The sequence below is a fragment of the Bradyrhizobium sp. USDA 4341 genome (assembly GCF_054063755.1).
In genome coordinates this window covers 8264802-8322472 of sequence record NZ_JBSSGO010000002.1, presented here as the reverse complement: position 1 = coordinate 8322472, position 57671 = coordinate 8264802, and the positions used below count along the sequence as shown (strand labels likewise).

Sequence of the window (57671 nt, the reverse complement as noted above, 5' to 3'; positions counted from 1 at the left end):
GTCTTGTCGAGATACGGGATGTTGTTGGGGGTCGTGTTGTTCCAGTCGGTCACGAGGCCGGTGAAGATCGCGCACATCTGCGCCGTGCTGAGCTGGATGGCGGCGCCCTGGTTGGCCTGGGTGCCGGGCGTGGCGCCGGTGCCGGCGACGGCCGAGTTCACCGTCATCGTGCTGGTGTTGACGCCGATCGCGACGTTGACCTCGAAAGCCGGGATCTGGATCGGATTGCCGTACACGGTCGTCTGATAGGCGACCGACGCCGTCGAGGTGCTGTTCAGCGTGATCTGGGTCAGCGCGCCGCCGGTGGTGGTCCAGCCCTGCGTCGGGTTGAAGCTGACGGAAGATGTCGTGAGCGCCGCCAGGGTGCTGCCGAGCGGCGAGTCCGACAGGCCGATATCGACGCGCGGATAGGGATAGCTGCCGAACTTGGTCGCCGGGCTTCCCGGATTGGCGAGGTCGATCATTGCAGGCTGGTTCGCGGGCAGCGGCGTGGCGATCGAAATGTTGGCCGACGCGTTCGGCGTGACCGTGCCGTTGTACCACTGCCGCGGATTGTTGGTGATGAAGCCGCGCACGCCGTTGCCGCTGCCGACACCGGCATACATGCCTTGCACCGGCACGCTCACCAGCGTGCAGGTGGTCGGCAGTTTGCCCCGGGCCGGGAAGCTGGAGTCGAACGCGAAGCCGTCGGGGTAGCTGGTGCCGGAGCCGACGATGCCGCCCATGTAACAGTCGAAGATCTGCCGGAAGGCTTCCGAGGCGAGCGTGCTGCCGCCCGCGTAGATGCCGGCCGTGGCGGTGGAGGCCTGCGCGTTCGCGGGCGTGATGGTCGAGGACGCGAGCAGGGCGAGCACCGAGGCGGTGCCGAGCATGTATCTGGACGATTGCATTTTCATTGCGCTGTTCCTGTGGGGTTGATCACCACCGGCACATCGTCATCGCGTCGTCATCAGAGCGCAAAGTAATCTTCAAACAAGAAGAAGTTTATTTTGCCACTCAATCAAGATTTGTTGGAACAAATCTACGATTGAGAAAGTATCTCTGCCGTCGACGTCATGTCTCCGTCGCCGATGATTGACTTCACGTCTGATAGACAATTCGACGATCGGCTTCGCGCAGGGATTATTTTCGATGAGCATCCGAAAAACATCTTGGCAATACCACATCTGATGCTCTATGGACTCTCTCGTCCGATGGCTCGCCGTCTGATCGCATACTCTCTACAGAGCAATCTCCGCGGGCTTTCATTCAAGCGAGGCCTCCCACATGGAAGACAACTCGAGCGGACGTCTTGCGATTCGTGTGGGGCATGGCGGCCATGCAATTTGGGCGCGCCCGCTGATTAATTATCCATCAACCGACCTGAAGCGGGCGCAAGCTCTGCATCAAGAGGGCGTGGCGCACGCACGACAGGAGCGCTGGCGCCAGGCATTGCGCGCATTCAACGAAGCCGCGCGGCTCGCGCCCGACCAGTCCGGCTTCAATTATTGCAAGGGCGTTGCGCTGTGCCGGTTCGATCGTTTCGACGACGCGCGCGAGGCATTCGCCGCGGAACTCAGGGTGACACCGACGCATGCGCCGGCGCTTGCCGAGATCGGCACCTGCCTTGCCCGCACCGGACGCACGCGGGACGGCATTCCCTATCTCCAGGATGGGCTGCGTCTGCTGCCGAACATGCCGCTCGCGCAATACAGTCTCGGTCTCGCGCTCCTGACCGAGAACCGGCGCAGCGAGGCGCTCGCGGCGCTCGACAAGGCGATCGAGCTCGATGCCGGGTATGGCGAGGCCTACCGTACCCGCGGCCTCGCCTATGTGATGGACGGACAGTTCGACAGGGCGGTCGACGATCTTCGCGCCGCCTCAACGATCGACAGCGACAATTACAAGGCGATCATCGAACTCGGCATGAACTTCGGCGTCGCCGCGCGCGACCAGCAGGCGGCGCGGTTGTTCGAGATCGCCGCCGAGAGCGCGCCGACCGTCGCGCTGCCGCAATATCTCTATGGTCACTTCCTGATCAATCATCGCGCGTTCGAGCGCGGGCTCTCTTATGTCGATCGCGCGCTCGCAATCGATCCGCTGCAGGCGGAGCATCATGTCGGCCGCGGCTTCGGATTGCTCGGACAGGGCCGCATCGAGGAGGCCGTCGCAGCCTATCGGCGCGCCGGCGAGCTCGATCCCGGTAGCGCCGGCATCGCCGGAACCCTGCTGTTCGCACTTCAGCACAAACCGGGCGTGACCCGCGACGAGCTGCTGCGCGAGCACAGGCGATGGGCGGTGCTCTACCGGCCGAGCGCGCCGTTCAATCGCCTTGCATTCGCCAACGTGCCGGATCCGGCGCGCAAGCCGCGGCTTGGCCTGGTGTCGGCGGACCTGCATCGCCATGCGGTCTCGTTCCTCGTCCTGCGCGCCTTCGAGGCGCTCGCCGCACTCGGCTACGAGATCTTCTGCTACAAGACCGACAGCAAGCGGCAAGACGACGACTTCAGTGAACGCTACAAGGAGATCTCGCTCTCCTGGCGCGACGTATCCGGGATGGACGACCCGGCGCTGGGACGGCAGATTGCCGAGGACCGTGTCGACGTCCTGTTCGATCTCGCCGGCCACACCGCCGGCAACCGCCTCTCGCTGTTCGCAATGCGCGCGGCGCCGATCCAGCTCAGCTGGGCCGGCTATGTCGGCACGGTCGGGCTCGATACCTATGACGGCCTGATCGCCGATCCGGTGGAGATTCCGCCGGAGCATGACGCGAGCTATGTCGAGCGCCCAATCCGCCTGCCCGACTGCTATGTCTGCTATCACCCGCCGGCGAAAGCCCCCGAGGTGCCGCCGCTGCCAAGCTTGAGCGGTGGCCGCTTCACGTTCGGCTGCTTCAATCGACCGGCCAAGCTCAACAGCGAGCTTGGCAAGGCCTGGGCGCGCATTCTCGCGCAAGTGCCGGACTCGCGCATCCTGATGGTTTACGGCGGCCTCGGCGAGACCAGCACGCGCGACGCGGTCTACAACGTGCTCGGCCAGGGCGGCGTTCCGCGCGAGCGGGTCGAGCTGGTCGGCGAAACCGAGCAGGACAAGCTGCTGGTTGCCTATGGCGAGGTCGATATCGCGCTCGATCCGTTTCCTTATTCTGCCGGCGTCACAACGCTCGAGGCGATGTGGATGGGCGTTCCGACCGTGACTTTCGTCGGCGACACCTTCGCCGGCCGTCACTCGGCGGCCCACCTCACCGCAGCGGGGCTGGGCAGCTTCTGCGCGCACAGCATCGACGACTACGTGGCGATGGCAGTTGGCTGGACGCACCGGCGCGATGAACTCGCCGAGTTGCGCCGCACCCTGCGCGACCGCGTAGCCGCCTCGCCGCTCTGCGACGCCCCCCGTTTCGCCGACAATCTCTCCCGCGAACTGATGAAACTCTGGGCGGAGTGGTGCGAGGCCCGCGCGAACGCGGTGGCCTAGCCGCAATCGCAGGCGAAGCGGAAAAAGGTGCGGTCCTCCGCGGTATCGCGAAGGACACGCAGGTCGACAGTCAAAGGGTGCGTCGATGTCGAAGGCAGGGTTCAGCGAAGCGCAGACGATGCGTGCAGGGCTGGCGATGCTCAATCAGGCCTCGTCCGAGCGGCGCGCGGAATTCATCCAGACCGTCATGGACCGCGCCATCGCGCTGTTTCGTGACGGCCAGCTGGACAGCGCGGATCTGCTGCTCGAGACCATGGAGCAGGAACCCGAGGTGCGGTCACACGTCCTGCATATCCGCGGCGTGATCGCGCTGCAGCGGGACGAGGACGAGCGCGCGCTGGAGCTGATCGAGGAAGCGGTCAGGCTCAATCCCGCCGACGGCGAGGCGCATGGCAATCTCGGCGTTCTGCTGCTGAAGAGCCGCCAGTACCCGCAGGCGCTGGCCGCCTACACCGCCGCGCTGACGCTGCGGCCGGACAATGCGGCGGCGCAGCTCGGCCTCGCCCGCGCACTGGCGATGCTCGAGCTGAGCGATTTCGCCGACGACGTATTCCGCGACCTGATCGCGAGCTCCCCCGATTACATCGATGCGATCGTCGATTTCGGATGGCTGCTCAGCGACACCAACCGGCACGACGCGGGCATCGCGTTGCTGCACGACGCGCTGGAACGATATCCCACCCGCACAGAGCTGCGCACCGTGCTTGCGGTCTGCCTGTTCGGCGTCGGCAACTGGTCGGCGGCCTGGGCGGAATATGAGGGGCGGCTGTCGGATCCGCGTGTCAACAGGCATTTGATCTCGACCGACCGGCCACGCTGGCAGGGTGAGGAACTTGCGGGCAGGACCATCCTGCTGCAATCCGAACAAGGCTTTGGCGACACCCTCCAGTTCGTGCGCTACGCGCCGATGGTGAAAGCGCGGGGCGGCCGCGTGATCCTGCGAACGCCGCCAGTCTTGCTGTCGTTGATGCAAACCGTGGCCGGCGTCGATGCTGTCGTCAGCGACGCAACCGCGGCGCCGGCATTCGACGTCCATCTGCCGCTGCTGTCCTTGCCGCTGATCTTCGATACCCAGGTCGACACGGTTCCGGCGGCAACTTCCTATGTCACCCCCGATCCGGATCTGGTCACGCGATGGCGTCAGCGCCTCGGCGGCAACTCCGGCCCCGGCATGTCCGTTGGCCTAGCGTGGCAAGGCAATCCCGGCCATCTCAATGATCAGCGCCGCTCGATCCGGCTCGATCTGCTACGCCCCCTGCTCGACTGTCCGGGCGCGCGATTTGTCAGCCTGCAGATCGGCCGCGGGCGTGAGCAGCTCGCCGACTTCGACGATCGCATCCTCGATACCGGTGCGCAGATCGACGCGGCATCCTTCGCCGATGCCGCCGCAATCATCGGCAACCTCGACCTCGTTATCTCGATCGACAGTGCCATCGCGCATCTGGCCGGTGCGATGGGCAAGCCGGTCTGGATCCTGCTCGCCAATGGCAGCGATTGGCGTTGGCTCCGGGATCGCAACGATACCCCGTGGTATCCACAAGCCCGGCTATTCCGGCAAACAAGACCGGGTGATTGGGCTGAAGTGATCGGACGGTTGAACTGCGAACTCAGGTCCCTCGCCGGGGCCGGGTCCGAGTTGCCGGCGGAACCGATCGCGGACCCGATCACGAGCTCCGCGCTCAAGATGACGGTGCCCCATGACGAGGGCGACACGCTGGTATGCGATGCCCTGTTCGTCGAGGCGTGCCGCCAGCATCGTGCAGGAAAACTGGATCGCGCGACGAAGCTATTCGAGCACGTCCTTTCCCTCGACCACGGACACGTCAACACACTGTGCAATCTCGGCGCGATCGAGCTCGGCTTCGGCCATCATGAGCGCGCGTACACGCTGTTGCAGACCGCGGTGACGGCGGCGCCTAACCTGGCGCCGGCGCGCATCGCGCTCGCCGACGTGCTGATCGCGACGCACAGGACGGAACAAGCGGTTGCTCAATACCGCAAAGCGGTCGAGCTTGCGCCAACGAGCGTCGACGCTCACGCAGCATACGCAAATGCGGTGCGGAAGCTTGGCCGTGATGAGCAGGCGAGCGGCATGCATGCCGATATGGTGAAGCGCCAGCTTCATCAGCATTACCGCAAGGCGCTGGAACTCGCCCCAGCCAGTGACGCACTGCATGCGCAGTATGCACTGGCATTGTGCGAACTTGGTGATCTCGACAACGCCATGCTGCATTTCCTGGCAGCGACGAAGATCAATCAGCAGCAATCTTCGGAATTCTACGAAGCGCTTGGGCGCGCATGCGCCGCACGCGGCAATTCGCAGGGCGCCGAAATCAGCCTGAAACACGCAGTTGCACTCGATCCGCGCCGCGTAACCGCCCATTGCGCACTTGCCGACGTCTATCTCATGCTCGAACGACCCGATGAAGCATCGGCAAGTTTCCATGAGGCGCTGGCGATCGATGCCGCAAGTGCGACGGCCCTGCACGGAATTGAACGGACGCTTACGGCGCAGCGGAACACAGTCATCAACGGACTATCGTGACATGCGTTGCGTTGCCGGTGATCACGTTGTTGCCCGCGTCGCAGCCGATGTCTGCGATAGACCTCGCGGATGCGCAATCACAGCCGCGACGCGCGCAGCACTTGTCCCGAGCACAAATCAATTCTGCATCATCGACTGTGGCACGGCATGTCGCGACGTGAGCACTCGTTGTGGTTTCATTTCCATGTCACCAACCACAGATAGAAGTGTCGCGACCGACTTGAAATGTGACGATTGCTGCGGTTGGGGATGGGGCCCCTGCAATGAGCGACACCAATCGAACGGCGTTGCTCGCGCTCCTCGTCACAAGCTACGACGATCTCAAACAACGTTTGACGCGCCGGACCGGGTCGGCCGATCTCGCCGACGAGGCCTTGCAGGATACGTTTCTGCGCTTGAGCAAGGCAGACGGCATCGGACCTGTTCGCGATTTGCCAGCATATCTGTTCCGCGTGGCGATGAGCGCCATCAGCAATCGGCGCGTTGCCGAACGGCGCCGTCGCACGGTGCCGCAAGCGGATGCGCTGTTCGATCTACCGGACGATACTCCCGGCCCGGACCGCATCATCGAGGCGCGATCCGAGATCGGTGCGCTGCGGCGCGCCATCCAGGAGCTACCGACCCGTCGCCGGGAGATCTTCATGGCGATATGTGTTGAAGAAGTACCGTTGCAACAAGTGGCAAAACGGTTCGGCATCAGCGTGCGCACTGTCCAGGTCGAGATCAAGCAGGCGCTGGTGCATTGCGCAGTGTGCATCGATCGGAACGCGCACATGCCACGAGCTGCGTTTCGGCGCCGAATTTCATTTACCGAGCGGGAGCGCGCGGCGCTGCATCCAGCCGGCGATGGCGATACGGTACTCGACCGGCGATTGCCCTTGGGCGGCAGCAGGTGACGCACAATGGCAAGACAAATCCATATCGTCCGTCGCGCCGAGGTGGCCACATCGCGCCCGGCGCTTGAGGTGCAATGTCTTCACCACGTTCGGCAACGTTCAGCGCGACGATCACGTGGCCAGCAGCCGTACGGCATAGTCGACCAGCTGTGCAGGCCGGTTCAATCGGAGTTGCGCAATGCTAGCGCATGAGAGCGATGCGCCTGCGACACCGGCGGCGTCGCCGATCGACTTCATGACATATCTCGCCGGCAAGGGCGCATTGCGCGACAGCCAGAAGGATGAAGGGGCTGCTCGCCCGCGCCATGCCGACGGATCGGCCGGCCATGTCGACTGGAGCGCCGTCACCAAGCTGACACCCTCGGCGCTGGCCGACGAGCTGGCCGGCTTTTACCGATGCGAGCGGGTTCGCCGCGACGATCTGGTCGACGGGCGCTTTGCCGGCGGCGAGATGTCGACCCGCTTCCTCAAGGAAGAGCGCCTGTTTCCCTACGAGGGCGCGGCCGGGACGTTACGTCTCGCACTGGCCTCCCCGATTGACGATGAAACGTTGCGCGCGGTCGAACTCATGCTGCGCCGGCCAGTCGCGCTTGCGGCAGCGACTGCCGACGATCTGGAAGCCGCATTGTCGCTACGGCTCGAACCCGATCAAACAAGCGACGCCCCGCAGCCCGGGACGGCCGGCGGCGAGGACGATCTCGACAATCTGCGCGACCTCGCGCGCGGTGCGCCGGTCGTGCGAGCGCTTGACGACCTGCTCCGCCTGGCGGTCGAGCAGCGGGCGACCGATCTGCACATCGAGCCGACCGGCAACACACTGCAGGTTCGCCTGCGCGTCGACGGCATGCTGAAGAACGTGCCGGCACCGCCGATGGCGATGGCCAAGGGCATCCTGTCACGGCTCAAGATCATGGCCGGCCTCAACATCACCGAGCGCCGGCTGGCGCAGGACGGGCGCGCCCACATCCTGGTCGGCGGCAACGAGATCGACCTGCGGGTCGCCACCATGCCGACGATGCACGGCGAATGCGCCGTCATTCGGCTGTTGCGCAAGGGAGCCGGCCTGGTCTCGCTCGACCAGATTGGGCTCAGCGCGCATCACGAGGCGGTTCTGCGCAAGGCGTTGCTTGCACCATACGGAATGGTGATCGTCACCGGCCCGACCGGGTCCGGCAAGACGACGACGCTCGCTGCATCGCTTGCCGTGATCAATGAACCCACCCGCAAGATCCTGACCATCGAGGACCCCGTCGAGTATCAGATCCCGGGTATCACCCAGACCCAGGTGCATCCAGGCATCGGGCTCACCTTCGCATCCGCGCTGCGCTCCTTCATGCGGCTCGACCCCGACGTCATCATGGTTGGCGAGATGCGCGATGCCGAGACGGCCCATATCGGCGTCCACGCCGCGCTGACCGGCCATCTGGTGCTGACCACGCTGCACACCAACACTGCCGCGGGCGCTGTGACGCGCCTGATCGACATGGGAATCGAGAGCTTCCTGCTGGCATCGTGCGCGCGGGTGATCGTCGCGCAGCGGCTGGTCCGGATCCTGTGCGACCATTGCAAGCAACATTACACCCTGTCGGCGGCGGATATCGCGGCGGACGAACGCTATGCGGCGCTTGGCATCGAGGCTGGCGAGGTGGTCTGCCGGCCCAAGGGCTGCGATTGGTGCAGCAACACAGGCTTCCGCGGACGCAAAGGCGTGTTCGAGATCATGGAGATCGGCGCGACGCTGCGACGGTCGATCGGCCCGAAAACCGATGCCTCCGAGCTGGAAGCCGTGGCCCGGCGCGCCGGCATGACGTCGATGACGGAGGATGGTGTCGCAAAATTGCGCGCCGGACAGACCACGCTCGATGAGATCTTCCGTCTGACCATGAGCCTGTAGGACGGTCATGCCGCACTACCGCTACCGCGCATTGACCAAGGCCGGCGAGATTATTCTCGGCGACGTCGACGCGCCCTCGCGCGAGGAGGTGCTGCGGCGGATCGAGTATCTCGGCCACCTGCCGGTCGAGGCCGAGATCGCAGGCCGCAGCGCGCTGCGCGCCAGCGTTTCGAGCGGGAGCCTGCCCCGGCAACGCGAGCTGACCACGTTCCTTCGTCTGCTGGCGTTGCTGCTTCGCTCCGGACTGACGCTGGAAGCTGCGCTCCAGACGCTGGAGGAAGACACCAACAAGGCGGTGGCCCGCTTTGCCGGCGGGCTGCGCTCCGCGGTCTCCGGCGGCGACGGCTTCGCCGAGGCACTCGAGCGCCACAACCAGGTCATCGAGCCGATCTACATCGCGATGGTGCGCGCCGGCGAAGCGTCCGGCAAGCTGGAAGTGGTGTTGCGGGCGATCGTCGAGGACCGGACGCGGCGCGAGCAGCTGTCGCAACGGATCTCGTCGGCGGTCCGCTATCCCATGTTCCTGGTAGGGTCGGCGCTCGTCATCCTGTTCTTCTTCCTGCTCTATGTCGTGCCGCAGTTCGAGTCGGTATTCAGCGAGCTGCGCGGCCGTCTCAATTCCGGCGCGGCCTTTGCGCTCACGATGTCCACCTGGCTGCGCGGCCATCTCGACATGTTCCTTGGCGGCTGCGGCGCAGTGCTGGTGCTGGGCTGGCAGATCCTGCGCCAGCCGGGCGCACGCGCATCGCTGATGTCGGTGCTCGCGACCATTCCCGGCATCTCCGGCCCGATGCATGATCGCCGCACCGCCCGCTTCATCGGGACGCTCGGGCTGCTGGTCGAGAACGGGGTCGCCTTGCCGACCGCGCTGAAGATCCTGCGCGATATCATGACCGAGCCCCGCTACGCGGCGGCCGTCGATAAGGTGCACGAGCAGGTGCGCAACGGCCGCCGTTTCATCGAGGCGCTGGCCGAGAGCGACCTGGTGCCGCCGCTTGCGGTCCGCATGCTCCGGGTCGGTGATGAGACCGGAGATCTCTCGGCCATCGCGCAGCACGCCGCCGACCTTTATGAGCAGCGGCTCGCCATCGGCCTCGACCGGCTGATGGGTGCGATCGGACCGATTACCATCATCGCGGTCAGCATCGGTATCGGAACGCTCGTGGTATCGATCATGAGTGCGCTGCTCAGCATCACCGAGCTTGCGATGTAGGGATGGCTGATGACGCGCGCGACGATCACCGGTTCGACGGCGGGCTCCACCCTGATCGAGATGATGGCGGTGATGCTGATCATCGCGATGTTGGCATCGCTGGTGGTGACGATGGTTCCGGGCACCGGGCGCGCCAGCCTGAAGGCGTTGACGCTGCAGACCGCAGCCCTGCTGCGACGCGAGCGGCTTGCGGCAATTCTCACCGGGCAAAGCCGCCGCGTGTCGCTCGACGGAAATGCGCGAACGATCGTCGGGCAGGCCGGCACGATCGCGATCCCTCGCGACGTCCGGGTCGATGTGATCGGCGTGAACGAGCTCTGGTCGGGACGACAGGCGGTCGTGCGGTTCGAGCCGGACGGCGCTTCGACCGGATCGGTGCTGAAATTCTCGTGGGAGAATGTGCGCTATGAGGTGGACGTCAACTGGTATAATGGCCGCGTTGCGGTCGATCTGCCCTGAACCTCGTTCGGCATGTGCGGGGTTCACCTTGATCGAGGCGCTGGTGGCATTGGCGTTGCTTCTGGTGTTCGTGTCCGTGCTCGGCCCGCATCTGTTCTACGCACGCCGGATCGCGGACAAGATCGACGGCCGCATTGCGGCACAGGTCATGTTGCGCACGATCCTGGATTCGCCGGTCGACCGCTCGACCCTTGCCAATGGAACGCGTGACGGCGAGACCGCCGGTCTGCGCTGGTCCGTCACATCGGAGCCCATATTCGTCGATGCCATGGCCGCGCGGCGGGACGCGCCGGCCGCCGCCGCGCCGGACAAGAAGGAAGAGCCCGGCGCCAAACGCCCGAACTGGATTGCATATCATCTCGTAGCGACAGTGTCGTGGGCGCCCGGACAGATGGTCAGCGCGGATACGCTGCGGCTCGGATTGGGAGCCGACGAATGAGCGCAGCCCTTCGAAGTGGGCTCCGTGCGGCATCCGGCTTCACGCTGATCGAGGTGCTGGCCGCGCTCGCGATCGGGTCCGCGGTGATTGCCGCAACCGCGGTTCTGATCAACAACGTTGCGCTGAATTTCGACCGCAGGACGGGTCTGGCGGGAAAGACGGATCAGTTGCTGCTCGCGGTCGACCGCCTCGCGGCGGACATCGGGTCCGCCCGGCAAGTGAAACAGGGTGACAGCGCGGACGCGACGGCCGCCTTCAACGGCGATGCGAACCAGATGACGTTCGTCACCGGAAGCAGTGCGGGCGGCGACCGGGGTGAGGAAGTGGTCAGCCTGCAGGTCGAGGAGACTGATGGCGTCAACCATCTGGTCCGGCGCCGCGCCCGATGGCAAGGACAACGCACTCCGTTTGCGAGCGTCGCGCTGCAGGACCCTGTCGGTGTGATCGAAGGCCAGGTCGACATCGCGTTTGCATTCGGAAGCACTGGTCCGGACGGCACCTTGTCCTGGAGTGCGACATGGATCGGGCAGCCGCTGTTGCCGCAGCTGGTGCGACTGACCGTTCGAGACCGCGCCAGCGGGGCCGATCTGTTGCCCGGCGTTCAATTCACGTTGCGCGCCGACGCGCCGATCGGCTGCGCCCAGCCCGGAGCCAACGCCGACTGCGTCGCCGGCAAGTCCGCGTCGCCGAAGGAGACGCCGGCCAAGGATCCGCCGGCCGGAGCACGCCGATGAGCGGGCGTCACACCCAACGCGGCATGGTCCTGCTCGCCGTGCTATGGGCGATCGCGCTGTGCGCCGCCCTCGCCATGGCAACGTCGACGACGTTTCGCAGCCTCGCCGGCATCGTTCGGATCGACCGGGAGCGTGTGCAAGCCGACGGACTCCTGACCGCGGGGCTCGAGGCCGCCGCCGGCATTGTTGCGGCGTTGCGAGACGCCCCGCCCGCCGAGCGCACCACCACGCTGACGTTCGCGACCGGATCCGTTCAGCTCACCATCAGCGATGAGGGCGGCCGGATCGACATCGGAAAGGCACCGGTCGAACTGCTCGCGTCGCTGCTCCGCTATGTCGGCGCCGAGGATGGCGATGCCGGCATCGTGGCACAACGGATCGTCGCGCTGCGCGACATCGCAGGGCAAGCGCGACCGAACGATGCGCAGCCGCGGCCGGGCGATGCGGCGAAGCCATCGGCGCCGGGCACGCCTGATCAGCCGGCGGCAGCGCCCACGCCGTTCACCGACATCGGGCAGATCGCTGATATCCCCGGCATGCAGGCGCAATGGATGGCTGCGATGGCGCCCCTGATCACCGTCTTCGGCAGCGACGGCGTCAATCCGCTCACCGCGCCGGTCGCGGTGCTGCGGGCCTTGCCGTCGTTCGATGCGGAGCATCTTGATGCCTTCCTCGAGATGCGGAGCTCGCCGTTCGTTGATCCCGAACGGCTCTCCTTCCTGCTCGGACCGGCGCAGAAATACCTGAAGGTTCAGCAGACGCATGTGGTCGGGGTGGACCTCGTCGCCGGCACGACCGGCGGATACACCGCCGCAGCCAGGGCGTTCATCGTGCTGCTCACCGACGACAAGCAACCGTATCGGGTCCTAGCCTGGACACCGATCTCGCGGTTCGCAAGGACAGGTGTCGTCGCATCGCTGGAGGCACGCTGATGAGCATCGACGTGATCATGCGGCGCTGGATCGACATCCTCGCCCGCCTGTGGCTCGGCTGGCAGGAGCGGCGGCGCGCCAGGCACTGGTTGAAGGTGACCAGGGTCGGCAGCGACTGGGTCGTTGAAGACGCGACGAAATCGGCGAGATCGACGTTCGCGGCGGGGGCTGTGGGCAATGCGCTACCGGATGAGATCATCCGCGCCGCACAGAAATCCTTCGTCATTCTCGAGCTTCCTTCCTCCGATATCGTTTCGCGCGCGATGAATGTTCCGGCGCAGGCGCGAGACTTGCTGGCTGGCATCGTGCGCAATCAGATCGAGCGGCTATTTCCTTGGCGCGCGAGCCAGGCCGCCTACGGCTTCAATGTGGCAACCAGCGCGGATGCAAATATCCTCAATGTGCAGATCCTCGCCACCTCGCGCGAGACACTCGATGACGCGTGCGGCCAGCTCGGCGCGCTGGGGCTGCGGGTCGACCGGGTCGTCGCGGGCAAGGGCGGCGGCGACGGAACGGTCACGCTGTGGTCCCGCCTCGCCGAAGCGTCCGACAGCAGTCTCTCGCGGACGCGCCGAATGGTCGTCGGCCTGATGGTCGCAGCGGTCTGCCTGACAATGGTGGTCAACGTCTGGGCCTTCATGAACGCTGCATCCGCGGACAGCGAGAGCGACGAGATCGGATCGCGCCTTGCGACGCTGCAACGCCAGATCAAGGGCAGTTCGTCGAAAGAGGCGATCGCCTCGCTCGCGCCCGCTGAACGGGCGCGCGCCCTGAAGGAGACATCGCCGGTCGCAGTGGTCGTCGTCGAAGCACTGTCCCGCGCCCTCCCCGACACGTCCTATCTGACGGAACTGAATATGGACGGCTCGACGCTGCGCATCGTCGGCCTCGCCGGCGACGCACCGTCGCTGATCGCGCCGCTCGAGCGCTCCGGACATTTCTAGGATGTGCATTTCTTTGCCCCTACGACGCGCAACGCCGACGGCGCTCGCTTCGTGTTTCACATTGAGGCCCGCGTCGAGCCGCATGTCAGGATCGATGGAGAGTGAATCGTGCTGAAGGCGAAGCTGAACCTCAACTTCGACATCAACCGCGAGCAAGTTCTCGCGGCCGGCGGATTCTGCGCGCTGCTGCTGATCTGCGCGATCGCGATTGCAGGCGCGCTGCAGGCACGCTCCAGCGCCCTGCAGCACCTCACCGAACAGCACGACGAATTGGCGGCGCTCGAGCTGCGTTCGCGGCCCGCTGCCGACAAGCGTGGACAGACCCAACGCCTCGCTGCGCCAATGGCCGCTTTCCTCGATGCGCCGACCAGCGGCCTCGCCACCGCGCAGCTCCAGGCTTATCTGTCCGAACTGGTGCTGAGCCAGCACGCGGTGCTGGTCTCGTCCGGGATTCCCGCCGATCGCGACGACAAGAACGACGCCATCAGGCTCCAGATCTCCCTCAATGCCACGCTGGCGGCATTGCAGACGTTGCTCTACCGGCTTGAAAGCGGCGCACCCTATGTGTTCGTCGACGCGTTGCTGGTGCAGCCGGGGGGATCAACCGAGCGGACTGCCGGCGATCCGGTCTTGAAGGTCACTCTGACGGTGCACGCTTTCTGGCGCCGCCGGACGGCTTGATCGATCGCAACCGTGCAAGGGCGGGCGACCTCAAAGGATGCTATTCGGCCGCTGCTCTCAACTGGCTCCGGAAGTAATCGATCGTTCGCTCAAGGCCACGGCCGAGATCAATGGTCGGCTCCCAGCCCAGCACAGCGCGCGCCAGCGAAATGTCCGGCTGCCTCTGACGAGGGTCATCGGACGGCAGCGGCGCGAACACCAGCCTGCTTCTTGATCCGGTCATCGCAATGACCTGCTCGGCTAGCTCGCGGATGGTGAATTCCCTGGGATTGCCGATGTTGATCGGCCCGGTGAAATCGTTCGGCGTGTTCATGGTCCGGATCATCGCCTCGATCAGATCGTCGACATAACAGAAGCTGCGGGTCTGGCGGCCATCGCCGTAGATGGTGATGTCGTTGCCGCCGAGCGCCTGGACGATGAAGTTCGACACCACACGACCATCGCTGGGGTGCATGCGGGGACCGTAGGTATTGAATATCCGCACAACCTTGATCCGCAGGCCGTGCTGGCGCCAATAGTCGAAGAACAGCGTCTCGGCACAGCGCTTGCCTTCGTCATAGCAGGAGCGCAGCCCGATCGGATTGACGTGCCCCCAGTAGGATTCGACCTGCGGATGGATTTCCGGATCGCCATAGACCTCTGAGGTCGAGGCCTGGAGGATCTTGGCCTTCACGCGTTTGGCAAGCCCGAGCATGTTGATGGCGCCGTGCACGCTGGTCTTGGTCGTCTGCACCGGATCGAACTGGTAATGGATCGGCGAAGCGGGGCACGCCAGATTGTAGATCTGGTCGACCTCGACATAGAGCGGGAACGTCACATCGTGGCGCATCACCTCGAAGCGGGGACTGCCGATCAGATGCGCGATGTTGGCCCTGCTGCCGGTGAAGTAGTTGTCGACGCAGAGCACATCGTGGCCCTGCCCGATCAGCCGCTCGCACAGATGCGAACCTAGAAATCCGGCTCCGCCGGTCACCAGCACCTTTGCCACGTCACTCTCTCTTCATGTCGGAGCTTGAAGCCGGTTGCCAGACCCACGCACGTCGAGCCGCGGGAACATAGCCCGCGACATGCGAGCAATCGCCGCTCTGCGAGCCGAACACCGTCCACTGCGTGATCTTCCAGACTTCGTTGCGGCGAAGCGACGCGCCGGCAAGGACACAGCTATTCCAGGGAGCAACCACGAATTGGATATCGTAACAGCCCGGCTCGATGCGCGAGACCGTGTAAAATCGCGAAGGCGGCAACGCCCCGGTAAACTGATCCGGCCCCCATTGCCCTGCCCCGCACGGCGAAATGTAGAGGTGCTGCAGCGGCGTGTTCGAGGCGTTGACGATGGTGAATTCAGCCGCGTCCGCAGCAGACGAGAGCATCGCCGCCATCGCCGTCACAACGAGCCGTTGATAAGATGAGCGATGCATGTGAGGCGAACGCACTGCGGACATTGATTGAAGCTGCCGCGTGGCAGGCAATGAAGGATAGCATCGCGCCATTGCAGTTTTATGGCGTTTCCCGTTGTAATTGTCTCGTCCGCAATGCGATGCGTGAATGCCTGCGCAATGCCGAGCGCTCGCGGCGGGCCATCCGGCAGAGCTTGCGTTTGCGGTAATCGAGATGAGCTGACAGCATGTCGCGCAACGCGAGAGCTCTCGGTGAACTGCGACGATTCAGGCGGCCCTAACCCGCAAAGATTTTTCGCAGGTCAACACGGCGGAAGGCTCGTCGCCCAAACGATATCGGCAACTACCGCTCTTGCGCCAAAAGCTCCGGCATCGCTTCGCAAGCTTGTGGATCGGCGACTGTATTGGCTGGAGACAGAGATGATCTGCCCGAGAATTGCAGGTTCCGCCCCAGTTCAATGTCGAGCTCGGCCTCGTCCTTGCCGATCTCGATACGGCGCCCCTGCCTTGGGAAACACTGCCGCGAGCCCAGTTGAGCGCGGATGCTCACGATTTGCCCATTCGGCTGTCCGGGGAAGAAATAATACCCGTCCTGATCGGTCGCGGTAGAGGTGATGCGTCCGGACTCGGTCGCTGCTCGAACTTCCACTCCCGGCGCGGGCATCCAGCCGTCCAGGGTGACGCGGCCCGCGATCAACTTGGCCCCGTCCGAAGCCTGACCGTTCCCGGAAGGCCGCAAAGCCCTGAAATTTTGCACATCGAGCGTCGTGCCCGGAGGCGCGTTCATCAACGACACCCTCACCTCCTTGACCCTTCCGAGCGGGAGGCCGGGCCGACGCCAGTCGTTGCCCTCGTCGATGAATTTGGACCAAGCCAACTGCGTCACATCGAGCGTGTGCGATACCCACTCATCGAGCTTTTTCAGACGCGGGACAGACCAGGTGCTGGACGACACACGCCCATCCCGCGGCTGATCTTCCAGAATGGAAACCGTGCCGCCGTCCTGCATCAGCAATTCGATCTTAAAACGGGATCCGAGGCAGCTCTCGCCATCCTTGCTTGCACAGCGCTTACGAACAGCAAGCTGCAGGTGGCTCGTGTTCCAGAGGTCGAGCCTCCAGGGTTTGATAACGACGCTTGCGTCGCCGACTTGATCAGCTCCAAGACTGACGTAGGAATTGGCCGCCGATGCGTCGGCGAAATGTCCCGATATGGCTTCGATGCTTGCGCGGTCCTTCAAGGAGACCCGGCCGATGATCGAGGTCGGCGCGTGATCGTCGACCAATGTGATCGAGCTCCTGCCGGTTTCATCCGGCGGGTTGCGGGTAAATGATTGCGTCTCTTTCCCGCCGATCCTCACCGAGGCGTGTTTGAGGTCCGGAACGTACACCGTGAGTCCGTGAAGGTCGCGCGTACCGGCGCGCATATCGGGCCAGGTTGTTTGCGTGACCGGATCTGTCCACGGCGTGATCGAGATCGTGGACCCATCAACGACCAGGTGCGAGGCGATGTTGGAATGCATCACCTGGTACCGAACCCACGTGTTCGCCGGCGGTGACCAGATGCGTCGGTCGACGCCGACCGAGCCATCGAAGTCATAGACGTAGTTTGCAAACCGTCGCATCCATTTCCGAACGGCCGGCGTCACCGGCTCCTCCGGCGAGGCCCGAAAAACCGCCGTTCCTTCTTCGGAGCCGAAATGGGTGTAGATCAGGCCCTTCACCTTCTTGCCGCGGTTGATCGACTGGAGGTGGGAGGCAATCAGCATGGCGAGGGCGTTGCCCTGGGACACGTTGCAACTCGGCCCGCAATAGAGCTCCTTCCTTTCGTCCTCGGGAATATCCGCGAGCAAGGCTCGCGCCGACGCTTCAAACTTGTCTTCGCTACTAGTGTCCAATACCGGTGGTGACGCGCGAGGCAAATTGTAGAGCTGCTGGTAGGTCGACGTGAGCGGTAGCAGCCCGTGCTGAACTTCAGGTCCGTCCGGAGCCGCGAATATATCCTTCCCATCGGCAGGAAAATACGACCAGACCGCGAGCACGCCAAGCTTTCTCAAAAGGTCGGAATGGTAGGCATGGCTCTGCTTATCGTCAGCAAGCGGGGCATGTGTATCGACGAGGGCGGGGCTGTCGAACGCAACAAACTTCGAAACCTGGCCTGGAACGCCGAAGTCCTGAATAAGCGTGTTGCCGCCATGGGACGTCAGTATGGCAGGGCGAACGTTCCATGCCTCCAGCCAGGGGATTTCGGACAGAACCGTGTGCCGGCTGAAATGATCACGCTCCACTCTGGTGACGGAAGCGGAACATCCGGTCGCGCAGGAAGGCGCGATAAACTCAATCCGGTCGATCGACATCGGATCGACAGGCTGCGTCACGCTGTTGGACTGCAGCGGGACGATCACCTCGACGATCCAGCCCAGCGATCCAACCTCAAATTGAATGCCTTGTCCGCGAACAACATCTCCTGGACCAAAAATGGTCGATCGACCTTTGGTATCGTGCAACATGATCGAAAGGTCGGCTGGCGGAGCCGCGGAGAAGTAGAATCTCACGTTGCGGCTTGGCTGAGGAGGCAGAACGACAGAAGATGCCGGCATGGTCAGGCTCGATCGTACCGCCGACAGGGAAAGCGGCGGCTGAATCTCCGTTCGAAGCGGTAATGGACTGTCCTCGTGCCAGCTGTGAAAATGATCGATGTTTCCGCGATGCCACTCTCGCAGCAGCAGGGCAAAAGTGGGTTCGGAGCCGATACCCGAAGGGGATCGATTCAACTGTCCCGGGCCAACAAAAAACGCCGAGATTTCCTCGCGACCTTGCGGCCAAAGCGAATCCGATATGGTCAAACCGAGTTCTTCATTGAAGAAGCGGTGAACGGCAGCGCCATGCCAGGGACGAAGCGCGTCGGTGTCCGAGGCAAAGCTGACGATATGCGAGAACGGATATGGCAATATGCGAACCGGGGCATCCGGTTTCCCGCCATCGGCAACCGCTGATGCCGCCCCGAGCGCACAGCATCCGAGCGTAACGATCAGGCGCAGGACAATCAGATAGGCGCCCGGCTTTTTCATCTCGACGTATCGGAAAGGATTTTGGCCAATGGCGCCGTTAGCTCCTGCGCGAGCCATTGATGTCCGAGTTTCGAGTAGTGTCCGTCGTATTGAAACGTCAGCAGCCTCGGCACGTCCCCGTATTTCCCCGAGAAGTTGGGGTTCACGCAGGTGTATCCGTTCTTGGCGCAGTACTCTGTTATATTTCTGACAAAGCCCTTTGCGCCCGCGGCAACTTTGGTGCCGTCGGCCAAGGTCAGCGTGATCTCACAATTGTTCCGGCACTGTGCCTGATCGACCCCGGTATGGAATATGAAATTCTGACCAGGGTGGTGCTTCTCGATATATGAGACTATGTCGGTCCAGTATTGGAATGCCTCCTTGCCGGGTTGCGGCATGACATCGAAAGGCACCGTCAGCGTCGTGCCGAATGGAATTCCTTTGACATATTCCGGCAGCGTCGGCTTGACGGTAAATACCGCAAAAACCGGTGAAGCGGTCCGGAAGGTCAATGCACCGCTGGCATCATGGAGGAAATTGGGAAGTGGGCTGTTCTCCGGATCGAATCCCAATCCGTCGCGCAGCATCGTTGGACTGACCTGGGAGACCAATCCCGCAAGCATCGACACCAAAGTGCCCTGAACTCCGAACTTCGACGTATAGTCTCGAATTCTTGGATAGTTCGTACCGATGTCGCCATTGTCGGTCGCAGCGGAGATAACCTCGACGCATCGATGCATGGCCACGCCGAGACTTTCCTCGAGAAGAATATTGATCTTTTCGAAGGGGCGGACCTGAAGGGCGACCATGTCGCTGCCACCCGTACTGGCGAGACGGATGCAGTTATCGGGATTGTCGAAAAAGCGGTCGCGATCGACATAACCCCGGTTATTTACGAATGTGGTAGAGTCGTACTCTTGGACCGTGCCGGCGCCTGGCCAGTATTGGCGGCTATGCGGTTCGTAGAACGCTGCGTATGGAGACGGCTTGCGGGCGCCGATGAATTTTGCGCGGGCTGAATCAGGGGCATGGCCGTCCTCATTGACGTAGATCGAACGCACGTCGATGACGAGGTCGTCGCGCGCGTATGACGGAACGAACCATCGACCAAGTGTTGGGGAATGTTCGAACTCTTCGCGTCTCAGGCGAAGGGAAACCGGTTTCGTCGGATCCACTGCGGTGAAGGCGAAGGTACCGTCCGTCGCGAGCACACCCTTTGTCGTGGTGCCGGACTCTTGCAGCAATTCGATCGACGTGTTCGGCGCAATGGCGCCCCCGACGACCTTGCCCGCCAAAGTGACTCCGTTGCTGGTTGCCGGTGGCGCCGGCCGGACGAGAGCGAGCGTCTGGAAACGCATTGTCGTTCCGGCCGCACCATCGACCTTCACGAACCATTGCGAGATCGCCTTCGTCTGACCGTTTCTCAGGTTCAGAAGCAGGTTGGGAGGTAGCGGGACGGTCACCTGGCTCCCGGCAAGCTTTATATCTCCGACCACCTGCGCGTTGTTGGCACGCGTGACGATGTCGTCGGGAAGGACCGGCGGAAGCAGACCTGCCGGCTCCGTGCTCTTGGCGGCCAGATCCAATACCCAAGCGAGAGATTGTCCGTCGCTGAGAATAAATCCGACTGTCAGCTTACCCGTCGTCGGAGGGGCTGCGAACTTGATCTGTAAATGGGTGGCGTCCCTCGCCGGAGTGAAGTCGGGTGACCAGATCAGCCACGCCTGTCCATGAGTGATCTCGAAATCCGCTTCGCTGACGCTGATTGGGCCGGATCGTCTTTCGCGAAAATCACCGCCGTAAATCTCGAAGAGCCCGTTCTTGCGATAGGGCCCCACGGCATCAAGCATCGCAAAAACCGGCGCGCCTCGCCCGCGATACTCACTCGCATCCGGAGCGTGGTCGACCAGCGTGCCTCCGGCGCCAGCCAGCAACGACTCCAGCGTCGCGACGCGCGCGGACAACTGGTGAAGCTCAATCTCCGCCTTCTTGTCGAAGGCCGATTGCGTTGGAGCAGGTGGCGGCGGCGGAGGAGGAGGAATTTCCGGCTTGGGCGGAGTGCGTTCAGCCAGCATACGATCAATCCGCTGATTGATGTATCGGCGCGTCTTCTCGACCGTTGCCGCTATGCCGCCGCAAATCGCGACGACCAGGATGACGCCAGCAGCCGTCCTTCTAAGCTTCGAACTCGTCATGTTGAGCAAGCGAATGTCCCAAGGAAAGAGCTGAAGCCTTATGGGCGAAAGGAGAGCTTGTCTTCGGTTAGCACGACCTCGTCGCCCTTTTTCTCGAAAGCGATGGTGCCGTACCGCTTCATGCCATCGAACTTGGCGCGATTGTACTCATCCATGCTTTCGACCGAGATCAAATAGACCACGACTTTTGGGCTCGAGCTGAACTCGGGTTGCGCGAGATAGTCCTTGGCGTAGCGGGCGGCGGTGGCCTTGACGAGATCGGGAGCCTCCGCGCCGGATTTCTGCAGCTCGACCAGGTTCGGTTTCAAGTCCAGCACGAGAATGAGGTAGGTGTCTTTGGCTGCCGCGACCCGATGTTCTTTCTCTACCACAAGTGGCGCGGCGGCCGCGAAGGCAAAGGAAATTCCTGCCAACGACAGCGTCCCCATGATGACGGTCTGGCGCAGCAGACCAAATGCGCTTGGGAAGCGGCTTTTCATGTTCCGGCCCTTGACTTTGGGGCTATCTGGCTGAGCTTTTTGGCTCCGTCAAGCTATCAATTGGCCCACGGCTCGGCCCTGCCCGGCCGGGATGCCCGCTGGCCCTGCCGTCGAGAAGAATTATCCCCGTTCAAGCCCTTGCACGGACAAGCCCGGCTATGTCAGAAGGGCGATGTTTTCAACCAAAGGGTGGTCAAGTGACTGGTTCCACGGACATCGTGCGGCGGTCGAGAATCGCAGAGATCGATATTGCTGCGTACCCCTACCTTTCAGCACTGGTCGAGCGACAGATTGCCGCGTGGCCCCAGCATGAGGCCACCTTGGCGACCAGTCTCGGCAACAGGTCGCTCGAGGTCATGCGCGACACCGAGGCATCGTCGCAACTCGTCACCAAGATTGCGCTGCATCACTTCGGGACCATCGACAAGATTTGCCACGATTACCGGTACTTCTGCGAGAGCATGATCCTGGAAGCCGAATTGTTCTTCCGGCGCAACGGACGCTATGAGCGCTCCAAATTCAGCGAGGCCGTTCGCGACGTCTACTCGAAGCCCGACGTCATGGAAAAATACATGAACGGGCTGCTGCTGTCGGGCGTGTTCTGGCACAACCATGCCTGCGCGCTGACCTTCTATCGGAGCCAGTACCTGCCGATGCTCCCGGAAGGTTACCGTCATCTTGAGGTGGGGCCCGGCCATGGCGCGCTGCTCTATCTGACGGCAACAGATCCGCGGTCCGGCTCGATCGTGGGGTGGGACGTCAGCGAGGGCGCCATCGCGGCCACGCGGCGCACGCTGGAAGTGATCGGCGTCAGCGATGAGATCGAGTTGGTCCGCCAGGACATGTTCGACGCCCCCGACCAGCGCGACACCTTCGACAGCATCGTCGTGAGCGAGTTGCTCGAGCATCTCGAGGACCCGCTCAAGGCGCTGCGATCCCTGATCCGCTATCTGAAGCCCGGCGGAAGGATTCTCGTGAACATGCCCGCCAACAGCCCTGCTCCCGATCATCTCTACCTGATCGACAAGCCGCAGGAGATGATCGACCTCATGACGTCGGCGGGCTTCGAGATCGAGAAGAGCGAGCTGTTCCCGATGACGGGCTATCGCCTCGAGCGGTGCCTGAAGGACCGCCTGACGATCAATTGCGTGGCTGTTGGACGGCGGCCCCGCTAGGGACTCGTTGCGTCGAGAAGGGATGCCATGCTTTTCCAATCAGCGGCCGCCGTCGTTAGCGGGCCCTCCCTGAACAGCTTCGAGTTTCTGTACATATCGGCGGCCGCCATCATCATCTGCTGCGCCGTCAATCTGCAGATGGCGCGCAATGCCGCCCTGCTGCTCCTGAGCTTCGCATTCTTCATCAGCTTCGGATTCGACCCGGCGTCGATCATCGTCCTGGCGGGCTTCCTTGCCGTTTCATACGGGATCGGCCTGTTTCGCAAGCAACGCGGCGCGCGCTTTACCATGGAAGCGCAGCTGCTTGTCGTAGCGCTGCTCTGGATCTTCCTGTTTCTCGCGCGCGACCCCCGACTGTTGGGAGGGGCCAACCCGTTCCATTACATGCCGGTCCACATCATCGGCATTTCCTACATGGTGTTCCGTTGCGTGAGCTACCTGATGGAAGTGGAATTCATCGAAAGGCCGAGCTTCCTTCGATTTTGCACCTACGTGCTGTTCTTTCCCGCACTGCTGGCCGGCCCGATCGAACGTTATCGGAGCTTCGAGCAGCAGCTGGCATCTCCGGTCTTCGATTCCAAGGCGGTCATCCCTGCACTTCATCGCATCGCCAACGGGATGATCAAGAAGTTCGTCATCGCCGACAATCTATCGGCGTTCGGCATCTTTTCATTCGACAATGCCACGCAAATGTCGGGGCCGATGTTGTGGGTGGGGGCCCTGGCCCAGCTCGGCCTCATCTATCTCGATTTTAGCGGCTATTGCGACATCGTGATCGGGACGGCCTCGCTGATGGGCTTCAGGTTGATTGAAAACTTCAATCGGCCGTTCGATTCAACGACGATCCAGGAGTTCTGGAATCGGTGGCATATCTCGCTCAGCACGCTGGTGAGAGACTACGTCTTCACGCCACTCAACTTCATTGTCATCAAGAAGGCACCGCGCAGTATTCAGTTTGCCCTGATATCGGCCGTGTACTTCCTCTCGATGATCCTGATCGCGCTTTGGCATGGGGTGACGTGGGGTTTTCTGGCCTTCGGCACGGTGCACGGCGGAGCCCTGGTTGCGAGCCAGCTCGTCCGCAAATACGTCGGCGTCAAGAAGGGGCCGGTCGCCACCGGGCCGTCGATCTATCTCCGCCGCTTTCTCGTCTACGCATTCGTCTCGACGACGCTGATCCTTTGGCTCAAGTCCTACTCGGAGTGGGGCGCGATCTACGGCAAGATGCTGGGGCTGTATCCATGACATTGGGACGCGACGACATTCTCAAGATCGTGTGGCTGGCCGCGAAGATCGCCATCATCGTGCTGCTGTCGAATACCGGCCAAGCTCTGTTCGTCTACCAGAATTTCTGAACGCTGATGGTCGAGACTCCAAAAACAAAGGGATTCCGAGGTCGCGACGTTCTCGCGCGTCTGGGAGTGACGGTTGCCGCGCTGATCGCGATACTGGCCTGCCTGGATGTCGCGTTGCGAGTGGCCGTTCCAGCCAGCGGCATCTTTCAGGCGACGATCGACGTCCAGTCACCGACGGCTCTTTATGCCAAGCTCGAAGAGTTTCGAAAGTTTGACGGATTGAAGGTCGCCGTTCTGGGCGACTCCTTGATCTTCGGCCGCGCCATGCGGGACAAGGGCGATACCGCCTGGCAGGCGCATACCTTGTCGCGCCAGTTGCAGAATTGGCTTGCCGAAAAGCATCCCGGCGAAAAAGTACTCGTCGCCAACTTCGGCATGAACGGAACGCTTCCGACCGATCTTGAGAACCTTGTGCGCATCGTTCTGCCCTCGAAGCCGGATGCCATCGTGTTCGATCTGAGCCTGCGGTCTTTCTCCCGGGATTTCGATCGCGAAGGCGAAACCAGAACCCGCCTCTGGTTGGACACTCTCTCCGTGGATGCCAACGGGACTTATTCCACCGGCAAAGGGGATGGCGGACTAGCGAGATGGAGCCACGACGCACTGGTCAACTGGTGGTTTCTGTACCGGTCACGCGACTTTCTCCAAGCCCTGTGGTTCGACGGCAGTCCCTTCAACTATCTGGTGGGCCTGCGAGACGCCGCGGACAAATGGCTGCAAGGCTCGGCTGGGGCCACGAGCGACGACCTTGGCGATGTCGTGCTGCTGATGCGGGCACGGGCGCGATACGAGAAGATCGATCTGGCCCCCGATAACCCGCAACGACAAGCCCTGGATCGGATCCTGCGCCGCGTGTCGGAGGCAAAGCAGCCCACGCTGATCTTCTACGCGACCGAGAATCCCAAAGTATTGCCCGACCTGCTTCCGCAGCAAAAGTTTGCCGACCTGCAGGCTCAACTCGTGCAAATCATCTCACCGCGGCCTCCGGAGCGAGTTTACGTTGGGCCGCTCGCTACCCTTCCAGCGTCCGAATTCCTCGATCACGTCCATCTCGATAAGGCCGGCTACGCCCAACTGAGCGCGGAACTAGGCCCGCCCCTGAACGCCATGATCGGGAGACGATGAGGGAGCCTTGTGAATGCCGGTGCCATCTGCTAGTTCTCGCGCCGAAAAGGCGGATTTTACGGGGCTTGCTCGGCAATTTCGACGCCGCCGTCTCACCCAAATCATGGGATGATTGTGATGACTGACGAGGAAATCTATTCCCGCCTCACGCCGATTTTCCGGGACGTCTTCGACGACGACGCGCTAACGCCCCATCCGGAAATGACCGCTGCAGAAGTGCCGGCGTGGGACAGCCTGAGCAATATTCGGCTGGTCGTCGCTGTCGAGGTGGAGTTCAAGATCCAGTTCTCGACCGGCGAGGTTGCCGCCCTGAAGAACGTCGGCGAGTTCGTCAACGTCATTCGTCAAAGAGCTGCGCGTTGAGCGAACAGCCACGAGTGCTGCTGTGGAACGAGCTTAAGGAAGGCATGACCGTCTCGCTTCCGTTCCGGATCGGTCAGAGCGAGATGGATGCCTTCCGAAAGCTGTCAGGAGATTCGAGCCGCATTCATATCGATTCCGAATTCGCGCGGAGCCGCGGATTCGCGGGACCCGTGGTGTACGGCGCGCTCACGGTCGCCAGACTTTCGCATCTGGTCGGAATGCACTTGCCGGGCGACCTCGGGCTGGCGACGAGCTGGCGGATCGACTTCAACAAGCCGCTCTACATCGACGAGGAAGCGACCTTTAACGGCGAGCTCACTCATGTGTCGCAATCCACTCATACCGTCAGCCTGAAGTTTCGGGTGTACGCGGGTGAGAAACTGATAGCCAGCGGCACCGCCGGATCCAAACTTCTAGATGAATGATTCCATCCTGGGGTCGACGCCATGACGTTTCAGCTTCAAGAACTGCCCTGGTTAGAGGCGCCGCCGGCGGACTTCAAGGCGCTATGCAGCGCGCTTGACGCGTCCGACGAGCCGAACGGCGCCGAGATCGCCGCACTTGCCGCCAAAAACCTCAACACGGACCAGCTCACGCGCCTTTCGAAGAGCATCGAACGCGCGCGAACCAAGAAGAAGGCGATTTCGCCGCTTCGCGAATTTCATCTTGGATTGCTCGGTAACGGTACGACATGCCTGTTCGCCCCTGCCCTTGCCGCAGGCGCCGCGCGTCATGGCGTCCTGCTCCGCGTGACTCAGGCTGATTACGATCAGGTTGTGCAGGAAGCGCTCGATCCATCCTCCGCGATCAACTCGTCCAAGCCCGACGCCGTTCTGCTGGCGCTCGATTTCCACGGATTGCCCCTCAACGACGGCGGCAGCAGCTCGTCGAACCAGTCCGCCCTCGACTACGTGGGCATGATACGTGAAGGTCTCGAGCGCGGCGCCGGAGTGCCGGTCATTTTCCAGACCGTTGCCTGCCCTCCGCAGCCACTGTTCGGAAGCATGGACGCGCAAGTCTCGATGTCGATGCGCCGCCAGATTCAGGATTTTAACGACGGGCTTCGCGAGCTCGCCGCGAAGCGGGGTGACTACATACTCGACGTCGCTGCCTTGGCGGAATCGATCGGCACCCAGAACTGGCACAATCCCGTGCAGTGGAATCTCTACAAGCTGCCATTCGCGCAGACAATGGTGCCGGTCTACGTTGAATATGTTGGACGCCTGCTTGGCGCCATCCGCGGCAACGCCCGCAAATGCCTCGTGCTCGATCTCGACAACACGATCTGGGGCGGCACGATTGGCGACGACGGACTGGAAGGGATCGTTCTCGGACAGGGCGATGGGGTCGGAGAAGCCTTCTCCGAAATCCAGCGAACGGCGCTTCAGCTGCGCGATCGCGGCGTTATCCTGGCGGTATGCTCGAAGAATACGGATGAAGTCGCGCGACAACCGTTCCGGGAGCATCCCGAGATGTCGCTGAAGCTCGAGCATATTGCGGTCTTTCAGGCCAACTGGAGCGACAAGGCGACCAACATCGAAGCCATCGCCAAGACGCTGAATATCGGGCTGGATTCCATGGTGCTGCTCGACGACAACCCCGCCGAGCGGAGCCAGGTCCGAAAGGCGCTGCCGATGGTGGCCGTGCCCGAACTGCCCACCGATCCTTCGCTCTACGCGCGTACGCTTCTGAACGCGGGCTATTTCGAAGCCGTGACGTTTTCCGAAGAGGATCGTCAGCGCGGTGACCTCTATCAGGCAAATGCCCAACGCGCGGAGCTGTCGGCGAAGTCCCGCGACATGGAAGAGTTTCTGGCCTCGCTCGGAATGACGATCGAATTCCACGCGTTCGATGCCGTCAATCTGGGGCGGATCGCGCAACTCATCAACAAGACCAATCAGTTCAATCTGACGACGCGGCGCTACACGCATTCCGAAGTCGAGACCATGTCGCGTTCGCCCGATTGCCTGACCTTCCAGATCAGGCTTCGCGACCGCTTTGGTGACAACGGGGTCATCGGTGTCGTGATTGCGCGCAAGAAGGACACGAGCTACGACATCGACACCTGGTTGATGAGCTGCCGGGTCCTCGGGCGGCGGGTTGAGGAAGCCATCATTGCCGAACTTGTCCGCCATTGCCGTTTGAATGGCGTCGATACGCTCGAGGGAAGCTACCTGCCCACCGCCAAGAACGGGTTGGTGCGCGACCTGTACAAGAAGCTCGGATTTGCGCCGGCCGGCGGCACAGATGACCACCACATCTGGAAGCTGGACATCTCCGAATACGACGTCCCGTCCTTGCCGTTCGAGGTTATTCGCGACGCCGAAAATGCCTGAGGTCCGGCGTTCGCGCCCCGCGCCGCTGACCGCGGAGCGGTAGCCGCAGCGGCTGGATCTCGCGCCGGCTGGCTGCTCCGCGCTTTCCTGGTCTGAGACGGTCAGCGAAGCAGACTGTCTCGCTGTCTCGCGATCGAATCGGCCTCCCCCGGATTCGCTCGCAAAACGGGAACTTGCAGCGACGGGCGAGAGACTTTCAATGATCTCGCCCCGGATGCCGCCGACGTGGCGGCGGCTGATGCCAACCCATGGAAGCCGGCCAGTTTCGGCCTATACACGTGCTTTTTCAGGTACTTAGCTGACATCGTGCACTGGATGACTGGGGCGGGAGGGATCGAACCTCCGAATGGCGGAATCAAAATCCGCGAGGATTTCGAGCAATATCAACGTCGGTTCTGAACTACAGGCCAATTCGGCGCCCAATCCGATCAATAGGTTACTGGGCAATTTCAGAACGCGTTGGGACAGACAGCGTGACCGGATCTGACGACAAGCGCACCAGTTACCGTCGCCATGATCCGCGGTTGAGGGGCTACGACGTGTCGACCGTCAAGGTCGGCGTCAACTACCGCTTCTAAGACCCTCGCTGACTCCGAAGAGGCATGACGCGGGGCCGTAGCCCTCGCGCCCTCCAGCATATCCTCGTGGCATAGCCGTTGCTGATATTCATCCGCTGGGATTGCAGTCCCCAGATTGAGACAGGGCGTCGCCGGGACAAATCATTTCGGGCCCGGCGGCGTATCTTTTTGGGACCAACGGGTCAGGCGCCGGGACGGTAACCGGAGCGCCGAACGGGCGGATTGTATCGATCCAAGATTACGGTTTTTGAGAAACTCTGCGTCGAGCGCGAGATCGCGTCGTTGAACTTGTGATAGTGGTCAAACTGCTGCTGTTCATCGCGCAGATGCGGCGCTTCGCCGGACGAAAAACGCCCATTGGCAGCGCTCCAACGATCGGATCCCGACACGACACAACCCCGTCTTGGTTCAGGTGCAGGTTGGTTAGCATCGTTGGACCGGCATCACTGTATCGTCGTGGTCACAGCGCCAGCAATCCGCCCGGCATCGGCACACAGAATGTTTCCGTGGGTCTCCGTGCGTGAACAGAATTGCGCCCCAGCGGCAGGATGGCGCGGGGCCGTAGCCCCGCGCCTTGCTCTATTGTCCCAGCCGCCGGCGGTGCAGCACCGACCTCGGCCCGCGCTTGAGCGCGCCCAGCAGCGCTTCGCCGCTGACGGGCCGCTTCAACGCGAAACTGCGGAGCAAGATCGAGCTCGCGTCGGCTACACGGATGAAAACGGCGACTACCGGAAAATCATAGCGGGCCTCCGCGCCGGCCAAGTCAGGGTCACGGCGCCGGACGGTCGCAAGTGGACCGAGGACGCCAAACCGTCAGTTCCTGCTCAGTAGCACCGGAGGCGCCCGCCGCGGACGCCGCCCCCGGCCCGAGAGCTGATTTGGCAAAAATCCATCCCCTTCCCTAGGGGAATACGCTATTCGGGGAAGGCTCGTTCGCCCTTGAGGGAGCGCCCCCATGGAGCTTACCGAACTCGTAGTTGGCGGATTTCTGCTTTTGCTCGCCGGCCTGTTCGTCTTCGGCCTATTCTCCCGTCACCGCAATGGGCCATGGCGCTGCTCATCGTGGGGCTGCTGGCCATCGCGATAAACGCCCTTAAGTCCTTGTCCTCAGACGAATGTGAAGCTGCTGATTCCAAAGGTCATCTATCGATATTTAATTGCCAGCGACCATAGGTAGCTTCCGTCGCGTGAGTTCGACGATGCCTAATCTCAAGAACATCTCGCCGCTCACCTGGGTGCTCGACCGCTGCCGATAAGTCGCCACCGGGCCAAGCTGGCATCGCCAGCCCGCTCCACGGCTTTTGCCTCACGGTTCTTGAGGCTGTGCTGGATGCCCAGCGCGGATCAGTTTCCGATAGGATGCTCGCCTTCCAAGGCCCGGCACAGCCAATTGCCGGCGCTCAGCGACGCGTCAGGCCCGCGGCCCACGAAACCATTTTAACCAACTGGCGAAACCGGCCGGAAACACTCGGCTGGTACAACCTCCCCAAAATGATAAGGGGAAGTGTCATGATGGAAATCGCGATCATCGGTCTGCTGTTTCTAAGCGCCGTCGTCTTTGGCGCCCACGCTTACGACGCGATCCACACCCATTGAAGAGCCGTGAGAGCCTTGGCGACGACGTTGCCGGACGACATCACCAAGGCTCACCATCACGCGGATTGCCCCCTAGATGGCTCGCTCAACATGCGGGCCGTTTCGGCCAGCCTTGGGCGTCTCTATCCACAGCCACGATGCGCAGTAGGGCCGCCCTGTTCCCCACCTCAACCGATTGACAATTTGCTGCGCTGTTAGAGTCCTGCTTTCTGATCGCATGGGCTCGAAATCTTGGGAGTACATGTTCGGCGTCACCGTCCGGCATCTGGCCGAGCGGGCCAAGGAAGCGCGTCTGGATGCCGACGCCGTGGGCTGCCAAGCGTGGAACGCTCGCATGCTTGCGTTCCAAGGGCCAGCCCAGCCCTCACCTGCACTCGGGGACGCCTTAAGCGCCGGCTCTCGAGGTGAAGTGCCTCGGCTGCGAGACCCATCAGACGGTCGCACTGGATATCGTGCGGCGTCCAAAGTGGACGCCGATCCACGAGCTCGAGCGCTACATGCGATGCAAGGAATGCTCGTGCCGGCAAGGCCATCCGTTCAAGCGCAGCCACCTGCTGGCATTGCGAACAAACAGGATTTCCGCCATGCACCCGCCGTCGACTTGGTGGCCAGGAGAGCGATGATGGTCCTAACGCTCGTCCCGCATATATGGACTTCGCTGGGAGACGAATCTCAAGTCTCGATCCGCCGCCATCGTCTGGAGCCCGTGCATATGCGGCACGTTCACCGGATTGCCCCAAAAGGTCCAAGCGATAGCGCCGGTCGCGAGTATTCCGCCGCAGATAGCCAAAAGGTCCCGCCTCATTGCGCTTCCTCCATGTCGGCTATCTCGAAGCATAAATCAGGCCAAGACCGACGAGCACGGTAGTGCCCGACCTCCGGCCTGAACGCTCAGTGCCGGATGGAAGAGGTGCCGAATGCGCGCGAAACCCACGACGATTATCAACAGGTCGAATGCCAAGGCTGCGGCCTAAGCCACTTTGTCAACAGCAAGATCGGTAAAGTGCTGGGTCAGAAGTAAGGCCCGCCTCAGTTGTCCTCTGTGATCCTGCCCTTGCCATCACAGGTCTTGCATTTGAGCGGATAGATTTTGTGGCCCGGCTTTGCCTGCTGCGTAACCGGTTGGGAGCCCGTTCCATTGCAGTCCGGGCAGATACGCTCTTTGATCTTCGGCTGCATTTCCGAACCTTTCCAGCCACCTCAGTTGGCGGCCTCTTTCAAAAGAATAGCGCTGCTACAATTAATTTAGTTGCGGAGCCTCTATCGGCTGCATTACTGTTTCCGTGAAAATCCCCGATGTACACATACTCCGAATTTGACGGTCGCCGCGAGGTGACAGTCATCGTGGTGTCGATTCTTACATGTAAGTGATCACGGTACCGGCGCGAAAGCGCCTCCAAGACACAGGGGGCGTATATGGAAGACCGAAAGATTGCAATGTTGCGCGTGCACGAGCAAAACATTGAGCGTTACCAAGGCTTGCTGCGCACCAAACTTAGCGACGTCGAGACACACTTCATCGAACGGCGCTTATCAGAAGAGCGTTTCGCGATCGGCATGTTGAAATTTATGAGTCGTGGGGAAAAACCCGCGACAGATCATCTGTTCGCATAAGCTGCCTCCGCATACTCCGACGGTAGTAATCCGTTTGAGACATGAACCATGGCACGCTTTGTGCCGACTCCTACATGTCGGGATTTTGCATATCCTTCCCGGGGCTAGACCAGCGCCGCCAGCGAGTATTTTAAGCTTGGCGGCGTTGTTGCGTTAGCTTTGGGCCATGCCCATCACGCGAAAGCCGATCGATATCCGGCCAGAAGTCGCGCGCCAGTTTGCCGCGGACCGGCGCGCGTATCACGCCGAGCATGATGGCAGCCGGCGCGACCGGATCGCCGTCGGCACCAGGCCTATGCTGCTCGAGCATATGCCGGCGGGCATCAAGTTACGGTTGAGCGAGGTCAAAGAACTCTTCGAGCTGATGCGATGAATACTGTTTGGATCTACACAGACACCGCTAAGAAGGCCGGCGACGAGAACCACATCAAGGTCTTCGCGACAATCGAGGCCGCTGAGAAATGGTTCGAAGAAAACGATCCCGAGGGCGTGGCGTTTGAGTACGACGTTCTGGAGTGAAAGATGGCAAAGGACTTGTTGCTGTCATTGCAATGGCCGCATTGGCTGCTGATCGCCGGGACACTGCTAGTGATCGTCGGCTGCATAGGACTTTTGATCCGACGCAAAGCATCTGCGGAAGTTTCGACAACCCGGACAAAGAGCCGAGACCTCGCTTCATCCCAACAGAAGAGTCCCCACGCCGACGGCAATTAGCGCTAAACCGATGAGGCTGTACCCAACGCTATCCATCATGCTTGAGGTGCGACTCAGAGCGGCACGGCGAGCCCCAGCTCAGGGGGTGAGCTGGGGCTACCGGGGCTTTGGAGGCTGCAGCGGCGGCAAGCCTCCACCTTCGACGTTACGACTTTTTCGACTTTCGTCTACTGAGATTCTCAATTGCGGCGGCGCGCTACTACCATTGCCCCCATGCCGCGCCGCCTGCGGCTCGCATACCATTTCGATTTAACGAAGGTGACTGCGAGGAACACGAAGAATGGTGCGCTTAATGCTTGGTATCAGTTTGAGTCTAGTTGCTCTCACCGTCACTGGCGGCGCCCGCGCACACGGTACATGCGGCGCCGGTTGCCATACTACGGTCTTTGGTTCCTGCGTGCGTGATGGTTGGCAAGAAGCGCGACCCGTTCGGAATGAATGTCCTGCCACCTCCAGGCCCACGCCGCCTTGCGGCCAGTACTATCGATGGAGCCGACACTTGACGGCGTGCATTCAGCGTTGAGTCACAGGGTTTTATTTTGACGAAGGAACGGCTTGCCCGAGACGCCACAGAAATATTCCGTCTGCTGCGAGCATATCGCTCGATCAAAGATAGGGAGGCGCGTCGACGAGTTGTCGACGCCGTGGAAGCATTGGCCGAAGGCCGCGCAGCCGACAAAGCACTCGACGACAAAGCGGGAACGCCGCATGTTTGAGCGACGATGTGCAATCTATACAGGATCACGACCAACCAAGCCGCGATCCTGAACCTGTTTCGGGCCGTCGACGGGTACGTCGGCAATCTGGCGCCCATGCCGGGCGCCTTCCCTGATTACTCTGCGCCCGTTGTTCGCAATGCCGGTGACGAGCGGAGGATCGAACGCGTCCGACTTGGAGCGATCGTGTCAGCGCGGCAACTCGTGAAGCCCCCCTTGAGATGTTAGCTACGGCCCTTCTGATCGGAGCACTTTTGGGGCGTCGTCGACGCTAGTTCGAACGGCGTACGCTTTCAACGCCACTCTGCTGCCAGAGCCTATGACTGGCTTCGATTGGCGGCCGGTCGCCGGCTTTAGCGCACCTGACGACGAATGATCTTGCTCAATAAACTGTTTTTCAAACCGCGATCAAGCGAGGATTCGCAATCGCGTCACGCGATTGAGAATCCGTACGCTTCACGCCGTCTGTCGATTTGATCGGCCCTTGCCGCGGCGACGCCGCGTTCGTTGACGACGATTTCGAGGAGGATCAGGCAATCTCGTCGCATCTGTCGCCCCCGGCGCGGCGGGTTCAGTCGTTGGCGGATCGTCCACTGATCGAAGCGGCGATCTTCGAACGGCGACCGCAGTTTCTAGCGCGGCCAGGAATAGCCGCCCCTCCGCCGTGATTTCCCAGCCCGCGTCATCGCGAAGCACGAACTTGGCCGAGAAGATATTCAGGTCCGGCGCATGCTCGGCCAACCGCTTCATGCGATCGGTCCAGTCTCTGCCGCTATTCACCAAGATTGCAACCGCGAGCCGCAAGTCGGCAACGGAGGCTCGCCCGGCGGACTGGCCGGCCAGCACTTTCAGGACGGTCAGTTGGAAGGACACTTCCACGTCTCCGGTCTGGCTGGCCGTGCAGTATGGATGAGATTGGTTAATCGCCAGTCAAGAACCCGGTGCGCGAAAAGCTTCGCGATGAGAGCCGATGATGACTGCCGTTACCCGGATTTAGGCATGCACTCATAAATCCGGGATGGCCCCTTCGAGAGGTAAGCGGACATGTCGCGCGACCGCAGGGATGTCGCCAAGGGGCCCAAAGGCGACTTCGCCTCATTGCACCGTCGGCGTAGAGATGGGAGAGTTTCGCTATCTACGAAACTCATTGCCAAGAGAGCTTCGCCATGCCCGAGGCTACGCCAACAGTCCGTACCTCCTTCATTTGCACAATCCCGCCGCCGGTCGTTACCCAGGCTCTCGGACAGCCTGGTGCAGATGCGGTTGTCATCGATCAAGAGCTTGGGCAGTCGGTCCCCGACACCTCCATGCCATGATTGCCTCGACTGCTGGTACGAAATGCCGCCCTGTGGTGAGGGTCGGCAAGCGCGACGAAGCGATGGTGAAGTCTGCTCTCAACATAGGCGCAGCAGGTGTGGTGTTCCCATTGGTTAGCACCGCACAGTGCAGAGAAAGATCCCGCCCTCCGGAAATGTCCAGGCCAGCGATGGCGATGCGTTGCGGACGCTCGCCCTCGATAATGTCGGCCTCGTTCGGTTGGCCTCGTTCATAGTCAAGGATGATATTGCCACCAATCGTCTCGTCCCTGTCCTCGAGGCGTTCAATCCGGGCGACATCGACGAATTGCATGCTGTCTGTCTTGGGCAGATTGGGCTCCTGCCGCTGCGGATCCGTGTCTTCCTCGACTTTCTTGCCGATCGCATCAAACTCGCCGACGACTGGCGGCCCAAGCACTTGTGACGGCGTGATCATTGCGAGAACAAGCGTCGCGGCGTTCATCAGGATGATCGCTACAGCGCCAAGATCAACAGCGAAATCAAGTCCGCGCGTTGTTGCGATAGCGCCTAGTACGAGGGCGAGCGCGCCCATCGACAAATAGCCCAAGAGATAAAGAGCGGAAAGTACGCCGCCGCGGTTGCGTTCGGTCACTGCCATGCTGATCACTTGCAGACCGCCGACAAACAACAGGCTGTACGCCCCTCCCGCGGCGGCGGTGGCCAGCAAGTAGACAACCAGATCACGGAAATTGACCGCCAACATGAGCAGCACCATACCCAGACAGGAGACCAGCGCGCCGGCGATCAGTGCCGTCCGCGGCGAAAGAGTCCGGGCGATGATCCCGATCGCTGCCATGACGATGGGAAAGAGTGAAAGGACGGCGCTGTTGAGAAAGGCATTGGGCGAACCAATCAGGTCATGCTCGACTTGACCGCCGAGCGAGAGGACCAGAACGCCGAATGTGTAGGCCGCCACCATAGCGGTCGATGACACCGCGAAAGCCCAACGTATAGGCTTCGGAACGGAAGGCATCCGCGAGCGCCAGTCGCCGCCGACACCGCCGGTTTTACGACGCGGCAAATGCCACGTCCCGATGACGAGGACAATGAGGAAAAGAGCAAGAACCCAGAAGCAAAGGCGCGTCGGCCATGGCGCATATTCCGTCAAGGCGCCGCCGAGCAGCAAAGCAGCGGCGAAGCCGCCAGCCTGCGCCCCCATCGTGACCGAGGCTGCGTGCTTTGCAGATCCCAGACTGCTGAACTCCAAGATAGCGGCGGTCGAGGGGCTCGCAGCCAGGCCGACGCCGATGCCCATCAGGGCACGTCCTGCGAAGACCCACCACACGTCAGGTGCGACCGCAAACAGCAGAGCACCGATCAGCGACGCAAAGAGGCCGGCCAACATGGTCGCGCGGCGACCGATCTGGTCGGAAATGCCGCCGAAGCCCACCAGCATGACAACGACGCCGATGGGATAGATAGCGAAGATTCCCGCCGTCATCGTATGGGAGAGATGCCACTCCTCCGCATAAAGCCCGTATGTCAGTGCAGGCGCCGCGCTTGTCCAAAGCGTGTGACCGACCACTCCCGCCGAAACCAACAGGCTCGCGCGGCGTCCGAGGACGAACCGTCCTACGCCTGGAGGCTGAGTCCGCCCCGCTACTGTACCGCGAACGGAGGCAGTCGCTTTCTCGATCATCGCTGTCGTCCTTGTCAGTTCGGCAAAGGCTCAGCCGGTCGCAACCGCGCACTGCGCCGGCGAAGCGCGTGGCTATTTCCAGGTTGGTGTGGGCCTTCTTTGGAATTACGAAGCGGTTTTGCCGCCGTTCACGCTGATGATCTGGCCGGTGATAAACGACGCCTTGCGGGAAGCGACGAACACGATCGCATCGGCGATCTCCGCGGGCGTGCCCGCACGCTTGAGCGGCACGCTCGCAACCAGTCCGGCCTTTCTCTCGGCGGTGCCGGTGAACCGCTCCAGCATTTCGGTCTCGACAGGACCGGGCGCGACCGCATTGACACGAATGCCTGACGCCGCGCCTTCGAGGGCGGCGGATTTCGTCAACCCTTCGACTGCGTGCTTGCTGGCGGTGTAGAGCGACGCACCTGGCGCGCCTCGCTGTCCCATGGTCGACGAGAGGTTCACAATGCTGCCGCCACCTTGCGCCTGCATCACGCGCATCTCATGCTTCATGCTAAGCAGCACGCCGAGCACATTGGTGCCGAAGGTCGCCGCGTAACTTTCGGCGGTCTGGTCCGTCACCGGACCGGGTTTGCCTTCGGTGCCCGCGTTGTTGACAGCCACGTCGAGCCGGCCGAACCGGGCCACGGTCGCGTCGATCAGGTCGCGGACGTCGTCTTCATGGCGAACGTCAGCGCGGATGTATTCAACTTCCACGCCGAGACCGCGGAGTTCCTGGGTCAGGGCATGTCCCGCGTCGTCGCGACGGCCGGACACGACAATCCGGGCGCCCTCTTGAGCGAAAGCCAGCGCCGTGGCGCGGCCGATACCGGTCAAGGCACCGGTGATCAGGACGACGGATGCAGTCATGGATGTTCTCCTGTGAAAAAGTGGACTGGGTCAGGGACGGATCTGCGGAGCACCACGCTCAAGCGTGATTCGCTATTAGTTCGATCGCATCCGTCGCGGATGACGAGGTGGCTCTGGCGCACGTTACGCGAACGCCCGGCAGGTTACGGGATGATCCGCTCACGCCGAAAGTCCGAAAACATCCGAAGAAACATCTCCTCGGTGTCCACCAGGTCGTGGAATCCGAAACGGCGGGCCTTGCTGGTATCGGAGACGATATCGTAATCCGACGCGAAGACGCCGTCCGGGTAGCCCCAGGCGGCAATCTCTTCGAAGCGGAATTTCTGCAACCCGTTCTGTTCGACGATCTTCGCCCAGATCGGTCCCTTGTCCGCCATGGACCGCGCAAGGTTGATGTGTCGTGGCGGAGCCAGCTCCATCCCGAAGAAGTTGGCGAATCTGGGCCACAGGTTCTGCCACCTGATGAGATCACTGTTGGTGATGTTGAAGGCTTGATTGGCGCATTTCGGATCGGTCGCCATCCACTCGACCGCCTTTGCCAGAAGTGCGGCATCGGTGCATTGGTAAAGTGCGGTATAGGCTCCCGGTTTGCCCGGGAAGCTCAGCGGCAGTCCCAATGCCTTGCAGACATTGGCGTAGACCGCGATCGCCAGGGTCAGGTTCATCGGCCCTCCCGTGGAGAATCCGCAGACCGCGTGCGGGCGCCCGACCGACCACGTCCAGCGTTTTCCTTTCTGGAATTCTTCGAGAAAGTCCTGCTGGTCATAATAGAAATTCGGCGGCATGTGCCGCGGATCGTCCTCCTTCGTCGGAGTCTTGTAGGGACCGAGGTGATTTCCGTACCACCTGGTGCCCTGGGAAAGATGAACATGCTCGAGCACGGGTGACGCCGCCTCGACGGTCTTGACCAGGTTGAAGAACATGTTGGCGTTTGCCGACACCGTCTCGCCGGGATCCGACCGCTCGGTGATGGCCAGATAGAACAGGTGCGAGATAGTCGTCAGCGGACCGAGCTTGGCCCGGCAATCCGCCAGATCGAGAAGATCCACGGCGATATGCCTGTAATTGCCGGTAATCAGTGGCTTGCGGCGCGACACCGCAACGATATCCCAATCACCCTGCTCAAGCAGGTGAGCCAGCATGTAGCCACCGGCAAGGCCCGAAGCACCCGTGACAAGTGCGGTACGTTTCGTCGTCGACATCTGTCGTCTCTCCCCTAGATGGCCTCGATCTCGTCGACACGATCCGGATAAAACGCGACGTAATCCTTGATCTGCGCCATCGCTTCAAACGGAGTCTCGTAAGTCCACACCGCGTTGACGGAGCGATCGCCGCCCGCTGGAATACTGTAGTAGGACGCGTCGCCCTTATAGGGGCAGTAGGTGGTGTGTTCACTGCGCGTGAGCGCGGCCAAATCGACGTCGCGGCGGGGGATATATTGCACGGGCGGGTAGAACGCCTCGCGAAGCGTCAACGCATCGTGGGTGTCTGCGATGATCCTTCCACCGATCTTCACCACGACGCGAGATGAGTTCGCTTCGATCGAAATGGGGTGATCGTGTCCCGGAATCCTTATCGGCTTGTCGGTCATGATTTGTCTCCTTCTGAATTGGAATCGGGTCGTGCGAATCCTTAGGCAGTGGCCAGTCCAGGGGTGCCTCGATTGCGTTTGGAAGCCATCACGCCTCGGCCTTCAGGGTCCTGATTGTCGGCACCACCCGAAACGCCGCGGTTAGATCGGCGGCCGAGCGTCACCCGGCCAGCCGACAGTTCCTGCGCGACCTCGGTCACCCGACGGCCAAGGAACTCCGCGGTTCGGAGATCGGAGGGCGGCGGAGCGACATCACCACTCTGGTCCATGTCAGCCTGGCCAGCCATCCCAAGCGTGTAGCTGTCGCGATTGAGGATGTCCTCGTTTGTGTAGGAGCGATTATTCCCATAATTGAGCCCGAGATTGACCCAATGCATCTGGTGCTGGGCCGCAAACGTCATCAGCTGAACCAGCGAGTTCTGCTTGTCACCACCGCGGGACGCACCGTTGGTGAAGCCTGCGGCGATTTTGCCCTCCCAGCGCTTCTCGGCGTATTGAAGGTGCGAGGTCGCATCCATGAACGCTTTGAATGGTGCCGACAGGCTACCCATGTATGTGGGCGCTCCCATGATGATGGCGTCTGCACCATCGAGAAGCTCCCATCGGCGAGACGCCTGTTCCGCGGTGACAAGGTCTACGCTCGCGCCATCGATGGCTGCCGCACCGCGCGCGACGGCCTCGGCGATCTTCGCGGTATGACCATATCCGCTGTGATAGACGATGACGATTTTCACTGGAACTGACATGGATCCTCTTGGTTTCAGGCCAGGTCTAACGACGGACTACGCAGCCATGCTGGATCGGCTTGAAACGGTGTCGTACCAGCGCTTCAACGAACGGTGCTCGTCCGGAACAGGAAGGTTGATCGCCTTGGCGGCAAAATCCAATGTCACCAGCGTCGTGATGTCGGCGGCGGAAAAGCGCTGGCCAGCGACGAAAGGCGTCTCGCGCAATCGATCGTCAAAGTCGGCAAAGAAATTCTTCACCCGGAGCTTGCTGCGCTCAGCCAGTTTGGGAATCTGCTCGTAGTCATGAGGCCCGGCGATCGCGCGGCCTTTGAGACCGGGCGCGGCATTGCGGACGGCATCCATGACCGTGGCAAAGCCTTCCACTTCGGCGCGCCGCTCCCACATCGCCACCAGCGCCTTCTCCTTGGCCGTCTCGCCAAGCAAAGGCGGGGCCGGATGGGTTTCTTCAATGTACCGCCAGATCGCCGGCACTTCCCCTATGGCGGTGCCGTCCTCCAGCACCAGCGTGGGCACGACGCGGCGCGGGTTGATCGCGCGGTAGGCATCGGAATGTTGTTCGCCCTTGCCAAGATCGACCGCGACGAGCGGAATGGAGAGTCCCTTTTCGGCGACGAAGATGCGCACGCGCCGCGAATTGGGTGAGGACGCAGCGTGGTGGAGTTTCATCGCACTTCCTCCTCGGACAGGAACAGGGAAACGTGCCGGACGAACCGCTCGGGATATTGGTATTGTGAACCGTGATTGGCGTCGGGATAGAGGATGAGCTGGGCGTCCGGCAGGTGCTGCTGCAAGATGAACGAGTTCGCGGAGTAGATGATCACGTCCTTGCCGCCGTTGACGACCAGCGTCGGCTGGCGGATCGACTTCAGGTATTCGAACGGCTTCTCCCGCGGCGCACCCCATTCGCCAATCGCCTCGATCTGGGCGGGCGCGACTTTCTCGTTGACCTCGGGATCGCGGTCCTCGGCGCGCAGCCGAAAGCGCCGGAGGAACTCGCGCCCCGCGGCCTGGCTGCTCTCGGATTTCGTGAAATGCACACGAAGCCAGAGGTGATCGGGCTCGTCATAGGTGGCGCCGAAGATGTCCTGCGCCTCCGGCGTGAGCGTGGCCATGCCCTCGCCACCCCGCGGGCCGGTGCCGACCAGGACCAGCCGCCTCACGAGGTCGGTCGCCTGAAGGGCGATTTCCTGCGCGACGAAGCCGCCGATCGAAAACCCGAGCACATCGACCTTCGTCAGCCCTAGCGCCTTGATGAACGCCACCGCGTTGGCGCCCATTTTCTCGATCCTGGTCGGCACCTCTCCAGAGGAACTGGATACACCGGCATTGTTGAACAGGATGACTTCGCGATCCCTGGCGAGACCGTCGGTCACTGCCGGATCCCAATGGTCCATGGTGCCGGTGAAGTGTTGGTTGAAGACGAGCGGCACGCCGGCCGCATTGCCAAAGCGGCGATACGCAAGGCGGACACCGTTGGCTTCCACGAACTGCGTCGGCGCTGTCTGATGATTGTGCTGAATCATTGTTTCCCTCTTGCGGCGCGACCTTCCGCGCCGACAGGATCAGTTGGCGCTGTGTCCGCCATCGACGTTGAGGACGTGACCGGTGATGAACCTGGCTTCGTCCGACGCGATGAACACGATGCCGTCAGCGACTTCCTCGGAGAGTCCGAGCCGGCCCAGCGGGACCTGCGTCGCCAGCGCCGCCTTGTTCTCGGCCGTGCCAGTGAAGCGGGTCAGCATGCCGGTGTCCGTTGGGCCGGGCGCGACGGCATTCACGCGAATTCCCGACTTGGCGAGTTCGAGCGCCACCGACTTGGTGATGCCTTCGACGGCGTGCTTGGCGCCGACATAGATCGAGGCAAAGGCTGCGCCCTCGTGGCCATAGGTCGAGGAGATGTTTATGATACTGCCGCTGCCCTGGGCCTGCATGGCGCGCACCTCGTGCTTCATGCTCAGGACCACGCCGAGAACGTTGGTCTCGAACGTCACCGCAAAGCTTTCCGCGGTCTGGTCCGTGATCGGACCGACCTGCCCTTCGGTCGCTGCGTTGTTGACCGCGACATCGAGACGGCCAAACCGCGCGACGGTCTTGTCGACCAGGGCGCGAACGTCGTCTTCCTTGCGGACGTCGGCGTTGATGAACTCGGCCTCCGACCCGAGCGCGCGCAACTCCTTAACGAGGGCTTTGCCGGCCTCATCGCGCCGGCCGGATACCACGACCTTCGCGCCCTTCCTGGCGAACGCAATGGCGGCGGCGCGGCCGATGCCGGTCAAGGCGCCGGTGATCAATACGACTGGGTTGCTCATCTTCCGATTCCTCATTTATGGGTCCTGCCGGCGGAGCATGGATTGCTCTGCCGCGAAGCCAGCGTCGTGAATCCCACCTTGTCTCCAAGAGCGCTTCCGTGATTGGGCAAATAGGAACCACTGGTGTCTTCGCCAAAGACTTATTAAGTTGAGGGACATGCCTGAAAGATATGGAAGTCGGAATGGAGCTGCGGCACCTTCGTTATTTTATCGCGGTCGCTGAAGAAGGCAGCCTGACGCTCGCAGCGCAAAAGCGGCTGCACACCGCGCAGCCTTCGCTGAGCCGGCAAATCCGCGATCTCGAATACGAGGTCGGCGTTCAGTTGATGATCCGTGGCATGCACGGCATCGAATTGACCGCCGCCGGCCGGGCCTTTCTCGACCATGCGCGGCTGGCGCTGACGCAGGCGGAGGCAGCCGCGGAGGCGGCGCGGCGAGCAGCGCAACCGCCGCGGACATTGTTTGCGATCGGCTTCCTCACCGGCTACGAGATGGACTGGCTGCCGGCCGTGATGGAAATCCTGCGCGCCGAGTTACCGAGCACTGAAGTCGTCATCCACAGCCAGGACTCGCCGGATCTCGCCGCAGGTCTCACACATGGAAAGATCGACCTCGCCTTCATGCGTCCGGAAAAGCAGACGCCCGGCCTGAAATTCAGGCTGTTGCGAAAGGACCCGCTGATCGTCGTGATGCCGCGCGACCACGCTTTGGCTGCTCGGAGCTCGATTCGCCCGCAGGACATCGCAGGCCAGACGTTTATCGGAGTATCCCCGATCCGGGCACCGACCCTGTGGGCTGTGATCTGCGATTATCTCAAGCCCTTCGGCGTGAAACCCGACCACCAGGCCGAAAACCTGGCGATGGCGGTTTCGTTGGTGGCGTCTACCGGCGGCATCGGCCTGTTTCCGCTCTACTCGCAAAATCTGTTGCCGAAAACGGTCGTCAGCCGACCGATACGCGGTGCGCCGCCAACGGTCGACTTGGTCATCGGCTATAACGAGGCGAATACATCGCCACTCCTAAAATCTATTCTCGCGAAAGTGGATGATTTGAAGTTTCGAGCTACAAAGAGCGGCAGCCGATAAATCCTGATTGCCGCGCGATCGTCGGAAAATTCGGAAACATTCCTTCATGGACCGATTGGGTCACTTTCGATCGAGTTCGCGGCCTTTCTGCCGTTCGATGTCCGCGTTGTGGTCCGATCGACTTATAATTCGAGGCTGGTCGGCGCCGCCTAGCCAACGTGCGCTTTTGAGCACATTACGGACTCGGGTCAGACATCACGCGATGCCCGAAAGAGACCCAGTGATCTGAAACGCTACGCGACTGCCTCTGAATGCGCTGTAACTTCCGACAGCGACGCCAATTGGCGGTCAACACCGTAAAGCGCTGCTTAGCCGATCGCAAATCCCTGATACCCTCGAACGGCACTTTCGTTACATATCGCCATGTACGTGGAGAGACCGCCGGAGTAGGCCAGCATCTCCCGCCGCTTGCCGGGTATGTTCGCGCCGACCCACCACGAGTCGGCGCGGGGAATGAGAGTTGCGTCGGCCGCCTCAAACACTTTCTCGCGCCACGCTTCCTCCGCCGGGGCCGTTGCCTCGAACCGCGCCCAGTTGCGTCCGCGTACATGGTCCAGCATCTTAGCGACCCACTCACCCTGAAGCTCCGCGGCAGTCGGTCCATTGGCGAAGGCGTTCGGACTTTGTGGACCGTAGACAAAAAGAAGGTTTGGATAACCGGCGGATGCCACTCCCAGATGGGCTCGAACGCCGTCCGCCCACTTTTCCTTCAGGGTCCTGCCGTCGGTACCCCGGATATCGATGCTGGTGAGTCCACCAGTCACCGCGTCGAACCCAGTGGCCAGGACCAGAACATCCAGATCGTACTTGCCGGCCGTGGTCTCGACACCGCCCCTGGTCACTTGCTCAATCGGCGTTTTGCGGAGATCGACAAGGCTCACGTTGGACTGATTGAAGATATCAAAGAAATTCTGCTCCAGAGACGGCCGCTTTGTTCCGTAAGGGTGAAGCGGCTCCGTCGGCGCGAGGATTTCGGCAACCGCCGGATCTTTGATGCGCGCCCGCGTTTTGTCGCGCCAGAAGTCGTAGGCCGCGCGATTCGACCGCTCGTTGACGAGAAGATCGTTGAACGACCCAACCCACGGCACAAAACCTCCGGCTTCCCAAGCACGCTCGAAAGTCGCTCGCCGCTCTTCGTCGGACACCTCTGATGCGGCCTTCTCGATAAAGCCGTAATCAAACCCGCCGAACGAGACACTGCGTTTCTCGTATGCAGCCGCATAACCCTGCTTCATGCGGTTGATTTCCGCTTCGTCCAGCTTTTTCTGCCGCATCGGCAGAGCCAGATTGGGCGTGCGCTGGAAGACGGTGAGATGGGCCGCCACGGCAGCCGCCTCTTGGGCCACCTGCACCCCGCTCGCTCCTGTACCGATGACCCCGACCCGCTTACCGGCCAGGTCCAGACCGTTCTGCGGCCAAAGTGCAGTATGGTGACTTTCACCGGAAAAATTGCGCAGGCCGGGCAAGTCAGGTGTGTAGGGCTTCGAACCCAAGCCAACGCAGACCACGAAGTAACGCGGCCTGATTACGGAGCCATCGCTCGAACGGACGGTCCAACGATTGCTCGCCGCGTCAAACTCAGCACCCTCTACGCGCGTGTTGAAGCGAATGTCGCGGCTGAGGTCGAGCTTCTCGTCCATATAGCGAAAGTAATCACGAATTTCTCGCCACGAAGGATAGAGCTCGCTGAACTTCCAATCTCGCCAGAGATCCTCACGCGAAAATTGATACATCGGGCCGGGAGAGTCGACGCGCGCACCCGGGTAACAATTCCAGTACCAGACACCTCCAAGGCCGCCCCCAGCCTCAACCAGTTGGACCGACATGCCCATACCACGCAGCCGGTCGAGGAGGTAAACGCCGGCAAATCCCGCGCCCACGATAAGAACGTCGAGCTCTTCTGCCCCGCCGTTATTCGTTCGCTTCGCTTCAGTCGTGCTCATGATGGTCCACTCTTCGAGGTCCGTTGGTCTGGCGAAGGTGGACCCGGCAGTAGTCATGCAGTAGACTTTGCTGTGGCACATTCTTTGTGAAATGAAATCACAATGGCCCGATTGGACGTAAATCGTTCCGGCGAGATGGAAGTCTTTGCGCGAGTCTTCGAGCTCGGAGGGTTTTCCGCCGCGGCGCGCGAGCTTCGCATGACGCCCTCGGCGATCAGCAAGCTTGTCGGCCGTCTCGAGACCCGGCTCGGGGCGCGGCTGGTCAATCGTTCGACGAGGGGGCTTCAGTTCACGTCGGAAGGTCGGTTGTTCTATGACCGGAGCACGCGACTGCTCGCCGACCTGGACGAGGTCGAGCGATCCGTCGCCAAAGCTAAGGTCCCGAGCGGAAAAATCAGGGTCAGCGCCAACATCCCGGTCGGGCGGTCGTTGCTGTTGCCGATCGTCCCCGACTTCCTCGATGGCTATCCGAAGCTGTCTCTGGAGATATCCCTGACCGATCAGGTGATCGACCTTATCGAACAGCGAACCGACGTAGCACTGCGCAGCGGCCCGCTCAAAAGTTCTCAGCTCGTTGCGCGAAAGCTGGGCGCTGTGCGGATGGTTATCGTCGGATCACCGGGCTATTTCGCGCGACACGGCGTTCCGAAGACGCCGAATGAGCTTGCGCAGCATAATTGCCTTGACTTCAGCTATGCCCGAGCGGTGAAGAGCTGGCCCTTGTCCGAGAAGGGCCTGCAGAGAACCATACCGCCCTCCGGAAATGTCCAAGCCAGCGACGGCGATACGTTGCGGACGCTCGCCCTCAACAATGTCGGCCTGGTTCGGTTGGCCTCGTTCATCGTCAAGGATGATATTGCCGCAAATCGGCTTGTCCCTGTTCTCGAGGAGTTCAATCCGGGCGACATCGACGAGTTGCATGCTGTCTATCTTGGGCAGAGTGGACTCCTGCCGCTTCGGATTCGCGTCTTCCTCGACTTTCTGGCGCAGCACATCAAGATCGGCGAGGGTCGGCCTTCCAGGGACATGTAATATGTGCTTCGCTACCATGGTTGGTCACGTTTGTCCCGGCCGTTTCGCCTTCGTTCGCGTCGTTGATAGTGGCCCGCGCCGGCTCGGACGATGGTCGCCTATTCCAGCAGCGTTTTCCGAAAGTCAGTGCCGAGATGGACCGCCGGGATGCGGGCTGGAATCTGGGATATACGTGGCTTCAATGACTAGGCAGCCGGCCGCTATATTTCGACGTGAGAGGCGCCCGTCGCTCAGCCTAGCCTAGGCTACCAGCTAACGGACGCCCTGAACCGGCCGCCATTGCCTGAGTGCTCCCGGCGACAATCACCGTCTCGATTGGGGTGTTCGCCTTCTCGGCGGCAATGTAGGCCCGTCTTGCCGTTGTTCGCTCAAGATACGGGACCGCGTTGTCACAGATGCCCACGCCATAGTCGATCGCCCAGGTCAGGCACGTCGTGAGGAGTATGTCCGCTGTCGTGAACTGGTCACCCATGAGATAGGTCCGTCCATCGCGTAGCGCGACGTCGACATTTCGAAGTTGACCACGGAAATATTCACCGGCCTGGCGCACGACCTCCGGAGCATGACCGTAAATGTGCGCCAAACCTTTGACGGTGCCATGTCGGCGCATCACGTACAGACTGGTCGAATCAAGCTCGGTCACGATGAAGAAGCACCACTCCAGCCACTTCGCGTAGCCCATTGGATCCTGCGGCACGAGCAGGTTTTGGTCGGTACCATAGCGGCGCGCCAGGTACGCCACGATCGCGGCGCTTTCGCCGATCGTCAGATCGTTGTCCTGAAGCAGAGGAATCTTCTGCCGCGGACTTAAGGCCGTGAACTCGGCCGTCTTCGTTTCACCGGTTCGCGGTTGGATAGGACGCATCTCATATGCGAGTCCCAGTTCGTGCAGCGCCCAATGCGGACGGATCGTGCGGGACGTGCCAACGCCCCATAAGAGAATGTTCGGAGCCATGTCACCAGATCTCCGCGCTTGGCCGCAAATCAAGCTCGTGTGTCCAGCCATCACGGCTCTGCTGATGGGCGAACCAGTAGGACTCGGCTATCGAGGACGTCCGGGTCAAGCTGTCAGGTTTGATCGTCTTGAGATCCACGCCCGAGGCTTTGAGGCGCTCGTGGATGGCCGTGCTATCGACGCCGGCGTCAATGATCAGGTGGACAACGTGAACGCCTTTAGGACCCAATTCGCGAGCCATCGCCTGTGCCACGGCCCGAAGCCCGAACTTGGCCGCAGAGAACGCCGCAAAGCCTTTGCCGCCGCGCAAACTGGCGGTCGCACCCGTGAACAGTATTGTTCCTCGCCCACGTGGGACCATATATCCGGCCGCTTCCCGGCCGACCAGGAATCCCGCGTAGCAGGCGAGCTCCCAGGCCCTGGTGAAAAGCTTCTCGGTCGTTTCAAGAAGCGGCTTGTTCACGTTCGACCCGGCGTTGAAGAGGCATACCTCGATCGGTCCGACCTCTTTTTCGACCTTCGCAAACAGTTGCTGAACCTCCTCTTCCTTCCGCGCGTCGACCGAGAACGCATGGAATTCATAGCCAGCTTTCTTCAGCTCTTCGCCGAGTTGATCTGACTTCGCGGCATCGCGCCTGGCCACGCAGACGGCGAAGCCGCCCAACGCGAAGCGTTTTGCCACCGCCGCCCCAATCGCGTCGCCGGCTCCAACCAGCAATGCAACCTTTTTTGCATCAGGCATGTTCGTGCTCCTTCGCGATGGCCACGCGTATGGCCTTTTCGGTGATCATTCGTTCGATCTCGGCCTCGGAATATCCGAGCTCCCCGAGGACTTCCCGGCTGTGCTCGCCAATTCGCGGCGCCGGTCCTTTGATCGTGGACGGGTTCACGGCGAACTGGGCCGCGGGCTTTGGCTGCCGCACGCGTCCGACGCCAGGCTGATCGAATTCGGTGATGATGCCTCTGGCGACTACTTGTTCGTTTTTGATGATCTCCGACCGCCGCAGGATCGGCGCGCACGGCACGTCAGCCGCATCAAGCAGTTCGAGCCACTCCGCTGTGGTGTATTGGCCGATGTATTCCTGCATCTTGTTGATACGCGCGGTTGCATTCAGGGAGCGTGCGGTCGGTGTCGCAAAGCGTTCGTCCTTGGCGAGTTCCGGATCGCCCGACGCCTTGCAGAAGCCTTGCCATTCCGAGTCCGAAATCGTGCCGCACGTGAGGTAGCCATCGAGCGTCTTGAAGACCAGGTCCGGCCGATCATTCGCATCGAGGAACTTTTCTTCTTTGCCGACGACGGTGTATTGCATCATCCCTTCTGGCCAGAGGTACGAAAGCATGACATCCAGCATCGCGACGTGGATGTGGTCGCCGCTCCCAGATTTTTCACGGGCGTAAAGGGCAGCGGCCACCGCTTGCGCGGTCATCACCGCTGTCGTTTTGTCGCAAACAATCGTGCGGATCATCTGCGGGCGATTTGTCACCGGCTGCGACTGGATGTCTGCGAAGCCGGAGAGTCCCTGGACGATGGGATCGTAAACACGCTTCTTGACGTATGGGCCATGGTCTCCCACCCCGCTGATCGAAACGTAGATCAACCGAGGATGGCGCTTCCTGAGCTCGTCCGCGCCGAGACCGAGCCGCTCCATCGTTCCGGGACGGAAATTCTGCACCAGGACATCTGCTCGAGCGACGAGGCGCGCCAGGATATCCCGGCCTGCGCCGGATTTGACGTCGACCGAGAGCGAGCGCTTACCCCGGTTCGAAGAAATGAACAGTGCAGAGAATTCCCCCGCCTTGTCGATGGTCGCGCGGCTCCGACGCGTGATGTCACCGGCGATCGGTTCGATCTTCAGCACATCGGCCCCCTGATCCGCGAGAAACATCGTGGCGAATGGTCCGGATACGACCCCGGTCAGGTCCAGTACGCGAACACCGTCTAGTGGTCCCGGCATTGCATTCTCCTCTCTTGCTCTCGAACGTGTGTAACTGCCTCGAATTGTCAGACACTCAGGTAGGTGCGGCGCATCGCTTCGTCAGAATCCAGCTCCGACATCGTTCCAGTGAATTGAACGCAACCCTGACTCAGAACGTAGACCCTGTGAGCGAGCCTTGCCGCGAGTTGATAGTTCTGCTCCACCAGCAGAATTGGCGTTCCGTCCGCCTTTATCCGTTCAAGGATGTCCGCCAGATGGTCGACGATCACCGGGGCCAGGCCTTCGCTCGGCTCATCCAGGATGAGAAGATCGGGACCGGACAGGAGCGCCCGCCCGATTGCGAGCATCTGTTGCTCTCCGCCGGAAAGCCGCCCGCCCAGGCTGCGGCGGCGCTCGGCAAGCCGTGGGAAGAGGCCATAGACATATTCCGGAGTCCTTCTCGACGGACGACCTCCCGACGCCGACATCGCGATACCGAGGTGCTCTTCCACGGTGACGGACGGAAAGATGCCGCGGTCTTCGGGAACATAGGCGATGCCGGCCCGCGCGATTCGATAAGTCGGTAGTCCTTCGATACGGCGCCCGCCGAAGACGACCTTACCCCTCCGCGGCGGCACCAAGCCGACGACGGCCTTCAGGGTTGTGCTCTTCCCTGCCCCGTTGCGGCCCAAGAGCGCGACACACTCAGACGCGCCTACGGCAAGCGACACGCCCTGAATCACATGACTGTCGCCGTAGTAGGCGTGCAGATCTTCAATTTCCAGCATGGCGATGCCCCAGGTAGGCTTCCATCACTGTTGGATCATCCTGGATTTCACGGCGCGTCCCCGTGGCCAGCACCTTGCCGTAACTCAGAACGGTAATGAGGTCGCAGGTTGCGAACACGACATCCATGTCGTGCTCGACGAGGAGGATGGTGAGATCTTTAGGAAGTCCGTTAATGAGGTCGATGAGACGCGAACGCTCTTGGGGCGACGTTCCCGCGGCAGGCTCGTCCATGAGAAGGATTCTTGGCTCGGAACAGAGTGCCAGCGCGACTTCAAGCTGCCGTTTCTGACCGTAGGAAAGATGCTTGACGGGAACATCGAGGATATCCGCCAGATGCATGCGCTCCGCGGCATGATGCGCCTTCTCGATCACGTCGGCGAACACTCGTTTGGAGCGCCAGAACACACGCCGGCACGGATGAAAGGCCTGGCAGGCAACCCTGAGGTTCTCCATGACCGTGAGATCCTCCAGCAGCATGTTTCGCTGAAACGATCGCGCAATCCCGGATTGGGTTACTTTCTCCGGACGACCGGCAACGGTTTGTCCGTCAACCAGCACATTTCCGCTGGTTGGAGTCAGCCAACCGGTAACCAGATTGAGGAACGTCGTCTTACCCGCGCCGTTTGGGCCGATCACGGCGCGACGTTGGCCTGGCGGCACCGTCAGATTGAGGTTCGAGATAACCTCGAGCCCTCCAAACGCCTTGTGCAGGTTTCTGGCCTCGAGCGCGCTCATGATTTGCTCCACAACGTCGCCTTGAGCGCTTCAACTAGGCCGTTGCGAAAGAACGCGACCACCAACATGAAGAAGATGCCAAAAAACATCATGTATTCGGTGGTAACGATGCTCAGGCCTTGCTTCGCCAGGACGAAGACGGCCGCGCCGACAAGTGGACCAGCCACTGTTGTCGCGCCGCCGATGATGACCATTAGGACACCCTCGCCGCTCAGCTGCCAGCTCATGGAGTCAGGGTTGATGAAGTAGGTGTATTGCGTCTGAAGGACCCCGGCGATGGCGCAGGTGACGGCCGCAATCACGAACGCGCCGACTTTATAGCGGTTCACCGCGTAACCCATGGCCGCCGCGCGTCGCTCGCTTTCGCGGATTGCGGCCAGGACGCTGCCGAAGGGCGAACTCACGATCCGCCGCATTGCGGCCACGGCGAGAATGGCAACAATCAGGACGTAGTAGTAGAAGACGACCGGGTTATCGCCGTTCAGACCAACGAAAGTGAGATCGGGTCGCGGTATGCCCGACATGCCATCCGAACCATTCGTCAACCGGAGCTTGATCGCGGCACCGAAGAACATTTGCGAAAACGCGAGCGTAATGAGCAGGAATTCGACACCGCGGGTACGCGTGCAAACCGCGCCAATTCCGGCCGCCAATATTGCGACGAGAACGAGCGTGGCAGGCACTGACAGCCACAGCGGCAGGCCCAGCACCGTAGACCCGATTCCGATCCCGTAACCGCCAAGTCCCAGGAACATTCCCTGTCCGAGGGAGACGAGCCCGGTGCTACCGAGGAGCAGGTTTATTCCCGACGCAAAAATCCCCGCGATCATTATTTCGATCGCGAGCGTCGTGGCGTAAGAGGCCGACAGCCAGGGAAGCGCCAACGCTCCCAGCATGGCGGCCGCCGCCAGGACCGGTGTGGTCCGCCGGACCTGCGTTGCGAGAGTGATGGCCTCACGCGTCGGCGGCGGCGTTCTCGCGATTGTGGCCTCGTCGCTCATGCCACGCGCTCCACGTTGCGGAACAGGCCTTGCGGTCGCACGATCATGACGCCGATCAGAAGAGCATAGATTGCGAACATCTCGACTTCAGGCAGATAGGCCTGGGACATCGCATTTGTCATTCCGACGATCAGCGACGCATAGAATGACCCCCGGAGGTTGCCCAGGCCGCCTACCACCACGACGACGAACGTCTCGACGACGATCGTGATGCCCATTTGCGAGTAAACGCTCGTGAGCGGAGCTGCGATAATGCCGGCAAGCCCGGCCAGTGCTGCTCCAAGCCCGAAGACGATCGCGAACAGAGCGTTGATGTTCACGCCGAGCGCCGTCACCATCGCCCGATTGTCCACCCCTGCCCTAAGCGTTGCGCCAAGCAGCGTCCGATCAAACACAAAGGTCAACCCGGCGGCGACGGCGAGGCCGACGCCGATGATAAACAGCCGGTATACCGGATAGGATATGCCGAGCAGGTCGAGGTGGCCCGACAGCGCCATCGGCGTGGGTATCGACAGGAACGCGGATCCGAACAACCATTCGACGGCCCCGGCCGTCGCAAACAGCAGGCCGAATGTCAGCAGCGCCAGATCAAGATGGGTGGATCGACCGCGTTCGGCCAGTGGCTGCAGCAGCATCGACTGGAGGACGATCCCCAATAGCAGCGGCAACAGGGGCCCGACCAGCAATGCGAGCCAGAACGAACCTGTGGAGTTCCCGACCACGACCCCGCAGTAGGCCCCCAGCGTGAAGAAGGCCCCGTGCGCGAGATTCAGAATGTTCATCAGGCCGAATATCAGGGTGAGGCCCGCGGCAAGGAGGTATACCAGCATGCTGAGCTGGAGACCATTCAGCACCTGTGTGAGGAAAACCTGCATCGGACCGTGCTCTCGCTGAATTCGGGTCAGAACGACTTGGTGCAACCCGGCAAATCTTCGGCGCCGGCAAACTCGTCCACATAGGTCGGGAGGAGATTGCCGGCCGGATCCTTCTTGATCTTCACGACGTAAACCTTTTCGAGCAACGCGCTGTTGGTCGCATTGAACTTGAGCTTTCCGCGCGGCGAGTCGAAGACAAGGCCTCGCATCGTGGCAATGAACTGCGACTTGTCCGCCGGCATCTTGCCGCCCAACTTTTCCAGCGTGAGCATGATCGCCCTTCCGTTGTCGTAGCCGAGTTCGGCGTTGACTTCGGGGTCCTGCTTGAACATCTCGCGGTATTTGGCGACGAACCTCTCGTTCGCCTCGGTCTTGGCAGTAGGCAGGTAGGTCGTGATGAATTCCGGTCCGACAATGAGGTCGCCGAGGGCCGCCGAGTTGAGCTGGTCGTAGATCCAGTGGTCGCCCACCAGCGGTAGCTTCTCGCGAAGGCCAAAGTCAGCATGCTGCTTCACCAGCTGGACGGCTTCGGCACCGGCGTAGAACGAATAGATGATTTGCGCCCCGGAATTGCTGGCCTGGGTTAGCGCGGCACCCCAATCCTTGGTTTTCTGGAATGGCGTCCAGATTTCCCGAACGACCTTGCCGCCGCCTTCCTCGAACCCGCGTTTGAATGCATCGAGGAAGGAATGTCCCGCGGAGTAATCGGGACCCATGATAACGGCTGTACGGATGCCGTGGCTTGCCCAGTATTTGCCCGAGTTATACTGAAACCCGTTTGCGCTGAACGAGGTGCGTGCAACATAAGGACTGCAGAATTTGGCTGTGATTTCGTCGGCAAAGGCGTTCACGAGGACAAGTGGCTCGCTCGCCTTGTCGGCCAGACCCGAAACGGCGATACCGACGCTCGAGCTGATCACCCCTGCGACCAGATCGACCTTTTCAAGCTGAACAAGCCGATTGAACTGCTGAACGCCGACGTTCGGCGTCAACTCATCGTCGGCACGGACGACCTCGATACGACGGCCCGCGATGCTGTTTCTGTATTCGGCGAGAGCAACCTGGAAGCCTCGATCGATTCCTTCGCTCGGGACCGCGTAGACCCCCTTGTAGGGAAGCATGAGGCCGATCTTCAGGGGCGGCAGATCTTCGGCGAACGCCGACTGCGCCGTAGCGCCCATGGCAAATAGGATTGCAGCCGAAAACGCGCCCGTACACCTCATCCGAGTCCTCCATGTTCATGGCCCGGCAGCACCCGTCTTCCGCGGATGAGCCACCGTGGCTGATGTCTAGAGGGACGCGTCGTGGAATACTTCCGTCGAAGCGCCGACATTTGCCAAAAAGCGCCGTGAATCGACCTGGGGCACCTTTACGACAACCGGCTGCGACGAAATGCCGATGGAGTCATGCCGGTCGCGCGCCGGAACGTGGTGGAGAAATGCTGTGAATGGCTGAAGCCGGATGCACTCGCGATATCCGTAAGACCCTTGTCTGAGCCGATCAGGCGGCGCTTGGCATCCTCTATGCGCAGGTCCAGCAGATGGCGATGCGGGGTCGTCCCCGTACTCACCTGGAAGGCTCGGAGAAAGTGACGTTTGCTGAGCCCGGCAACACTGCACAAATCCTCGAGCGAAATCGGCTCCGCCAGGCGCGCCTCGATGTACTCCTCGAGGCGCCGTAACACCCGCGCACTCAAACCGCCGCGCGAAACCAGTTTCTCTGGGTCAGAGACCTGAGTGGCCCGCGCCAAATGGGCAAGAGCCTGCGTTCCCCACCCCTCGGCAAAAAGACCAAAGACGTTATCCGGCGCCAGAGCCTCCCGGCAAAGCTCGGCCAGGCCTCTGGTCAACTGTGCATGTCCAAAGCCCACAAGCGGACGATCGATATTGGCCTTCAGTCGCGCCTGCACAAAACCCGGATCGAGAAATACGACAACGTAGTCGAGGGAAGGCCCAACCTGCCATTCACCCTGAATCTCCATGCCTGCTGGAAAGAGCGCAAGGCTGACATTTCCATTGAACTGATGGGCGGCACTGCACCCGTCGATCACGCCCCGTAGATTCTCCGCGCCCTGCCGAAACCAGAAGAGCGTCACCTCGGGCTGCCGGAAATGCCACTCCATCTTGGGGCGGCAGATGCGGCGCAAGACCTCGATCCGCATCGTATCGGTGTTGGTAATCCTCGACGAAACGAGATCGCCACCCACCGTCCGGACGAACGAATTGGACGCATGAAGCCCGGTCATGGCTTCCTCCTCTGGGCAGATTTTTTTCGGACAGTTTTCTTGGTTCCTAATTAGAATGCACAAACACCATCTAAAAATCCAGCGATTTATGGAAGAATGAACCTCCGTTCACCGATTTCGGTGCATTCGGTCGAACTGACCAGCCTCTTGCCAGAAGTGCCCATTCGGGCCGGGCGGCTTGTCGAAAAATTCTAACCTTCACAAGGTGATACCTCAATCTTAAGAGCGTGCTAGTCTAGGATTTGCTCCGTCAACGGTTTGCTCGGCGCCGGTGGGGCCTCAGCACATCGCGCATGGCGTGGCTCTTGGCGGGGAAAGCCCGTGCCGGGTGTTGTTTCACCGTTAGTTCCTATTTAGAATGATCTAGACCAGTTCCGAGCGGTCAGTGGCGAGGTGGAGCCGGGAATGAAATGGGATGAATTAGAGGAAGAGCCGTGCTCGGTGGCCCGTACGATCAGCGTGATCGGCGACCGCTGGACGCTCCTGATCTTGCGCGAGTGCTTTCTGCGCACGCGGCGCTTCGAAGCCTTTCAATCGGCGCTTGGCATCACACGTCATCTGCTCGCGGAACGGCTGAAGAAGCTCGTCAGAACGGGCATCCTGCGCCGCGTTCCCTACCAGGAATCGCCGAAGCGGCATGAATACATCCTGACCCAGAAGGGGCTTGATCTCTACCCGATCATGATGGCGATCGTGCATTGGGGCGACACCCACATGGTCGACGAACGCGGACGCCCGCTGCTGCATGAGCATCGCAAATGCGGCAAGGTGTTCAATCCGGTGATGGTCTGTTCCGAATGCGGCGAACCGCTGACGGCGAAGGAAGTAACGGCGCTTCCCGGACCCGGCGCGCGTCGGTCTGCGGCCAAGCGCACAATGGAACGAAACGCCAAGGCAGCTTCGCGCGCTGGCGCAGCCTGAGCTCGCGGCAGTGAATGAGGAATTCGGCGCAGGATCCGGGCTGATGCCGTTTACGGCAGCATTCTATCGTTGAATTAGGTGGAGTGCAGACTGGCCGCAAATGTTGGCTCGGCGCGGCAGTGCAAGTCAGTACCGGCGTCCGTTTCAGGAGTTAGGAAGGGGCAGAACCGAATTCAAGCGACTGATCGTGTTTGAGCACCAGGATCAGCAACGCCGCCAGTAGCGGCAGGACGGCGAGGAACAGCAATCCTGCGACCGCGCTTCCCGTCGAGTCCTTGATCCAGCCGATCACGTAGGGCCCGCCGAACCCGGCGAGGCTTCCGATCGCGTTGATTAGCGCGAGCCCTCCCGCAGCCGCCGGACCTGTCAGCAGCGCCGCAGGCAGCGTCCAGAACAGCCCGAATGCCGCAAAGCCTGCCATGGAGGCAACGATGGAGGGCGATCATGGTGAGCGTCAGATTGCCGCCATAGGCCGATGCCGCAAGCGCTGCGGCCGACACCAGCAGGGCCAGTACGATGTGGCGGACGCGTTCATGCTTACGGTCAGAACGGGCGCCCCACAGGACCATCGCCAGCGCGCCGAATGCAAAGGGTAGGGCACTCGCAAATCCGGTTTGCAGGTTCGACAGGCCAAAACCCCTGACGATCTGCGGCAGCCAGAACTGCACGCCATAAAGACCGGCCAGCAAGCCGAAATAGACGAGCCCCAGCCCGATGACCTTCGGTGACCTCAGCGCCTCGCTCAGTGACAGCTTGTGCGCAGCTTCGACCGACGCGCGCTCGCTCGCAAGCTTCGATTCGAGCCAAGCCTTCTGCTGCGGCGTCAGCCATTTGGCATCGGACGGGCGGTCTCGAAGATAGGCCAGCGCGGCCACGCCCAGGATGACCGTTGGAACACCTTCGGCGATGAAGAGCCACTGCCATCCCTTGAGGCCCAGAACGTTGTGGAGTTCGAGCAGCGCGCCACAAAGCGGTCCGCCAAGCACCGCCGAAAGCGGCGCACCGAGGATGAAAGCCGACATCACGCGCGCTCGATACTGGGCCGGAAACCAATAAGTGAGATACAGGATGATTCCCGGAAAAAACCCCGCTTCGGCAAGACCCAGCAGAAAGCGGACCGCGTAGAAGCTGGCCGGTCCGGTGACGAAGGCCATGCAGGCTGAAATGACGCCCCACAGGATCATGATGCGGGCGATCCAGCGGCGGGCGCCGAAGCGATGCAACGCGAGATTGCTCGGGATTTCCAGAATACAATAGCCGATAAAGAAAATTCCCGCGCCCCAGGCATAGACCAGCGGCGAAAAGCCGAGATCGGCGTTCATGGTCAGTGCCGCGAAGCTGACATTGACTCGATCAAGCACGCAGAAGAAATAGGCCACGACCAGAAATGGAATCAGCCGATACCAAACCGTCGAGATGGTCGAATATTCGACGTCGTGCGCCTCGGATGGCAGGCGCGCAAAGGCGCTCATTGCCTCGCTCATGATAACCCCCTATTGATTTTTTGATCTAACGGCGGCGGCGGGAGCCTATGCCGGCTCCGTAGCAACTCCTGTCAGTCGCGGAAATTCTGGCCCGTGGCGTCAAGCTGCCTAACCAGCGCAACGTAGGTGTCCTCGCCAAAGCCGCTTGCCTTGTCGAAACCCTTGGCGACCGCGGCCTGAGATTGTTGGACGGTCCGCGTCAATACCGCCTCATCCAGCGAACGCAGCTCCCGCCCCATCTTCATGGTGTTGACCTGAACCTCGCAGGCTCGTTGCAACTGATACATCCGGAAGAAAGCGGCGGCGGCGGTCTGGCCGCAGGCGAGAAGCCCATGATGGCGAAGGATCATGTAATTCCTCTCCCCGAGCGACTTCACCAACCGCTCGCGCTCGCCGAGATCAATCGAGATACCCTCGAAATCATGATAAGCAACCATGCCATGGAGTTGTGCGCCGTAGAAATTATCCGGCGACAGACCATGCTCGGAACAGGCGACGGTGACGCCCTCCGTCGTATGGGTATGCACGATGTAGTGCGCGTCGTCGCGCGCCATGTGGATCGCCGAGTGGATGGTGAAGCCGGGTGCATTGACCCGTGCAGCGCTGCCGTCGACGACACACCCGTCGACGTCGATCTTGACCAGGTTGGAGGCCGTGATCTCGTTGTACATCAGGCCAAACTGATTAATCAGGAAATGGCGATCCGGCCCCGGCACGCGCGCCGTGATGTGGTTGTAGATCAGCTCGGTCCAGCCAAACATATGGCAGATGCGATAGAAGGCTGCGAGGTTCTCGCGCGCTTCACGTTCCTCCGGCGCGATATCGTGCGGGGCCTGCGGCATTGCATGCTTGTTCATCTCTGTGCTCCGTTCAGGTGACGCCGATCAGTCGAGGAAGTCCGGCTGCTCTTTCAGAATGCGGGCGTAGAGCGATTGGAACGCAAACCAGCCGCTGAACGACGTACCGACGATGTTGCGGGCCTGTTCGGCCGATTTCTGCGCTATCATCTTAAGGGGCTCGCCATTTCGCGCGGCGGCGGCCTCGGCCAGGAGCTGCACCTGGCAGGAGCGCTCCATGGTGATGAACCACCATGCCGCCTCGTCCACTGTCGCTCCGACCGTGAGGAGGCCGTGGTTTTGCAGGATCGCCGCCTTGCAGGACCCGAGCGCCTCCGCGATGCGCTGTCCTTCGTCCACTTCAAGTGCGACGCCACCGTAGTCATCATAAAGCGCATGGTCGTTGTAGAACGCGCAGACGTCCTGCGAGATCGGCTCGAGCTTTCGTCCGAGCGCCGCGAAGGCGCGTCCATAGGTCGAGTGGGCATGTGCCGC

53 protein-coding genes and 2 pseudogenes (2 of these 55 cut by a window edge) are annotated in these 57671 nt (G+C 61.5%); 25 read left to right on the top strand and 30 right to left on the bottom strand.

Annotation, left to right across the window (positions count from 1 at the left end; genetic code table 11):
- On the bottom strand, window positions 1-896 hold the 5' end (the start) of the coding sequence (locus ACVIGB_RS45000; protein ID WP_456724441.1) for a substrate-binding domain-containing protein. 1027 nt of this gene lie to the left of the window's left edge; 896 of the gene's 1923 nt are visible here — the first part of the coding sequence; it begins with the start codon at window positions 894-896; the stop codon falls past the left edge of the window.
- A gap of 499 nt (window positions 897-1395) precedes the next feature.
- On the opposite strand from ACVIGB_RS45000, the gene ACVIGB_RS44995 reads away from it, so the two are divergent.
- The 11 genes from ACVIGB_RS44995 (at window position 1396) to gspM (ending at window position 14190) form a co-directional block, all read left to right on the top strand.
- Complete coding sequence (locus ACVIGB_RS44995) at window positions 1396-3453, top strand: tetratricopeptide repeat protein (protein ID WP_456724442.1); 2058 nt, start codon at window positions 1396-1398, stop codon at window positions 3451-3453.
- Between the two features lie 85 nt (window positions 3454-3538).
- Window positions 3539-5998, top strand: coding sequence for a tetratricopeptide repeat protein (locus ACVIGB_RS44990; RefSeq protein ID WP_456724443.1), 2460 nt, complete (start codon window positions 3539-3541; stop codon window positions 5996-5998).
- Window positions 5999-6261: 263 nt separating this feature from the next.
- Entirely contained in the window at window positions 6262-6894 is a 633-nt protein-coding gene (locus ACVIGB_RS44985) for an RNA polymerase sigma factor (protein WP_456724444.1), read from the top strand.
- A 178-nt stretch (window positions 6895-7072) separates the two neighbouring features.
- Window positions 7073-8788, top strand: a complete 1716-nt coding sequence (locus tag ACVIGB_RS44980) for a GspE/PulE family protein (protein WP_456724445.1) — start codon at window positions 7073-7075, stop codon at window positions 8786-8788.
- A 7-nt stretch (window positions 8789-8795) separates the two neighbouring features.
- Window positions 8796-10001, top strand: coding sequence for a type II secretion system F family protein (locus ACVIGB_RS44975; RefSeq protein ID WP_456724446.1), 1206 nt, complete (start codon window positions 8796-8798; stop codon window positions 9999-10001).
- A 9-nt stretch (window positions 10002-10010) separates the two neighbouring features.
- Window positions 10011-10460 (top strand): prepilin-type N-terminal cleavage/methylation domain-containing protein, encoded by a 450-nt coding sequence (locus tag ACVIGB_RS44970; protein ID WP_420969872.1) that lies wholly within the window; start codon window positions 10011-10013, stop codon window positions 10458-10460.
- Complete coding sequence (locus ACVIGB_RS44965; protein WP_456749338.1) at window positions 10399-10899, top strand: prepilin-type N-terminal cleavage/methylation domain-containing protein; 501 nt, start codon at window positions 10399-10401, stop codon at window positions 10897-10899. Before ACVIGB_RS44970 ends, ACVIGB_RS44965 begins: the two co-directional genes overlap by 62 nt.
- Window positions 10896-11633 (top strand): PulJ/GspJ family protein, encoded by a 738-nt coding sequence (locus ACVIGB_RS44960; protein ID WP_456724449.1) that lies wholly within the window; start codon window positions 10896-10898, stop codon window positions 11631-11633. Before ACVIGB_RS44965 ends, ACVIGB_RS44960 begins: the two co-directional genes overlap by 4 nt.
- The gene (locus ACVIGB_RS44955) at window positions 11630-12565 is read left to right on the top strand and encodes a general secretion pathway protein GspK (RefSeq protein ID WP_456724450.1); all 936 of its coding nucleotides are present in this window, start codon (window positions 11630-11632) and stop codon (window positions 12563-12565) included. The genes ACVIGB_RS44960 and ACVIGB_RS44955 overlap by 4 nt, the downstream gene beginning before the upstream one ends.
- Entirely contained in the window at window positions 12565-13509 is a 945-nt protein-coding gene (locus tag ACVIGB_RS44950) for a PilN domain-containing protein (protein ID WP_456724451.1), read from the top strand. The genes ACVIGB_RS44955 and ACVIGB_RS44950 overlap by 1 nt, the downstream gene beginning before the upstream one ends.
- A gap of 108 nt (window positions 13510-13617) precedes the next feature.
- Window positions 13618-14190, top strand: a complete 573-nt coding sequence (gene gspM, locus ACVIGB_RS44945) for a type II secretion system protein GspM (protein ID WP_456724452.1) — start codon at window positions 13618-13620, stop codon at window positions 14188-14190.
- A gap of 40 nt (window positions 14191-14230) precedes the next feature.
- Here gspM and ACVIGB_RS44940 read toward each other — a convergent pair whose 3' ends face one another.
- The 5 genes from ACVIGB_RS44940 to ACVIGB_RS44920 form a co-directional block, all read right to left on the bottom strand.
- Window positions 14231-15178, bottom strand: a complete 948-nt coding sequence (locus tag ACVIGB_RS44940; RefSeq protein ID WP_456724453.1) for a UDP-glucuronic acid decarboxylase family protein — start codon at window positions 15176-15178, stop codon at window positions 14231-14233.
- A gap of 1 nt (window position 15179) precedes the next feature.
- Window positions 15180-15560, bottom strand: a complete 381-nt coding sequence (locus tag ACVIGB_RS44935; protein WP_456724454.1) for a hypothetical protein — start codon at window positions 15558-15560, stop codon at window positions 15180-15182.
- A gap of 370 nt (window positions 15561-15930) precedes the next feature.
- The gene (locus ACVIGB_RS44930) at window positions 15931-18657 is read right to left on the bottom strand and encodes a carboxypeptidase-like regulatory domain-containing protein (RefSeq protein ID WP_456724455.1); all 2727 of its coding nucleotides are present in this window, start codon (window positions 18655-18657) and stop codon (window positions 15931-15933) included.
- Window positions 18654-20840, bottom strand: coding sequence for a hypothetical protein (locus ACVIGB_RS44925; RefSeq protein WP_456724456.1), 2187 nt, complete (start codon window positions 20838-20840; stop codon window positions 18654-18656). The genes ACVIGB_RS44930 and ACVIGB_RS44925 overlap by 4 nt, the downstream gene beginning before the upstream one ends.
- Window positions 20841-20869: 29 nt before the next feature.
- On the bottom strand, window positions 20870-21310 hold the full coding sequence (locus ACVIGB_RS44920; RefSeq protein ID WP_456724457.1) for a hypothetical protein: 441 nt from the start codon (window positions 21308-21310) through the stop codon (window positions 20870-20872).
- 320 nt (window positions 21311-21630) lie between these two features.
- Between ACVIGB_RS44920 and ACVIGB_RS44915 the strand changes: the two genes are divergently transcribed.
- The 6 genes from ACVIGB_RS44915 to ACVIGB_RS44890 all read left to right on the top strand — a co-directional run bounded on the left by ACVIGB_RS44915 (window position 21631) and on the right by ACVIGB_RS44890 (window position 27664).
- Window positions 21631-22485 carry a methyltransferase domain-containing protein gene (locus ACVIGB_RS44915; RefSeq protein WP_456749337.1) on the top strand — a complete coding sequence of 285 codons (855 nt, stop codon included), beginning with the start codon at window positions 21631-21633 and terminating at the stop codon, window positions 22483-22485.
- Between the two features lie 27 nt (window positions 22486-22512).
- Window positions 22513-23730: an MBOAT family O-acyltransferase gene (locus ACVIGB_RS44910; protein ID WP_456724459.1), complete on the top strand. Its 1218-nt coding sequence runs from the start codon at window positions 22513-22515 to the stop codon at window positions 23728-23730.
- 116 nt (window positions 23731-23846) lie between these two features.
- Window positions 23847-24965: a hypothetical protein gene (locus tag ACVIGB_RS44905; protein ID WP_456724460.1), complete on the top strand. Its 1119-nt coding sequence runs from the start codon at window positions 23847-23849 to the stop codon at window positions 24963-24965.
- 117 nt (window positions 24966-25082) lie between these two features.
- On the top strand, window positions 25083-25328 hold the full coding sequence (locus tag ACVIGB_RS44900; protein ID WP_456724461.1) for an acyl carrier protein: 246 nt from the start codon (window positions 25083-25085) through the stop codon (window positions 25326-25328).
- Window positions 25325-25753 carry a MaoC/PaaZ C-terminal domain-containing protein gene (locus ACVIGB_RS44895; protein ID WP_456724462.1) on the top strand — a complete coding sequence of 143 codons (429 nt, stop codon included), beginning with the start codon at window positions 25325-25327 and terminating at the stop codon, window positions 25751-25753. The genes ACVIGB_RS44900 and ACVIGB_RS44895 overlap by 4 nt, the downstream gene beginning before the upstream one ends.
- A 21-nt stretch (window positions 25754-25774) precedes the next feature.
- Window positions 25775-27664 carry an HAD-IIIC family phosphatase gene (locus tag ACVIGB_RS44890; protein ID WP_456724463.1) on the top strand — a complete coding sequence of 630 codons (1890 nt, stop codon included), beginning with the start codon at window positions 25775-25777 and terminating at the stop codon, window positions 27662-27664.
- 760 nt (window positions 27665-28424) lie between these two features.
- Here the strand turns inward: ACVIGB_RS44890 and ACVIGB_RS44885 are convergent.
- Window positions 28425-28631 carry a hypothetical protein gene (locus ACVIGB_RS44885; RefSeq protein ID WP_456724464.1) on the bottom strand — a complete coding sequence of 69 codons (207 nt, stop codon included), beginning with the start codon at window positions 28629-28631 and terminating at the stop codon, window positions 28425-28427.
- Window positions 28632-29601: 970 nt separating this feature from the next.
- Here ACVIGB_RS44885 and ACVIGB_RS44880 point away from each other — a divergent pair.
- A complete protein-coding gene (locus ACVIGB_RS44880) occupies window positions 29602-29838 on the top strand; it encodes a hypothetical protein (RefSeq protein WP_456724465.1) in 237 nt (78 codons plus the stop codon).
- A gap of 217 nt (window positions 29839-30055) precedes the next feature.
- Window positions 30056-30461: pseudogene (locus ACVIGB_RS44875) on the top strand (hypothetical protein).
- Between the two features lie 406 nt (window positions 30462-30867).
- Here ACVIGB_RS44875 and ACVIGB_RS44870 read toward each other — a convergent pair.
- On the bottom strand, window positions 30868-31017 hold the full coding sequence (locus ACVIGB_RS44870; protein ID WP_456724466.1) for a zinc finger domain-containing protein: 150 nt from the start codon (window positions 31015-31017) through the stop codon (window positions 30868-30870).
- Window positions 31018-31254: 237 nt separating this feature from the next.
- Here ACVIGB_RS44870 and ACVIGB_RS44865 point away from each other — a divergent pair, with 237 nt between their 5' ends.
- From ACVIGB_RS44865 to ACVIGB_RS44855, 3 genes are all read left to right on the top strand, one after another.
- Window positions 31255-31452 carry a hypothetical protein gene (locus ACVIGB_RS44865; protein ID WP_456724467.1) on the top strand — a complete coding sequence of 66 codons (198 nt, stop codon included), beginning with the start codon at window positions 31255-31257 and terminating at the stop codon, window positions 31450-31452.
- A 166-nt stretch (window positions 31453-31618) separates the two neighbouring features.
- Window positions 31619-31825 carry a hypothetical protein gene (locus tag ACVIGB_RS44860; protein WP_456724468.1) on the top strand — a complete coding sequence of 69 codons (207 nt, stop codon included), beginning with the start codon at window positions 31619-31621 and terminating at the stop codon, window positions 31823-31825.
- Window positions 31822-31971, top strand: a complete 150-nt coding sequence (locus tag ACVIGB_RS44855) for a hypothetical protein (RefSeq protein WP_171948089.1) — start codon at window positions 31822-31824, stop codon at window positions 31969-31971. The genes ACVIGB_RS44860 and ACVIGB_RS44855 overlap by 4 nt, the downstream gene beginning before the upstream one ends.
- A gap of 1367 nt (window positions 31972-33338) precedes the next feature.
- On the opposite strand, the gene ACVIGB_RS44850 is transcribed toward ACVIGB_RS44855, so the two are convergent.
- The 9 genes from ACVIGB_RS44850 to ACVIGB_RS44810 form a co-directional block, all read right to left on the bottom strand.
- Window positions 33339-33755 carry a hypothetical protein gene (locus ACVIGB_RS44850; RefSeq protein ID WP_456724469.1) on the bottom strand — a complete coding sequence of 139 codons (417 nt, stop codon included), beginning with the start codon at window positions 33753-33755 and terminating at the stop codon, window positions 33339-33341.
- 393 nt (window positions 33756-34148) lie between these two features.
- A complete protein-coding gene (locus ACVIGB_RS44845) occupies window positions 34149-35858 on the bottom strand; it encodes an MFS transporter (RefSeq protein WP_456724470.1) in 1710 nt (569 codons plus the stop codon).
- 105 nt (window positions 35859-35963) lie between these two features.
- Window positions 35964-36710 carry an SDR family NAD(P)-dependent oxidoreductase gene (locus tag ACVIGB_RS44840; RefSeq protein ID WP_092124771.1) on the bottom strand — a complete coding sequence of 249 codons (747 nt, stop codon included), beginning with the start codon at window positions 36708-36710 and terminating at the stop codon, window positions 35964-35966.
- A gap of 143 nt (window positions 36711-36853) precedes the next feature.
- The gene (locus ACVIGB_RS44835) at window positions 36854-37912 is read right to left on the bottom strand and encodes an SDR family oxidoreductase (RefSeq protein WP_456724471.1); all 1059 of its coding nucleotides are present in this window, start codon (window positions 37910-37912) and stop codon (window positions 36854-36856) included.
- 14 nt (window positions 37913-37926) lie between these two features.
- Window positions 37927-38301, bottom strand: coding sequence for a DUF427 domain-containing protein (locus tag ACVIGB_RS44830; protein ID WP_456724472.1), 375 nt, complete (start codon window positions 38299-38301; stop codon window positions 37927-37929).
- A 41-nt stretch (window positions 38302-38342) separates the two neighbouring features.
- On the bottom strand, window positions 38343-39035 hold the full coding sequence (locus tag ACVIGB_RS44825; RefSeq protein ID WP_456724473.1) for a flavodoxin family protein: 693 nt from the start codon (window positions 39033-39035) through the stop codon (window positions 38343-38345).
- A gap of 48 nt (window positions 39036-39083) precedes the next feature.
- Complete coding sequence (locus tag ACVIGB_RS44820) at window positions 39084-39716, bottom strand: glutathione S-transferase family protein (RefSeq protein ID WP_456724474.1); 633 nt, start codon at window positions 39714-39716, stop codon at window positions 39084-39086.
- Complete coding sequence (locus ACVIGB_RS44815; protein WP_456724475.1) at window positions 39713-40573, bottom strand: alpha/beta fold hydrolase; 861 nt, start codon at window positions 40571-40573, stop codon at window positions 39713-39715. The genes ACVIGB_RS44820 and ACVIGB_RS44815 overlap by 4 nt, the downstream gene beginning before the upstream one ends.
- Window positions 40574-40612: 39 nt before the next feature.
- A complete protein-coding gene (locus ACVIGB_RS44810; RefSeq protein WP_456724476.1) occupies window positions 40613-41359 on the bottom strand; it encodes an SDR family NAD(P)-dependent oxidoreductase in 747 nt (248 codons plus the stop codon).
- A gap of 170 nt (window positions 41360-41529) precedes the next feature.
- Here ACVIGB_RS44810 and ACVIGB_RS44805 point away from each other — a divergent pair, with 170 nt between their 5' ends.
- Window positions 41530-42444 (top strand): LysR family transcriptional regulator, encoded by a 915-nt coding sequence (locus tag ACVIGB_RS44805; protein ID WP_456749336.1) that lies wholly within the window; start codon window positions 41530-41532, stop codon window positions 42442-42444.
- A 308-nt stretch (window positions 42445-42752) separates the two neighbouring features.
- Here the strand turns inward: ACVIGB_RS44805 and ACVIGB_RS44800 are convergent, their stop codons facing one another.
- Window positions 42753-44387, bottom strand: a complete 1635-nt coding sequence (locus ACVIGB_RS44800) for a flavin-containing monooxygenase (RefSeq protein WP_456724478.1) — start codon at window positions 44385-44387, stop codon at window positions 42753-42755.
- Between the two features lie 102 nt (window positions 44388-44489).
- On the opposite strand from ACVIGB_RS44800, the gene ACVIGB_RS44795 reads away from it, so the two are divergent.
- Window positions 44490-45419: a LysR family transcriptional regulator gene (locus tag ACVIGB_RS44795; protein ID WP_456724479.1), complete on the top strand. Its 930-nt coding sequence runs from the start codon at window positions 44490-44492 to the stop codon at window positions 45417-45419.
- Between the two features lie 235 nt (window positions 45420-45654).
- On the opposite strand, the gene ACVIGB_RS44790 is transcribed toward ACVIGB_RS44795, so the two are convergent.
- From ACVIGB_RS44790 to ACVIGB_RS44750, 9 genes are all read right to left on the bottom strand, one after another.
- On the bottom strand, window positions 45655-46374 hold the full coding sequence (locus ACVIGB_RS44790; protein ID WP_456724480.1) for a glutathione S-transferase family protein: 720 nt from the start codon (window positions 46372-46374) through the stop codon (window positions 45655-45657).
- 1 nt (window position 46375) lies between these two features.
- Window positions 46376-47116: an SDR family NAD(P)-dependent oxidoreductase gene (locus ACVIGB_RS44785; protein ID WP_456724481.1), complete on the bottom strand. Its 741-nt coding sequence runs from the start codon at window positions 47114-47116 to the stop codon at window positions 46376-46378.
- Complete coding sequence (locus ACVIGB_RS44780) at window positions 47109-48329, bottom strand: CaiB/BaiF CoA transferase family protein (RefSeq protein WP_456724482.1); 1221 nt, start codon at window positions 48327-48329, stop codon at window positions 47109-47111. Before ACVIGB_RS44780 ends, ACVIGB_RS44785 begins: the two co-directional genes overlap by 8 nt.
- 47 nt (window positions 48330-48376) lie before the next feature.
- Window positions 48377-49078 carry an ABC transporter ATP-binding protein gene (locus tag ACVIGB_RS44775; protein WP_456724483.1) on the bottom strand — a complete coding sequence of 234 codons (702 nt, stop codon included), beginning with the start codon at window positions 49076-49078 and terminating at the stop codon, window positions 48377-48379.
- Entirely contained in the window at window positions 49065-49814 is a 750-nt protein-coding gene (locus ACVIGB_RS44770) for an ABC transporter ATP-binding protein (protein ID WP_456724484.1), read from the bottom strand. Before ACVIGB_RS44770 ends, ACVIGB_RS44775 begins: the two co-directional genes overlap by 14 nt.
- Entirely contained in the window at window positions 49811-50815 is a 1005-nt protein-coding gene (locus ACVIGB_RS44765) for a branched-chain amino acid ABC transporter permease (RefSeq protein WP_456724485.1), read from the bottom strand. Before ACVIGB_RS44765 ends, ACVIGB_RS44770 begins: the two co-directional genes overlap by 4 nt.
- Window positions 50812-51690, bottom strand: coding sequence for a branched-chain amino acid ABC transporter permease (locus ACVIGB_RS44760; protein WP_456724486.1), 879 nt, complete (start codon window positions 51688-51690; stop codon window positions 50812-50814). The genes ACVIGB_RS44765 and ACVIGB_RS44760 overlap by 4 nt, the downstream gene beginning before the upstream one ends.
- Window positions 51691-51716: 26 nt before the next feature.
- Window positions 51717-52871 carry an ABC transporter substrate-binding protein gene (locus tag ACVIGB_RS44755; RefSeq protein WP_456749410.1) on the bottom strand — a complete coding sequence of 385 codons (1155 nt, stop codon included), beginning with the start codon at window positions 52869-52871 and terminating at the stop codon, window positions 51717-51719.
- Window positions 52872-53059: 188 nt separating this feature from the next.
- Window positions 53060-53935 (bottom strand): helix-turn-helix domain-containing protein, encoded by an 876-nt coding sequence (locus tag ACVIGB_RS44750; RefSeq protein WP_456724488.1) that lies wholly within the window; start codon window positions 53933-53935, stop codon window positions 53060-53062.
- Between the two features lie 405 nt (window positions 53936-54340).
- Here ACVIGB_RS44750 and ACVIGB_RS44745 point away from each other — a divergent pair, with 405 nt between their 5' ends.
- Entirely contained in the window at window positions 54341-54856 is a 516-nt protein-coding gene (locus ACVIGB_RS44745) for a winged helix-turn-helix transcriptional regulator (RefSeq protein WP_456724489.1), read from the top strand.
- Window positions 54857-55007: 151 nt separating this feature from the next.
- Here the strand turns inward: ACVIGB_RS44745 and ACVIGB_RS44740 are convergent.
- The 3 genes and pseudogenes from ACVIGB_RS44740 to ACVIGB_RS44730 form a co-directional block, all read right to left on the bottom strand.
- A pseudogene (locus tag ACVIGB_RS44740) lies at window positions 55008-56340 on the bottom strand (MFS transporter).
- 71 nt (window positions 56341-56411) lie between these two features.
- A complete protein-coding gene (locus ACVIGB_RS44735) occupies window positions 56412-57197 on the bottom strand; it encodes a class II aldolase/adducin family protein (RefSeq protein WP_456724491.1) in 786 nt (261 codons plus the stop codon).
- A 27-nt stretch (window positions 57198-57224) separates the two neighbouring features.
- On the bottom strand, window positions 57225-57671 hold the 3' portion of the coding sequence (locus tag ACVIGB_RS44730; RefSeq protein ID WP_456724492.1) for a class II aldolase/adducin family protein. The gene runs 375 nt beyond the window's last position; 447 of the gene's 822 nt are visible here — the last part of the coding sequence; its start codon lies beyond the right edge, outside the window — the gene reads right to left on this strand; its stop codon occupies window positions 57225-57227.

Coding starts and splice junctions, on each gene's coding strand:
- ACVIGB_RS44810 (WP_456724476.1), bottom strand. CDS start 41,359: ATGAGCAACCCAGTCGTATTGATCACCGGCGCCTTGACCGGCATCGGC.
- ACVIGB_RS44975 (WP_456724446.1), top strand. CDS start 8,796: ATGCCGCACTACCGCTACCGCGCATTGACCAAGGCCGGCGAGATTATT.
- ACVIGB_RS44855 (WP_171948089.1), top strand. CDS start 31,822: ATGAATACTGTTTGGATCTACACAGACACCGCTAAGAAGGCCGGCGAC.
- ACVIGB_RS44930 (WP_456724455.1), bottom strand. CDS start 18,657: ATGAAAAAGCCGGGCGCCTATCTGATTGTCCTGCGCCTGATCGTTACG.
- ACVIGB_RS44910 (WP_456724459.1), top strand. CDS start 22,513: ATGCTTTTCCAATCAGCGGCCGCCGTCGTTAGCGGGCCCTCCCTGAAC.
- ACVIGB_RS44795 (WP_456724479.1), top strand. CDS start 44,490: ATGGCCCGATTGGACGTAAATCGTTCCGGCGAGATGGAAGTCTTTGCG.
- ACVIGB_RS44860 (WP_456724468.1), top strand. CDS start 31,619: ATGCCCATCACGCGAAAGCCGATCGATATCCGGCCAGAAGTCGCGCGC.
- ACVIGB_RS44840 (WP_092124771.1), bottom strand. CDS start 36,710: ATGACTGCATCCGTCGTCCTGATCACCGGTGCCTTGACCGGTATCGGC.
- ACVIGB_RS44765 (WP_456724485.1), bottom strand. CDS start 50,815: ATGAGCGACGAGGCCACAATCGCGAGAACGCCGCCGCCGACGCGTGAG.
- ACVIGB_RS44835 (WP_456724471.1), bottom strand. CDS start 37,912: ATGTCGACGACGAAACGTACCGCACTTGTCACGGGTGCTTCGGGCCTT.
- ACVIGB_RS44870 (WP_456724466.1), bottom strand. CDS start 31,017: ATGCAGCCGAAGATCAAAGAGCGTATCTGCCCGGACTGCAATGGAACG.
- ACVIGB_RS44950 (WP_456724451.1), top strand. CDS start 12,565: ATGAGCATCGACGTGATCATGCGGCGCTGGATCGACATCCTCGCCCGC.
- ACVIGB_RS44780 (WP_456724482.1), bottom strand. CDS start 48,329: ATGCCGGGACCACTAGACGGTGTTCGCGTACTGGACCTGACCGGGGTC.
- ACVIGB_RS44805 (WP_456749336.1), top strand. CDS start 41,530: ATGGAAGTCGGAATGGAGCTGCGGCACCTTCGTTATTTTATCGCGGTC.
- ACVIGB_RS44965 (WP_456749338.1), top strand. CDS start 10,399: ATGTGCGCTATGAGGTGGACGTCAACTGGTATAATGGCCGCGTTGCGG.
- ACVIGB_RS44830 (WP_456724472.1), bottom strand. CDS start 38,301: ATGACCGACAAGCCGATAAGGATTCCGGGACACGATCACCCCATTTCG.
- ACVIGB_RS44750 (WP_456724488.1), bottom strand. CDS start 53,935: ATGACCGGGCTTCATGCGTCCAATTCGTTCGTCCGGACGGTGGGTGGC.
- ACVIGB_RS44785 (WP_456724481.1), bottom strand. CDS start 47,116: ATGCCTGATGCAAAAAAGGTTGCATTGCTGGTTGGAGCCGGCGACGCG.
- ACVIGB_RS44920 (WP_456724457.1), bottom strand. CDS start 21,310: ATGAAAAGCCGCTTCCCAAGCGCATTTGGTCTGCTGCGCCAGACCGTC.
- ACVIGB_RS44865 (WP_456724467.1), top strand. CDS start 31,255: ATGGAAGACCGAAAGATTGCAATGTTGCGCGTGCACGAGCAAAACATT.
- ACVIGB_RS44775 (WP_456724483.1), bottom strand. CDS start 49,078: ATGCTGGAAATTGAAGATCTGCACGCCTACTACGGCGACAGTCATGTG.
- ACVIGB_RS44760 (WP_456724486.1), bottom strand. CDS start 51,690: ATGCAGGTTTTCCTCACACAGGTGCTGAATGGTCTCCAGCTCAGCATG.
- ACVIGB_RS44815 (WP_456724475.1), bottom strand. CDS start 40,573: ATGATTCAGCACAATCATCAGACAGCGCCGACGCAGTTCGTGGAAGCC.
- ACVIGB_RS44880 (WP_456724465.1), top strand. CDS start 29,602: ATGCTCGCCTTCCAAGGCCCGGCACAGCCAATTGCCGGCGCTCAGCGA.
- ACVIGB_RS44845 (WP_456724470.1), bottom strand. CDS start 35,858: ATGATCGAGAAAGCGACTGCCTCCGTTCGCGGTACAGTAGCGGGGCGG.
- ACVIGB_RS44735 (WP_456724491.1), bottom strand. CDS start 57,197: ATGAACAAGCATGCAATGCCGCAGGCCCCGCACGATATCGCGCCGGAG.
- ACVIGB_RS44755 (WP_456749410.1), bottom strand. CDS start 52,871: ATGGGCGCTACGGCGCAGTCGGCGTTCGCCGAAGATCTGCCGCCCCTG.
- ACVIGB_RS44905 (WP_456724460.1), top strand. CDS start 23,847: ATGGTCGAGACTCCAAAAACAAAGGGATTCCGAGGTCGCGACGTTCTC.
- ACVIGB_RS44820 (WP_456724474.1), bottom strand. CDS start 39,716: ATGAAACTCCACCACGCTGCGTCCTCACCCAATTCGCGGCGCGTGCGC.
- ACVIGB_RS44955 (WP_456724450.1), top strand. CDS start 11,630: ATGAGCGGGCGTCACACCCAACGCGGCATGGTCCTGCTCGCCGTGCTA.
- ACVIGB_RS44980 (WP_456724445.1), top strand. CDS start 7,073: ATGCTAGCGCATGAGAGCGATGCGCCTGCGACACCGGCGGCGTCGCCG.
- ACVIGB_RS44890 (WP_456724463.1), top strand. CDS start 25,775: ATGACGTTTCAGCTTCAAGAACTGCCCTGGTTAGAGGCGCCGCCGGCG.
- ACVIGB_RS44970 (WP_420969872.1), top strand. CDS start 10,011: ATGACGCGCGCGACGATCACCGGTTCGACGGCGGGCTCCACCCTGATC.
- ACVIGB_RS44900 (WP_456724461.1), top strand. CDS start 25,083: ATGACTGACGAGGAAATCTATTCCCGCCTCACGCCGATTTTCCGGGAC.
- ACVIGB_RS44960 (WP_456724449.1), top strand. CDS start 10,896: ATGAGCGCAGCCCTTCGAAGTGGGCTCCGTGCGGCATCCGGCTTCACG.
- ACVIGB_RS44990 (WP_456724443.1), top strand. CDS start 3,539: ATGTCGAAGGCAGGGTTCAGCGAAGCGCAGACGATGCGTGCAGGGCTG.
- ACVIGB_RS44800 (WP_456724478.1), bottom strand. CDS start 44,387: ATGAGCACGACTGAAGCGAAGCGAACGAATAACGGCGGGGCAGAAGAG.
- ACVIGB_RS44935 (WP_456724454.1), bottom strand. CDS start 15,560: ATGCTCTCGTCTGCTGCGGACGCGGCTGAATTCACCATCGTCAACGCC.
- ACVIGB_RS44790 (WP_456724480.1), bottom strand. CDS start 46,374: ATGGCTCCGAACATTCTCTTATGGGGCGTTGGCACGTCCCGCACGATC.
- ACVIGB_RS44985 (WP_456724444.1), top strand. CDS start 6,262: ATGAGCGACACCAATCGAACGGCGTTGCTCGCGCTCCTCGTCACAAGC.
- ACVIGB_RS44745 (WP_456724489.1), top strand. CDS start 54,341: ATGAAATGGGATGAATTAGAGGAAGAGCCGTGCTCGGTGGCCCGTACG.
- ACVIGB_RS44770 (WP_456724484.1), bottom strand. CDS start 49,814: ATGAGCGCGCTCGAGGCCAGAAACCTGCACAAGGCGTTTGGAGGGCTC.